The following is a 56,435-nucleotide window of genomic DNA, read 5'->3' as shown; positions in this document are numbered from 1 at the left end:
CCGACCGGCCCGGCTCGTCGAGCTGCCCGTCGGCGCCACCGAGGACCGCGTCGTCGGCTCCCTCGACCTGCGCCGCGCGCTCGGTGACGGCGAGGCCGCCTACCAGCCGGGCCTGCTGGCGGATGCCCACCGCGGCATCCTCTACGTCGATGAGGTCAACCTGCTGCACGACCACCTCGTCGACGTGCTGCTCGACGCCGCGGCCATGGGGCGCAACACCGTCGAGCGCGACGGCGTCTCCATCTCGCACCCGGCCCGCATCACCCTCGTCGGCACGATGAACCCCGAGGAGGGCGAGCTGCGCCCGCAGCTGCTCGACCGTTTCGGACTGACGGTGCACGTCGCCGCGAGCCGCGACCCGCACGTGCGCGCCGAGGTCGTGCGGCGCCGCCTCGAGGCCGACCTCGACCCGGCCGGGTTCGCCGCCCGCTACGCCGGGTCCGAGGCCGAGCTCACCACTCGCCTGGCGGCGGCCCGTGAGGCCGTGCTGCGCATCCGGCTCGACGACCGGACCCTGCGCACCATCGCCCGTGTGTGCGCCGGGTTCGACGTCGACGGGATGCGCGCCGACATCGTCACCGCGCGCACCGCCGTCGCGCACGCCGCGTGGCAGGGCCGGGACGAGGTGACCCGTGCGGACATCCGCGCCGCGGCGCTGCTGGCGCTGCCGCACCGGCGCCGTCGTGCCCCCTTCGACGCGCCGGGCCTGGACGAGGAGCTGCTCGACCGCCTGCTCGACGAGGAGCCCGAGGACGACCCGCCGGGCGGCGATGACGACGGTGCCCCGGACCGCGCGCCGGACGACGCGGACACCGGCGCCCCGGCGGACGCCCCCGAGAGCGACCCCTCGGACGCGGGGCCCGAGGCCGGCCCGTCCGCCCCCTCCGGCCGTGACTCGTCCGGTGACTCATCGGAACGGCCGTCCCCCGCCGAGGGCCCGGAGCAGTCGACTGACGCACAGGGTGAGTCACGGCCGGAGGCACTCGAGAGCCCCGCACCCGGCGCGTCCACGTCGGACACGACCGACCCCACCGGCACCGTCGCCGCGGGCACCCCCTACCGGGCCCGACGGCTCGAGCTGACCGGCGTCGGAGCTGGTCCGAGCGGCCGCCGCTCCCCCGCGCTCACGCCCCGCGGGCGGGTCGTCGGCACCCACCCGGCCGGCCACGAGCCCGCCGGCGCTCCGGTGCACCTGACCGCCACCCTTCGTGCCTCCGCGGCCCGCCGCGCCGGACGCACCGGGCCCACGCGGGTGACCGGCGACGACCTGCGCCACGCGATCACCCGCGGCCGGGAGGCCAACCTCGTCCTGCTCGCGGTCGACGCCTCCGGGTCGATGGCCGCCCGCAAGCGGATGGGCGAGGTCAAGACCGCGGTCCTCTCGCTCCTGCTCGACGCCTACCAGCGGCGTGACCGGGTGGGTCTGGTGACCTTCCGCGGCGCCGGGGCCGAGCTGGCGCTGCCGCCCACCTCGTCCGTCGACGCCGCAGCCGCACGCCTGGCCGAGATGCCGCACGGAGGCCGCACCCCCCTCGCCGAGGGCCTGACCGAGATCGCGAAGGTCGTTGCGCGAGAACGCATCCGCGACCGCAACCAGCGCGCCCTGGTCGTGCTCGTCACCGACGGCCGGGCGACCGCCGGCACCGACGCGCTCGCCCGGGCCCAGCGCATCGCCGACGCGTGGGGCCACACCGCAGACACCGTGGTCGTCGACTGCGAGGCGGGCCGGTTCCGCATGGGGCTGGCCGCCGACCTCGCCCACCGCATGGGCGCCGAGCACATCCCGCTCGAGCAGGTCGCCGCGAGCGGCCTCGTCGAGATCGTCACCGACCGCACCCGCCCGCGAAGGAGCGCCGCCTGATGGCCCAGGGACAGACCCCGATCACCCCGCAGGACGGCCTGACCACCCGGCAACGACGCAACCGCCCCCTCGTCGTCGTCCACGGGGGCACCGGCAAGGGCAAGTCGACCGCCGCCTTCGGCCTGGCGCTGCGCGGCTGGAACCAGGGCTGGCCCATCGGCGTCTTCCAGTTCGTCAAGTCCGCCAAGTGGCGCATCGGCGAGGAGGAGGTCTTCAAGACCCTCGGCCGCGTCCACGAGGAGACCGGCGAAGGGGGTCCCGTCGAGTGGCACAAGATGGGCTCCGGATGGTCGTGGTCGCGCAAGGCCGGCAGCGACGAGGACCACGCCGTCGACGCCCGAGAGGGCTGGGCCGAGATCAAGCGGCGCCTCGCCGACGAGACCCACACGGTCTACGTGCTCGACGAGTTCACCTACGTCATGAAGTGGGGCTGGGTCGAGCTCGACGACGTCATCGACACCCTCACCGGACGGCCCGGGTACCAGCACGTCATCATCACCGGCCGGGACCCGCACCCCCGCCTGCTGGAGATCGCCGACGTCGCGACCGAGATGACGAAGATCAAGCACCCCTTCGACCAGGGGCAGAAGGGCCAGAAGGGCATCGAATGGTGACCCTCCCCCGGGTCCTCGTCGCCGCACCCGCCTCGGGACACGGCAAGACGACGATCGCCGTGGGGATCATGGCGGCGCTCGCCCGCCGTGGCCTGACCGTCGCGCCGGCCAAGGTCGGCCCGGACTACATCGACCCCGGCTACCACGCCCTGGCGACCGGGCGTCCGAGCCGCACCCTCGACCCCTTCCTCGTCGGCGAAGGGAGCATCGCTCCCCTCCTCGCCCGCGGCGCCACCCATCCCGCACCCGCGGACGTCGCGGTGCTCGAGGGCGTCATGGGTCTGCTGGACGGACGGCTCGGCGCGGACGGCTTCGCCTCCAGCGCGCACGTCGCGACCCTGACCCGCACGCCCGTCGTGCTCGTCGTCGACATCAGCTCCACCTCGCGCACCGTCGCCGCCACCGTGCACGGCCTGGCGACGATCGACCCGGCGCTCGACGTCGTCGGCGTCGTCCTCAACAAGGCGGGCACCCCCCGGCACGGCGACGAGGCCAGGCGAGCGGTCGAAGGCGTCGGCGTCCCCGTCTGGGGTGTCCTGCCCCGGGACGCCGCCATGCACGTGCCCTCCCGTCACCTCGGCCTCGTCCCCGCCGCCGAGCGCGGCGAGGCCGCCGCGACCCTCGACCACATCGCGGCCGTCGCCGAGGAGCACCTCGACCTCGACGCACTCCTGCGTGCGGCACACACCGCGCCCGACCTCGACGCACGGCCATGGGATCCGGCCGCTGCGCTCGCCCCCACGGCCACGGTCCCTGAGGTGCGAGGCCGCCCGGCCACGCTCCCTGAGGAGGTCGTGGAGCGACCGTCTCGAAGGGAGTCCCCCGTCGTCGCTGTCGCCGGCGGCCGGGCCTTCACCTTCCGCTACCCCGAGACCGTCGAGCTGCTCGAGGCCGCGGGGGCGCAGGTCGCGGAGTTCGACCCGGCCCGCGACGACGCCCTGCCCGAGGGCACCAGCGCGCTCTACCTCGGCGGCGGCTTCCCCGAGGTGCACGCCCGGGTCCTCACGACCAACCGTCCACTCGTCGAGCAGATCCGGGCCGCCGTCGCCGACGGCATGCCGACCGTCGCCGAGTGCGCCGGCATGCTCTACCTCGCGCAGACCCTCGACGACCACCCGATGATCGGCGCGCTGCCCGCCCGCGCCGCGATGGGCCGCCGCCTCACCCTCGGCTACCGCGACGCCACCTCCCTCACCGACTCGATCATCGGCCCCGCCGGCACCCGCGTCACCGGCCACGAGTTCCACCGCACCACGACCGACCCGCCCTCCGGCACCCCCGCCGCCTGGGACCTGGGCGGCCGCTCCGAAGGCTTCGCCCTCGACCCCGCCGGCACCGGCCGCGCCACGCTCGTCGCGTCGTACCTGCACACCCACTGGGCCGGGTCGCCTTCCGTGGCGGTCTCGTTTGTCGAGGCCGCTGGTTTGTGGCGCTCGCGCACAGACCCGCGTGGTTCCGACGTCCGCGGGCGGAGTGAGATGCCGAGTTCCGACGTCCGCGGATCGGAACGGGCGCCCCTAGGGGCTTCGCACGTGCACCAAGACCCGTCCCATCCCTCACGTTCCTCCTCGCAACCGGCTCAGCCCTTGAGTCGGGGCACCCGCACCCGATCCGTGTCCTTGCCTTCGTCGGCGGCTTGGTCTTCGCGACCGGCCGCGACGACGCCGGTCGACCTTCTTCGGCATCACGGCGACGCCGAGGTGTCGGATGACCTCGTGGACCTGGCTGTCAACGTGCGGCTGACTCAACCCCCTTCGTGGCTGGCGGGGGCTCTGGTCGACGAGCTCTCGCGGGTGGCCGCTTATCCCGATGCGACTGCGGCGCGGGACGCGCTGGCTGCTCGGCACGGGCTGGCGCGGGAGCAGGTGCTGCCGACGAGCGGGGGGGCCGAGGCGTTCACGCTGCTGGCCCGGGCGCTGACGCCGCGGGATGCGGTGGTCGTGCACCCGCAGTTCACCGAACCCGAGGCGGCGCTTCGCGCCGCGGGGCACGAGGTGCGCAGGGTGCTGCTGCGAGCCGAGGACGGCTTCGGCCTCACCGAGGCGGCGGTCGACGAGATCGGCGACGCCGACCTGGTGGTCATCGGCAACCCGACCAACCCGACCGGGGTGCTCCACCCCGCGTCGACCCTGCGGGCGCTGACGCGGCCGGGACGAGTCCTGCTCGTCGACGAGGCCTTCATCGACGCGGTGCCCGGGGAGCGGGAGTCGCTGCTGCCCGGCGACCTGACGGGCATCCTCGTCGTGCGCTCCCTCACCAAGACCTGGGCCGTCGCGGGCATCCGCGCCGGCTACCTCGCCGGTGACCGCGACGTCGTCGCCACCCTCGCCGCCCACCAGCCGCACTGGTCCGTCGGCTCCCTCGCCCTGCGCGTCATGACCGAGACGGCGACCCCGCAGGCCCTCACCGAGGCCGAGCGGGCGGCCGAGGAGACCGGCCGCTGGCGCGCCCACCTGCTCGCGGGGCTGCACGACCTGGCCGTCCCCACGGGGGGCGAGGACGCCCCCTTCGTCCTCGCGCAGGTGGGTGACGGTGCCCACGAGAGCCTGCGCAGCGCCGGCTGGGCCGTGCGCCGGGGCGATACTTTTCCCGGACTCGACCGCACCTGGGTGCGCATCGCCGTCCGCGACCCGCACACCATCGACGGGCTCCTGCGCGAGCTCGGTCACACCCTGCAGCACCGGAGGACCGCATGACCGACGCCACCACCCCACCCACCACCGGGCACGTCCTCCTCGTCGGCGGCGGCCCCGGCGACCCCGGTCTGCTGACCCTCGCCGGCCGAGACGCCCTCGCCGTGGCCGATGTCGTCGTCACCGACCGTCTCGCCCCCATCGCCGCGATCGCCGAGCACGCCCCGCGGGCCGAGGTGATCCACGTCGGCAAGATCCCGCGCGGCGAGTTCACCCCGCAGGAGCGCATCAACGAGCTGCTCGTCGAGCACGCCCGTGCCGGCCGGGTCGTCGTGCGGCTCAAGGGCGGCGACGGATACCTCTTCGGCCGCGGGGGTGAGGAGTGGCAGCACTGCGTCGCTGCCGGTGTGCCCGTCGAGGCGATCCCCGGTGTCTCGTCCGCCTTTTCGGTCCCCGCCCTCGCCGGCATCCCCGTCACGCACCGCGGACTCTCCCAAGGCGTCGCGGTCGTCTCCGGGCACGTCGCCCCCGACGACCCGCGCAGCGAGGTCGACTGGGCCGCGCTGGCGACCTCGCGCCTGACGATCGTCGTGCTCATGGGCGTGGCCACGCTCGGCTCCATCGCCGAGACCCTCATCGCCGCCGGCCTGTCGGCCGACACCCCCGCCGCCTGCATCGCCGACGGGGCCAGCCCCCAGCAGCGCTCGGTCCGGGCCCCCTTGTCGCAGATCGCGGTCGAGGCGGACGCGGGCGGCTTCGCTCCCCCCGCCATCACCGTCATCGGCGAGGTCGTCGACGCGCTCGAGCCCCCTTCGGCGGCCGCCGGATGAGCCTCGGCGAGGGACTGCGGCTGGCGACGGGCACCTTCACCCGCAGCCCGAGCGGGCAGGTGACGATCACGCCCGCCACCGCGCGGTCGGCGCTGCTCCTCGCGCCCCTCGCCGTCGTCCCCCTCGCGCTGCAGGTCCTCCTCGTCTGCCTGACGGTCGAAGTGGGCGTGCCACCGCTCGTCGCCGCGGCCGCCGCCCTCGGCGTCCTCGCGTACGGCACCCGTGCCATGCACCTCGACGGGCTCGCCGACACCGTCGACGGGCTCGGCGCCGGCTGGACCAGGGAGCGAGCGCTCCAGGTCATGCGCAGCGGCGACGTCGGCCCGATGGGCGTCGCCGCCCTCGTCCTCGTCCTCCTCGTACAGGCAGCGGCGATCGCGACGCTCCTGTCCTACGGATGGTGGGGCGCCCCCATCATCAGCGCCGCCGTCATCGCCTCGCGGGCGGCAGCGGCCGTCGTGTGCGCCACGGGACACCCCCCGTCTGAGGGGTCGCGACTCGGCGCCGCCTTCGTCGGGAGCGTGCACCCGGTCACGGCGTTGCTGCTCACGCTCACCGTGACAGCCGTGCTCGTCCTGTCGGTGTGGCCCGTGGTCCTCGCCCACCGCGACGACCCGGACCTGTGGGCCGTCGTCCGGATCGTGGCCGCCGCCGCTGCCGCTGCTCCACTGGGGCTGTGGGCCGCGATCGTCTTGCGCGCCAAGGCTGCTCGGACCTTCGGCGGGGTCAGCGGCGACGTCATCGGCGCCGGGGTCGAGATCGCCCTGACCGTCATCCTCGTGACGCTCACCCTGGGGTGGTGACCGTGCGCATCCTCGTCACCGGCGGTGTCCGCTCCGGCAAGTCCCGGCACGCGGAGTCCCTGCTCCTGCCGCCCCACCTGTCCACCGGCACGGCGGTCACCTACATCGCCTCGGGACCGCAGCGGGACGACGCGGACTGGGCCGCACGCGTCGCAGCGCACCGTGGGCGACGACCGGCTGCCTGGACGACGATCGAGTCCACCGACGCCGCAGCAGCCCTGCTCACCTCGCCCGGGCCCGTGCTGCTCGACTGCCTGGGCACCTGGTTGACCGCACAGCTCGACGAGCTCGCCGCATGGGAGGCCCCCGAGAGCGACTGGGGCCCCGACCTGGACGAGCGGATCGACGCCCTCGAGACCGCATGGCGCACCGCCTGCCACGTCGTCGCGGTGACCAACGAGGTCGGGTGGGGGGTCGTGCCCGCACACCGGTCGGGACGGATCTTCGCCGACCGCCTCGGGTTGCTCAACCAGCGCATCGCCGCGGCTGCGGACCGGGTCGACCTCGTCGTCGCCGGGCAGGTGCTGACGGTCAAGGGCGAGGCGTGAGGCCCTCCCCCGGGACCGCCCGGCTCGATCCGGTGGCCGTCGGGCTCGTCCTCGGATGGCTCGCCGACCGGGCGTTGGGCGACCCGCGACGTGCCCATCCGGTCGCGCTCTTCGGCACCTGGGCCGGGTGGGTCGAGTCCCACACCCACCGCGACTCCCGCAGCGCCGGAGTCGTCACCGAGGCCATCACCCTGGCCCCCGTGCTCGCCCTCGGCCTGACCGCGCAGCGCCTCCCTGCGCCCGCATGCGCCGCCGCGACCACGGCTCTCACCTGGGCTGCCCTCGGTGGCACGAGCCTGGGCCGCGAGGGCACCGCGGTGCACGACCTGCTCGCAACCGGCGACCTGCCGGGGGCACGGCGCCGGGTGCGCAACCTCGTCGGTCGGATCACCGACGACCTCGGCCCCGACGACGTCGCCCGCGCGGCCGTCGAGTCGGTGGCGGAGAACTCGTCCGACGCGGTCGTCGGCACCCTCGTGTGGGGTGCGTTGATCGGCCCCACCGGGATCGTCCTGCACCGCGCGGTCAACACGCTCGACGCGATGCACGGGCACCGCTCGACCCGCTACGCCCGGTTCGGCTGGGCTGCCGCACGCCTCGACGACGTGCTCGGCTGGCTCCCCGCCCGCGTGACCGTGCTCGCCACCAGCGCGGCTTCACCCCGACGCGCCGTGGACGTGATGAGGACCGCGGTGCGCGATGGCCGCGCGCACCCCAGCCCGAACGCAGGACCGGTCGAGGCAGGCTTCGCCGCGGCGCTCGACGTCCGGCTCGGTGGCCGGACCGTCTACGCCAGCGGGGCGGAGGACAGGGCGGTCCTCGGGTCCGGGCGTGCGCCCGTCACGTCCGACCTACCGCGCGCGGTCGCCCTCGCCGATCGTGTCGGCGTGATCACGGTGGCCGGCGCGCTGCTCCTGCGCATCGCGCTGCGACGGACCTGAGTCACGCCGCGGGTCACGGCCGGAGCGCCCCGAGTGCCGTGATCCAGGCCGCGGCAGCGGCGGCGTCGGCCGCCTCCGCGACACCGGCGGCGCGCGGTGGGCGGGCCACGACGACGACGGGGACTCCCAGACGTCGCGCCGCGTCGAGCTTGGCCTCGGTGTACCGCCCGCCGGAGTCCTTGGTGAGCAGCACCCCGACGCCGTGCTCGCGCATCAGCGCCTCCTCGTCGGCGACGGCGAAGGGCCCGCGCGAGCGCAGCACGGTCCACGCCGCGGGCAGGGGCTCCTCCGGCGGCTCGACGAGGCGGACGAGTGCCGACCGGTGCCGCCACGCGTCGACGTGGTGGTGCAGGGTCTGCCGACCCGTCGTGACGAAGGGGGTACCGCCCACCTCGTCCGCCGCCTCCCGGGCCGCGACGTGCGAGTCCACCCAGGTCCACGAGGACGCATCGGGGTGGTCCGACCACCCGGGTCGCGCCAGCCGCAGCAACGGCAGCCCGAGCGACGAGCAGGCCTGTGCCGCATGGGCGCCCATCGTCGTGGCGAAGGGGTGGGTGGCGTCGACGACAGCCGTCACGTCGTGCTCGCGCAGCCACCGCGCGAGCCCATCCACTCCCCCGAAGCCTCCGATCCGCACGGGCCCCGCCGGCAACCGCGGCCGGGAGACCCGGCCCGCGAGCGACGAGGTGAGGGGTACCCCCGCCTCCACGAGGAGCGCGGCGAGGGAGCGTGCCTCGGCGGTGCCGCCGAGGACGAGGACGTGCGTCATGCGGGACAGCCTGTCACGCGCCGGACACCGATCCGCCTGTGCGCCTGCCGCGTGGGACGGTGGGGCATGACGTCTTCGCTACGAGCCGCCGCGCAGGTCCTGCTCGGTGCCTTCCTGGTCCTGGCCGGCACCGCGCACCTGAGCTTCGCCCGCACCGAGTTCCAGGCGCAGGTGCCGCCGTGGCTGCCGCTGGATGCCGACCTGGTGGTCGTCGTCTCTGGGGTCGTCGAGATCGTCTGTGGCGCCGCGCTGCTCATCTCGTGGCGCCATCCACGACGGGCACTGGTGGGGATCGCCGTGGCCCTGCTCTTCGTGGCGGTCCTGCCCGGCAACATCGCGCAGCTGACCGAGCGACGTGACGCCTTCGGCCTGACGAGCGACACCAGCCGGGCGGTGCGGCTGCTCTTCCAGCCCGTGCTCGTGCTCTGGGCGCTGTGGTGCACGGACGTCCTGCAGTGGTGGCGCACCCGCACGCGCCATCGCGACTGAGCGCCGCTCAGGCTGCCAGCCACCCGTCGACGATGCCCAGCACGTCGAGCAACTCGTGCGCCGTGCCGTCCGGCTCCACGTCGACCGTCACCTGCTGGTCGGCGGGGATGTCGCTGTGCGGCACCCAGATCGCGCGCATGCCGACCTCCTGCGATCCGAGCACGTCCTCGAAGAGGCGGTCTCCGACGTACACGGCGTGGGTCGGCGCGACACCGAGGGCGTCGCAGACGGCCTGGAAGGCCTCGCGGTGCGGCTTGACGACCTGGATCTCGGACGAGTACGCATCACCGTCGATGAGGTCGAGCACGCCGTCGCGATCGAAGATCTCGCGGTGGTACTCCCGGCTCCAGATCGTGTTGGACAGGACCCCGACCTTGAGCCCGCGCTCGCGCAGCCCCTCGAAGAGCGGCCGCACCTGCGGGTCGGTGTGGGTGTGCGGCTCCCAGAAGCGGCGGTACGCCGCCAGCGCAACATGGTGCCGGTCCTCACGCGGGTCGATCCCGGCCTCGCGCAGGATGTCGTCGAGGCGGGCGCTGGCCCGGTCCTCGAGCCGCCCACGACGCCACGCGCGGTCCTCCACCGCGAGGATCCGGTCGGCGAGCTCCTGGGCGCGGTCGAGGTCCTCCTGCGGCACGTCGTCGGACTCGATGGGGATCCCGTGCACCTCGCGGGCGAAGACCCGCCACTGCTGCCCCAGGTCGATCTCGTGCCACGGCGTGAGGGTGCCGCCCCAGTCGAAGACGACGGCCTCGACCGGACCGGCCTCGGGACGCTCGGTGACGGTCAGCGGGTGCTGCATCTCGTCGACACTCACGGAGAGGCCACCTCGGCGGTCACCGCGTCGACGGCCTCGGCCACGGGGACCTCGCGCCGGTCGCCGGAGCGCCGGTCCTTGATCTCGACGACGCCCTCGGCCAGGCCCTTGCCCACGACGAGGATCGTCGGCACGCCGATGAGCTCGGCGTCCTTGAACTTCACGCCCGGGCTCACCTTGCCGGCGCGGTCGTCGTAGAGGACGCTGACCCCCTTCGCTTCCAGCCGGGCGGACAGGTCCGCAGCCGTCGTGAAGATCTCGTCACTCTTGCCCGCGGCGACGACGTGCACGTCGAAGGGGGCGAGGGTGCGCGGCCAGACCAGGCCCGCCTCGTCGTGGTTGTCCTCGGCGACGACGCCGACGGCGCGGGTGACGCCGATGCCGTACGAGCCCATCGTCACCGTGACGAGCTTGCCGTTCTCGTCGAGGACCTTCAGCCCCAGCGCCTCGGCGTACTTGGTGCCGAGCTGGAAGATGTGACCCATCTCGACGCCGCGCGCGAGGGTGAGCGTGCCGTCCCCGGTCGGGCTGGGGTCGCCCTCGCGGATCTCCGCGGCCTGGATGGTGCCGTCGGCGGTGAAGTCGCGACCGTGGACGAGGTCGATGACGTGCTTGCCGTGCTCGTCGGCGCCGGTGACCCAGGCGGAACCCTCGGCGATGGAGGGGTCGAGCAGGTAGCGGATGCCCGAGGTGTTCTCCGACCCGAGCACCCCGGGCCCGATGTACCCCTTGGCCAGGCTCGGGTGGCTCGCGAAGTCCTTCTCCTCGAAGGCCTCGACCTCGGCCGGCGCGACCTGCGCCTCGAGCCGCTTGGCGTCGACCTCGCGGTCACCGGGGACACCGATGGCCAGGGGCTCGCGCCACGGCTCGTCGTGCTCCTCGTCGGCGGGGTGCACGAGCGTGACGATGACATTCTTCAGCGTGTCTGAGGCGCTCCACTCGCGGCCGTCGGTGCGCGGGTGGTCGGCGTTGAGCGCGGCCACGAGGGTCTCGATCGTCGGGGTGTCAGGGGTGTCCTCGACGTGCGCCGGGCCGGCGGTCACCTCGACGGGCGCGGCCTGCGGCACCTCGACGGCCTCGACATTGGCCGCGTAGCCGGAGGCGTCGCGCACGAAGGTGTCCTCGCCGTTGGGGCTGACGGCGAGGAACTCCTCGCTCGCGCTGCCGCCCATGGCGCCGGAGTCGGCGTGCACGATGACGTACTCGAAGCCGAGCCGGTCGAAGATCTTGATGTACGCGTCGCGGTGCGCGTCGTACGCCTTCTGCAGGCCGGTGTCGTCGATGTCGAAGGAGTAGCTGTCCTTCATGATGAACTCACGACCGCGCAGCACGCCGGCGCGCGGCCGGGCCTCGTCGCGGTACTTCGTCTGGATCTGGAAGAGCGTGAGCGGCAGGTCCTTGTACGAGGTGTACATGTCCTTGACCGCAAGGCAGAACATCTCCTCGTGCGTCGGGCCGAGGAGCATGTCGGCGTCCTTGCGGTCGACGAGGCGGAAGAGGTTGTCGCCGTACTCGGTCCAGCGGTTGGTCGCCTCGTAGGGCTCCTTGGGCAGCAGCGCCGGGAAGGACAGCTCCTGACCGCCGATGGCCTCCATCTCCTCGCGCACGATCGTCTCGACCTTGCGCAGCACGCGCAGACCGAGCGGCAGCCACGTGTAGACACCCGGTGCCGCGCGCCGTACGTACCCGGCCCGCACGAGCAGCTTGTGGCCCGGGAGCTCGGCGTCCGACGGATCCTCGCGGAGGGTGCGCAGGAAGAGGGACGACATGCGAGTGACCACGAACGGTGCTCCTGGTGGGGTCGAAGGGGGTGTGCCCCGTCAGGATATCCGCTCACCCATGAGCGCCACCCCGGCATTGCGAAGGGCCCGGGTCACGAGGCGCACCGCGGCGCGCTCGGCGCGGTCGGGCCTGGAGAGGGCCACGATCCACCGGGCGGCGAGCACCCCGGACAGGGGGACGAGGACGAGCTCGTCGGCCGTGCGGGTCGTGTAGCGCGGCAGCAGGGCCAGCCCCTCGCCGGAGGCGACGAGAGCGGCGACGAGCTGGTTGTCGCGGATGCGCAGCCGGCGGTGCAGCCCTCGCCCACAGTGCTCCTCGATGCGGTGGAGCACGGTGTCGAAGGGGTAGTCCTCGGGCACGCTGATCCACGTCTCGTCGATGACATCCCGTGGTCGCAGGACCTCGCGCCGGGCCAGGGGGTGGTCCGGCGGCACGGCCACGTCGAGCGGCTCCCGGGTGAGCACGGTGCTGCGCAGGCCCTCGCTCCCTGACGGGACCTCGCTCGTCAGCGAGTGGGCGACGACGATGTCGGCGTCCGCCGCCGCGCGGGCGTAGTCCTGCTCGGCGAGGTCCTGGTCGTCGATGCCCACCTCGACGGCCGAGTCGGCGAGCAGCGTGAGCGTCCCGGGCAGCAGGGCGGTCAGGCCGCTCGGTAGCCCGGCGATGCTCACCCGCCCGGTGGGGCGACCCCGGTGCTCGTCGAGCCGGGACTCGACCCGCGCGAGCGCGGCCGCCACCTCGTCGGCCCCGTCGGCGAGCAGCTCGCCGGCCTCGGTGAGCCGCAGCCCGCGCCCGTGCGGCTCGACGAGCGCGGTGCCCGCGACCCGCTGGGCGGTGCGCAGCTGCTGCGACAACGCCGAGGGCGTGCGGTGGGTCGCGGCCGCGACGGCCGCGAGGCTGCCCCGCTCGCGCAGGTCGCGCAGCAGCTCGAGGTGCCGGAGGTCCATGTAGGCAGCCTACTGACAGACATCATGATTCTTCGCTTGTCCTGCACGTTCCTCCGGCGCACCATCGAGGCGTGCCCATCCGTCACCGTCTCCTCGCCGTCGTCGTCGCCGTCCTCTGGGGCGCCAACTTCATCGCGATCCACGCCTCGCTCGAGGTCTTCCCGCCCTTCCTCTGCGCGGCGCTGCGCTTCCTGCTGCTGGCGGTCCCGACGGTGCTGCTCGTCCCCCGCCCGCAGGTGCCGACCCGCTGGCTCGTCGGCTACGGCATCGGGTTCGGCATCCTTCAGTTCGCCTTCCTCTACCTCGCCATGGACGTCGGCATGCCGGCCGGGCTCGCCTCGCTCGTCCTGCAGAGCTCGGCTCCCTTCACCGTCGTGCTGGGCGCCGTGCTGCTCGGCGAGCGCCTCTCGCCGCGAGCCGCAGCGGGCGTCGGCGTCGCCGCCCTGGGCATGGCGGTCGTCGGGTCCGAGCGGCTCGACGCCCAGGCCGGGCTCCTCCCCTTCGTCCTGACGCTGCTCGCCGGTCTCGGCTGGGCCTTCGGCAACCTGGCCTCACGCCTGGCGGCGGCACCGCGACCGCTGCACCTGACGATGTGGATGACCGTCATCCCCCCGCTCCCCCTGCTCCTGCTCTCGCTCCTCGTCGAGGGCCCCGAGCAGATCACCGCTGCCCTCGCCGACTCGTGGTCGGTCGCCGCGATCCCCGCCTGGCTCGGGCTGGCCTACACGACCCTGCTCGCCACCGTCCTCGGGTCGGGCATCTGGACCTGGCTCATGGCGCGCCACCCGTCGGGGACGGTCGCCCCCTTCTCCATGCTCGTCCCGGTGACCGGTCTGGCGCTGGCCTGGCTGGTGCTCGGGGAGACCCCGGCCCCGCTCGAGCTCCTCGGTGGCGTGCTCGTGGTCGGTGGGGTGCTCTGGGCGTCGCGGACCGTGCGTACGAAGGGGACTCCTGCTGCACGCCATGGCGACATCCGCCTCGAGGTGCACGAGGAGTCCCTCGAGCACACGCAGGTCAGTCCGGCGCGCTGACGACCTCACCCTCCTGCGGCACCCGGATCCCGTCGGCGAGGCGGAAGGCAAGCGGCACCCCCTGCGCCCGTCCCCACTCGATCGTGTCACTGACCTGCAGGTGGAGGTGTGGCTCGGTGGAGTTGCCGGAGTTGCCGCACTCCCCGAGCACGTGACCGGCAACCACGGTCTGCCCCACGCGCACCCTCACACTGCCCTGCCGCAGGTGGGCCAGCACGACGACGTGCTCGCCGACGCCGAGGACGACGTGGTTGCCCGCGAGCGCGTGGTGTCCCTCGCGCACCCGGCTCGCCTGGGTCAGGGCGTAGGGCAGCAGGGCGAAGGGAGATCTCCGCGCCTCGTGGTCCGGCTCGCCGTTGTGGACGCGCAGCACCTCGCCGGCCACCGGCGCCAGGAGCTCGGCACCGAAACCGACGAACCGCTCGGGAGGCTCGGTCGCGACCAGCGAGCGCCACCCCCGGCGCGCGCTGCGACCGCGCGGGTCGACGGCGACGAAGTCAATGGCGTGGCTCATCCCGAAGAGGGTCGTGCCGTGGCTCGGCACCCGCCGCGCCGGGCTCATCTCGGCGCGCCACCGCCCGCGGAAGGGCAGGTCGAGCACGACCGGCTCCATGTCAGCGCACCGCCTCCACGACCCGCGGCAGCACCTGGGCGGCCGGCCCGCGCACGTGGTGGTGGCACATGTCGCTGATCTCGGTGTCCGCCGGGTTGATCTCGATGACGGTCGCGCCCTCGGCCAGCGCCATCGCCGGGTAGCCGGCTGCCGGGTAGACGATGCCGGAGGTGCCGATGACGAGCACGACGTCGCCCGGCTCCAGTGCCTCGATGGCCCGCTCGGTGGCCTCGATGGCCGGGACCGGGAGCATCTCGCCGAACCACACGACGCCGGGACGGACCTCACCTTCGCACCGGGGGCAGGTGGGCGGGTCGATCCGCTCGACGGGCTCGGCGGGCAGCTCGACGTCGCCGGCGTAGGGGGTCGCGCACTCGCTGCAGCGCAGCTCGAAGAGCGAGCCGTGGAGGTGGGCCGCGACGGAGGAGCCGGCGCGCTCGTGGAGGTCGTCGACGTTCTGCGTCGCGATCGTCACCTCCCGCAGGTCGGCGAGCTCGGCGAGCGCCCGGTGACCGGCGTTGGGCTCGACGTCGCGCACGAGACGCATCCGCCACGCGTACCAGGCCCAGACGAAGGGAGGATCCAGCCGGAACGCCTCGGCCGTCGCCAGCTCGCTGGGGTCGAACTGCTCCCACAGCCCGGTCTGCGCGTCGCGGAAGGTCGGCACCCCCGACTCGGCGCTCATCCCGGCCCCCGACAACACGAGCACGCGGCGGGCACCACGGACCGCATCCGTCACGCTCTCGGGCACGGTGGTCGGTGTCTCGTCGGCGATGGTCAAGCGTCCTCCTGGGTCATGGGTTGCTCGTACAGGGCGCGGGTGCCACGGTTGCGGAAGCCGAGCCTCTCGTACAGGGACCGGGCGGGGTTGTCGCACCCGACGGCCAGCCAGACCTCCTGCGCGCCCCTGGCCTGCAGCGCGGTGAGGGACCGGGCGACGAGGTGGGCACCGAGGCGCCGGCCGCGCCACTCCGGCACGACGCCGACCTCCTCGATCCAGCCGTCGGAGAGGGTGACGAATCCGGCGACGTGACCGCGGCGGTCCATCGCGACGCGGGAGTCCTCGGGCTGGAACCCGCGCTGCTCCCGCAGCCACCGCCCCCAGGCGCGCGAGCTGCCCTCGTCGTACCCGGGCTGGTCGGCGAAGGACGCGGCATAGGCGTGGTGGAAGGCCTCGGACGTGTCGTCGGTGAAGGGCAACGTGACCACGTCCTCCGGCCGACGGACGAAGGGGATGTGCTTGAGCCCGTGGCGCATGACCGCCTCGGCGAAGACGCGGTGCAGGCCCAGCTCGGCGAAGAGCGTCTCGGCCTCGGGGCTGACCGAGTCGAGGACGAACCGGACCGGACCGACCGACTGGCCGACGACCCAGGCGGCGATCTCCCGCCCGATCCCCTGCCCCATCGCGGCGGGGTCGATCAGGCCGGTGGCCGTGCGGCCTCCGGCGGCGTCGAGGCCGAGGGCGGCCGCGGCGACGACGTCACCGAGCTCGTCCCGGCCGCAGATCGCCAGGTCGGTGAGGAGGGTGCTGCGCAGGTGGTCGCGGTCGGCGAGGTCGGGCAGCCCGCCGTCACGCTCGAGGCAGGCCGCACCGAGGCGGACGAGCGCATCGAGGTCGTCCTCCGTCGTCGGTGACCACTCGAGCGTGCCCACGCGCTCAACCCCGGGCTGCCCGCAGTGCAGTCCTGATGAGCGGCCACTGCAGGGGCAGCCGGGCGAGCGTCCCGGCGAAGAACCCGGCGGCCTGCGGCGTGCCCTTGCGCTGCGCACGGCGCCCGTGGTCGATGGTCATCTGCACGTTGGCGGGGAAGACACCGGCGAGGAGCGCGACGCTCGCCCACCCGGCGGCCGATCGGGTGACCGGCACGAGCAGCCCTGCGCCGCAGGCGATCTCGACAGCACCGGAGGCGAGGACGAGCTCTCGGGCACGGCCGCGCAGTGGCGCGGGGATGATCGGCTCGTAGACCTCGGGTCGCACGAGGTGCATGGCACCGGCGCCGATGAGGAGGACGGCCAGGCCGGTGGTGGGCAGGTCGGGTCGAGACACGGTGCTCCTGTCAGAGGATCTGGCGCAGGTTGACGCGGGAGAGGTCGAGCAGCTCGTCGCCACGACCGGACATCACGGTACGCAATGCGTAGAGGGTGAAGCCCTTGACCTGCTCCGCGGAGATCGCGGGTGGGATCGTCAGCTCCTGGCGCTCGGTGACGACGTCGACGAGCGCCGGGCCGTCGTGGGCGAAGGCCTCGCGCAGGGCGCCCTCGAGGTCGGCGGCCTCGCTGACTCGCCAGCCCCGGATGCCGCACGCCTGCGCGACCTGCGAGAAGTCCGGGTTGTCCAGGTCGGTGCCGAAGCCGGGCAGTCCGGCGGCCTTCATCTCCAGCTCGACGAAGTTGAGCGAGGAGTTGTTGAGCACGACGATCTTGATCGGCAGGTCGTGCTGGCGCACGGTGAGCAGCTCACCCATGAGCATCGCCAGTCCCCCGTCACCGCTGAGCGTGACGACCTGCCGGTCCGGCTGGGCCAGCTGGGCGCCGATGGCCTGCGGCACCGCATTGGCCATCGACCCGTGGATGAAGGAGCCGATGAGCCGCCGGTCTCCGCGGCACTCGAGGTAGCGCGCGGCGTAGACGACGGGCGATCCCACGTCGGGGATGAAGACGGCGTCGTCGGAGGCGATCTCGTCGACGAGCCGGGCCAGGTACTGGGGATGAATCGCCTGGTGCTTGCGCCGCAGGAGACCCTCCTTGGGCGGCTCGGCGAGCTCGTCGAGCTTGGCGCGGGTGCGCCCGTAGTGCTTGACCGACTCCTCGAGGTGCTTGCGGTCGCCGGACCGCTGCAGCAGCGGCAGCAGGGCGCGGATCGTCTCGCCGACGTCACCGACGAGGCCGAGGTCGAGCGGCACGCGACGCCCCAGGTGCTCACCGCGCAGGTCGACCTGGATGAAGCGCGCACCCTGCGGGTAGAACTGCCGGTACGGGAAGTCCGTGCCGAGCATGAGGACGGTCTCGGCCTCCTCCATGGCCCGGTACCCGGAGGCGAATCCCAGCAGGCCCGTGAGGCCGACGTCGAAGGGGTTGTCCCCCTCGATCTCCTGCTTGGAGCGAAGGGTGTGCACCACCGGTGCGGCGAGGGCGTCCGCGAGGGCGAGCACCTCCCCCTTCGCCCCGGCGGCGCCGGCACCGACGAGCAGGGTGGTGCGGCGTGACGAGCCGAGCATCTCCGCGGCCCGCTGCAGCTGGTCCTCGCTCGGCAGGACGCGCGCGCGGGCGCGCTCGACGACCGTCACCCGGTCGTCGCCGGCCTCGGCCTGGGCGACGTCACCGGGGACGACGAGCACGGCCACGCCCCGCTCCTGGATCGCCGCGCGCATCGCCGTCTCGAGCATGCGCGGCATCTGCGAGGCCTCGGAGACCATCTCGCAGTAGACGCTGCACTCCTGGAAGAGGTTCTGCGGGTGGGTCTCCTGGAAGTAGCCGCTGCCGATCTCGGCGCTGGGGATCTGCGCCGCGATCGCCAGGACCGGGACGCGGCTGCGCTGGGCGTCGAAGAGCCCGTTGATGAGGTGGAGGTTGCCGGGACCGCAGCTGCCGAGGACGACGGCGAGCTCACCGGTCAGCTCGGCATCGGCCGCGGCGGCGAAGGCCGCCGACTCCTCGTGGCGCACGAGGCGCCAGGTGATCGAGCCGTCCTTGCGCATGGCCTCGGTGAAGCCGTTGAGCGAGTCCCCGGGCACCCCGTAGGCGCGGGTGACCCCGTTGGCGCGCAGGCTGGCGATGACGTTGTCGGCGATCGTGCCCATGCTCTCTCCTGACGACGGGTGGAGCCGGTGCCCACCACGCTACCCCGCTCGGTGGAACCTCACCTGTCGCGTGACCGGCCCGGCTGGCAGAGTGGGGCGTACCCGATCGAGAGGACCGCATCCATGCGCGCCGTGTACGCCGAGAGCATCAACCGCGAGGACCCGCTGGCCGGTCTGGTCGTCGGGGAGCGTCCCGACCCCGTCGCGCCGGAGGGCTGGGCCCGGGTGAGCGTGCGGGCCGCGGCGCTGAACCACCACGACGTGTGGTCCCTGCGCGGACAGGGCCTGAAGGCCGACGCCCTGCCGATGATCCTCGGCTGCGACGCCGCCGGCGTCGACGAGGACGGCAACGAGGTCGTCATCCACGCGGTCATCAACGACCCGGCGTTCACCGGCGCCGACGAGACGACCGACCCCCGACGCTCGCTGCTCTCCGAGCGCTACCAGGGCACCTTCGCCGACACCGTGGTCGTCCCCCGCCGCAACCTCGTGCCCAAGCCCGAGGGCCTGAGCATGGTCGAGGCGGCCTGCCTGCCGACGGCCTGGCTGACCGCCTACCGGATGCTCTTCGTCCGCGGTGGCCTGCGCCCCGGGGAGAGCGTGCTCGTGCAGGGCGTCGGTGGTGGCGTCTCGACGGCGCTCATCACCCTGGCCCGCGCCGCGGGGCTGCGCGTCTACGCCACGACGCGCCACGAGGACAAGCGCGACCGCGCCCTCGAGATCGGCGCCCACGAGGTCTTCGCCTCCGGCGAGCGGCTGCCGGTCAAGGTCGACGCCGTCATGGAGACCGTGGGCCGGGCGACGTGGGAGCACTCAGTCCGCTCCCTGCGGCCCGGTGGCCGGATCGTCATCTCCGGTACGACGAGCGGCCCTCAGGTCGACGACGCCATGCTCACCCACGTCTTCTTCCTCCAGCTGAGCGTCATCGGGTCGACGATGGGCACCCGCGACGAGCTCGACCAGCTCGTCCAGCTGCTCCGGTCGACCGGCGCGCGCCCGCTCGTGCACGCCGAGATGCCGCTGGAGCAGGCACGCGACGGCTTCGCCCAGATGATCGAGGGCGAGCACGTGGGCAAGATCGTCTTCACCCTCTGAGCGCCCTCAGAAGAGGATCGTCGAAAAGGTCCCGACGCGCTCCATCCCGATGCGGCGATAGGTCGCCAGGGCCGGGGCGTTGTAGTCGTTGACGTAGAGCGTCGCGAGCGGCGCATGGTCGAGCATCGCCTGCTCGAGGGCGGTGGCCATGAGGCTCGCGGCCAGACCTCGACCCCGCAGCCGCGGCGTGAGCCACACCCCCTGGATCTGGCACGCGCCGAGGGCGACCGAGCCGACGTCGGCCTTGAAGATCACCTCACCGCCCTCGATGACGACGTAGGTGCGGCCGGCGGCGATGAGGCGTCGGATGGAGTCGCGGTAGAACGCGGGGCTACCGGTGTAGGGCCGGTAACCGATCTCCTGGGTGAACATGTGCTCGGCCGCGGGCAGGACGAGGTCGACCTCGTCGAGGGCGGCCGGACGCACCCGCGGGTCGAGCGTGATTCCCCGTCGCGACGGGGGCACGGCAGTCGACAGCAGGGGCTGCTCGGCGCGGATCGCGCGCGGGGGCGGGAAGTCGGGGCCAGCGGACTGCCACAGTCCGCGCACCTCGTCCCGTGGGCCGAGGAAGGAGGCGGAGCGCCGGCGCACCTTGCGCACCTGGGCCGCGAGCGGGGCCCAGCTGGCCGGGGTGGTCTCGACCGGGACGACGTTGGCGATGGTCCACACGAGCGACTCCAACCGCCCGTCCTCGAACCAGCCGTACGCGGCAGTCGAGCCCGCACCCAGGCCGCCGTCGAGGATGCGGCTGGCGACGAAGACGTGCGCCGCAGGGTCACGCGCGCACAGGTCCAGGGCGGCGTCGACGTCGTCGATCCCCAGGAGCCTCGTCGGGTGGCGGGTGCGCAACACCCCGTCAGCCTAGTGACGGGCGGCCGCGCCGGGCGCCGAAGGGGGTCACCCCCTTCGTCCCTCGTCCGCGCCCACCGGGTGGGCCGGGTAGGTCAGCCGACCGTGACGGTCGCGCCGGAGTCCTCGCCGTCGATCGGCTCGCCCATCTCCTCGGCGATCCGCATGGCCTCCTCGATGAGGGTCTCGACGATCTTGGACTCGGGCACGGTCTTGATGACCTCACCCTTGACGAAGATCTGCCCCTTGCCGTTGCCGGAGGCGACACCCAGGTCGGCCTCGCGGGCCTCCCCGGGGCCGTTGACGACGCAGCCCATGACCGCGACGCGCAGCGGGACGGTCATGCCCTCGAGGCCGGCCGTCACCTCGTCGGCGAGCTTGTAGACGTCGACCTGCGCGCGACCGCAGCTGGGGCAGGAGACGATCTCGAGCTTGCGCGGACGCAGGCCGAGGGACTGCAGGATCTGCTGGCCGACCTTGATCTCCTCGACGGGCGGGGCCGAGAGCGAGACGCGGATGGTGTCGCCGATGCCCTTGGACAGCAGGGCACCGAAGGCGGTGGCCGACTTGATCGTGCCCTGGAAGGCGGGCCCGGCCTCGGTGACACCGAGGTGCAGCGGCCAGTCGCCGGCCTCGGCGAGCAGCTCGTAGGCGCGCACCATGGTCACCGGGTCGTTGTGCTTGACCGAGATCTTGAAGTCGTGGAAGTCGTGCTCCTCGAAGAGGCTCGCCTCCCAGACCGCGGACTCGACGAGGGCCTCGGGGGTGGCCTTGCCGTACTTCTCGAGCAGGCGCTTGTCGAGGCTGCCGGCGTTGACGCCGATACGGATCGAGGTGCCGTGGTCCTTGGCCGCCTTGGCGATCTCCTTCACCTGGTCGTCGAACTTGCGGATGTTGCCCGGGTTGACGCGCACGGCGGCGCAGCCGGCCTCGATCGCCTGGAAGACGTACTTCGGCTGGAAGTGGATGTCGGCGATGACCGGGATCTGGCTGTGCTGGGCGATCTCGGCGAGGGCGTCGGCGTCGTCCTGGCTCGGGCAGGCCACGCGCACGATGTCGCAGCCGGCGGCGGTCAGCTCGGCGATCTGCTGGAGGGTGGTGTTGACGTCCGAGGTCAGCGTCGTCGTCATCGACTGCACCGAGATCGGCGACTCGCTGCCGACACCGACCGAGCCGACCTTGATCTGGCGGGTGGGACGACGGGGCGCGAGCACCGGGGCCGGGGCCTTGGGCATTCCGAGGGAGACGCTCATGCCCTCCATTATGCGTCCCGGATGCTGGATGTCCGCTGGACCCCTCAGGTGAGCCGCACCGGCTTGACGATGTCGGCGTAGACGAGCAGCAGGGTCATGCCGATGAAGGCCACCGCCACGACGTAGGCGAGCGGCATCGCCTTGGCGACGTCGACCGGGCCGGGGTCGGGCAGGCCGCGCACCTTGGCCCAGCCCTTCTTGACCGCCTCCCACAGGGCGCCGGCGACGTGCCCGCCGTCGAGCGGCAGCAGCGGGATCGTGTTGAAGGCGAAGAGCACGAGGTTGAGCGAACCCATGAGGCTGAGCAGCAGGATCGCCTTGTCGCTCGTGTCACCGAAGACGTCGGAGCTGGCGACCTCACCAGCGACGCGGCCGACGCCGACGACCGACATCGGGCCGTTGGGGTCGCGCTCGGCGCTGCCGAAGGCGGCCTCCGCGACGCCGACGAGCTTCTGCGGGATCTTCACGAGCAGGCCGTAGGTGTCGGCCAGGGCGTCGCCGAAGAGACCCGGCACGGCCGTGATGGGCTGCTGCTCGACCTCACGGCTGCCGCTGGCCCCGAGGAACCCGGCCCGTTCGGTGACGAGCTCGCCGCTCGCGTCGCGCTCGACCTGGCCGTCGTCGGTGTAGACGGGCATGTCGAGGACGATCGGGTCGGCGGTGAGGGTGCGGGTCGCCCCGTCGCGCTCGACCTGCATCGTCAGGGGCTCGTCGAGGTTGTCGCGGATCGCGGTGCGCACATCGGTCCACGTCGTCACGGGGGCGCCGTTGATGGCGGTGATCGTGTCGCCGGGCTTCAGACCCGCGGCATTGGCCGGGGCGACCGGCATGTCGTCGGTGCACTCGGTGGCGGCCTGCTGGCCCATCTGCTTGATGTCGACGCACTCGTTGACCGACGAGATCGTCGGGGTCGTGACGGTGATGCCGTGCAGCGTGAAGATGCCGGTGAAGAGCACGAGGGCGATGAGCAGGTTCATCACCGGTCCGCCGAGCATGACGACGATCCGCTTCCAGATCGGCAGCTGGTAGAACATCCGCCCGTCGTCGCCGGGCTGGACCTCCTCGAGCGCCTGCTGGCGGGTCTCCTCGATCAGCTGGCTCATCCGGCCCGTGCTCGAGCTGCGCATCGTGCCCTCGGCCTGGTCCTTGGCCGGGGGGAACATCCCGATCATCCGGATGTAGCCGCCCAGGGGGATCGCCTTGACGCCGTACTCGGTCTCACCGCGCCGGCGCGACCAGATCGTCGGGCCGAAGCCGACCATGTACTGCGGCACCCGTACGCCGAAGCGCTTGGCGGGGACCAGGTGGCCGATCTCGTGCAGCGCGATGGACAGCCCGATGCCGAGCACCGCGAGCAGGACCCCCAGGACGTAGAGCATGGATCCATCGTCTCACGCGCACCGGTGGCCTCCGGGGCACGAGCAGGGCGAAGGGGGGTCACCCCCGCAGGATCGACCGCGCCTCGTCGCGCGCCCAGGCATCGGCGGCGAGCACCCCGTCGACCGAGTGCGCGTCGAAGGCCGCGTCGTCGTGGCGGTCGACGACCGCGGCGATCGTGTCGACGATGTCGGTGAACCGGCAGGCGCCCTCGTGGAAGGCGTCGACGCCCACCTCGTTGGCCGCGTTGTAGACCGCGGGGTGGGTCCCGCCCGCCGCGCCGACCTGCTGCGCCAGGCGCACCGCGGGGAAGGCCTCGTCGTCGAGCGGCTCGAATCGCCAGTCCTGCGCCTGCGTCCAGTCGACCGGCGTCTCGACGTCGGTGAGCCGCTCGGGCCACGACAGCCCGAGCGCGATGGGCGCGAGCATCGTCGGCAGCCCGAGCTGCGCGATGACCGCGCCGTCGTGGAACTCGACCATCGAGTGGATGATCTGCTGCGGGTGCACGACGGCGTCGATGCGCTCCATCGGCACGTCGAAGAGCAGGTGCGCCTCGATGAGCTCCAGCCCCTTGTTGACCAGGGTCGCCGAGTTGGTCGTGATGACCCGCCCCATGGCGAAGTTGGGGTGCTTGAGCGCCTGCGCGGGAGTCACGTCACGCAGCGCCTCCCGGCCCATCCCGCGGAAGGGCCCGCCGCTCGCGGTGACGACGAGCCGGCGCACCTCCTCGGCCCGACCGGCGAGCAGTGCCTGCGCGATCGCGGAGTGCTCGGAGTCGACGGGCACGATCTGCTCCGGTGCCGCGAGGTCCTTGACGATCGGGCCGCCGATGATCAGCGACTCCTTGTTGGCCAGGGCGAGCCGGGCACCGGAGCGCAGCGCGGCCAGGGTCGGGCGCAGCCCGATCGCCCCGGTGATGCCGTTGAGCACGACGTCGGTCGGCGCCGCGGCCGCCTCGGTCGCGGCCTCCTCCCCCACGACGACCTCGGGGGCGTACCCGGTGACCCCGGCGGCGTCCGCCGCGGCGGCGATGGCCGCGGTCAGCTCCTCGCGGGTGCCGGTCGCGGCCGCCACGAGCGAAGGGAGATGACGCGCGGCCTGCTCGGCGAGCAGCGCGATGTTGGCTCCTCCGGAGAGCACCTCCACCTCGAAGCGGTCCGGGTGGGCCTCGATGACCTGCAGGCCCTGGGTGCCGATCGACCCGGTCGACCCGAGGAGCGTGACGCGGGTGCTCATGCGTCGGCCCCGCGCCGGCTGTCGGCGATCGCCTCACGGCGGGCCAGCCGGTTGGCCCGACGGATCTCCGCCTCGCGGAAGCGGCGCTGCTCCTCGGGGGTCTCGATCGCCAGCTCGGGGACGGGACGGGTCCCCCCTTCGGCATCGACGGCGACGAAGACCAGGTAGGCGCTCGCGACGTGGACGCGGTCGATCACGGCGTCCCAGCGGTCGACCTCGGCCCGCACGCCGACCTCCATCGACGAGGTACCGGCCCAGTTGACCTGGGCGCTCACGTGGAGCACGTCCCCGACCCGCACGGGGTTGAGGAAGGCCATCTCGTCCATCGCCGCGGTCACGGCCGGGCCCTGCGCGAAGCGGTTGGCCGAGACGCCGGCCGTGTCGTCGACCATCTTCATGATGTTGCCGCCGTGGACGTTGCCCAGGAGGTTGGCCTCGGCCTGGGACATGACCCGGGAGAGCGTGATGCGGGTGTCGGTGGGTGTCGTCACCGGGCCATCATGTCAGCGTGACCGATGCACTCATGTGGGGCGCTCTCGCCGCCTCGTCGCTGCTCGTCGGCGCGCTGCTCGGCGTCGCACGTCGCTGGCCGGGGCGGCTCGTCGGGCTCGTGCTCGCCTTCGGCGCGGGCGCGCTCATCGCCTCCGTGGCCTTCGAACTCGCCGAGGAGGGACTGCAGGCGGGCGGCCCGGTCCCGGTCGCCGTCGGCATCGCCCTGGGAGCCGTCGCCTTCGCCGGCGGCAACCTCGCGATCCAGTCGCTCGGCGCCCGGCGGCACCGCGGCCACCCGGAGCGGGAGGAGGGCGGCGGCACGGGGCTGGCCTTCGGTGCCTTCCTCGACGGCATCCCCGAGCAGGCCGTGCTCGGCATCGGGCTCGCCTCGGGCGGCGGGGTGAGCGTCGCGCTGCTCGTCGCGGTGTGGATCTCCAACCTGCCCGAGGCGATCGGCTCCGCCGCCGACATGCGAGGTGAGCGCAGCCGGCGGGCGATCCTGCTGCTCTGGGCCGGGGTCAGCGGGGTCTGCGCGCTCGCGACCCTCGGCGGCTACGCGCTCGCCGATGTGTCCGGCGAGACGGGCGCGAGCGTCATCAACGGCTTCGCCGCGGGCGCGCTGCTCGTCATGCTCGTCGACGAGATGATCCCGGAGGCGCGGTCCAAGGCGGGCGCGGCCGCCGGGCTCGCCACGGTCGTCGGCTTCGCCCTCGCGGCCGGCCTGTCCAAGCTCACCTGACTCTGCATTGCCCTACGGCACTGCAGAGTCTTGACGTCGAGAGGTTGCATCTCCCCGGGGAGATGCGCACTCAGCGGTCGGCGACGACGATGCTCAGGTCGGGGTACTCGCCGTCGAGGTCGGACAGGACCTCGAGCACGCCCGGGTCGGTCCCGGTGCCCTCGGTCTCGAGGTGCGGGTCGGGGGCGTCGTGCCGTCCCGGGCGCCACACGAGGGTCCACGGGTGGTCGTGCCGGTCCGCGACATCGCGCAGGCAGTCCAGGAGCGCGTCGAGGTTGCGGCCGAACCACTCGGGGAAGAGCAGCGCCTCGGCGAAGCGGTCGTAGATCTCCTCGCGGTCCGCGCCCCCGTCGACGAGGTGCACGTGGTCGGTCCCGGCGACGGCACGGGCGAGCAGCCCGTCGACACCCGCGGCCTCGATGTGGATCACTGCCCCTCCTCGATCTGGCGGAAACTGTCGTAGTGGTCGTCGGTGTAGTAGCGGTCGCCGGCCTCGCCGCCGACGATGCGGCGTGCGCCGCGGTCGTCCTCGCCGGGCGTCGGCACCGTGTACTCGCGGTAGTACCCGCGCTGCTGCGAAGGGAGGATCCCCTCCCTGTTCTGGAAGGTGATCCCGTCGCGGTCGTACGGGAAGGGCCCGCCGGAGCGGATCAGCTCGAGCGTCTCGCGACCCTCCGGCGGCAGCGCGGACTCGGCGATCGTCGCCAGGCCCGAGTCCGGGGTGGCACCGCCCGACGACGGTGCGGCAGAACGGGTCTCGGACGTCGCGCTCGTGGCCCCGCCGTCGCCGGAGCCCCCCGAGTCACCGCCGGAGCCGCCCGCGACGACGATCCACGCGGCGAGCAGGATGAGGAGCAGGCCCCCGACCAGCTGCAGCCGGTTGCGCCAGGTCCGCGACACGTCAGAGCGCCAGGCCGACGTACTTGGTCTCGAGGTACTCCTCGATGCCCTCGAATCCCCCTTCGCGCCCGAAGCCGGAGTGCTTGACCCCGCCGAAGGGGGCGGACGGGTTGGAGACGATGCCCTGGTTGATGCCGACCATGCCGAACTCGAGCGCCTCGGCGACCCGGATCGTCCGGGCGGTGTGCTCGGTGAAGACGTACGCGACGAGGCCGTACTCCGTGGAGTTGGCGAGGCGGACCGCCTCGTCCTCCGTGCGGAAGGTCGTGATCGGCGCGACCGGACCGAAGATCTCCTCCGTGAGCACGCGCGCGCTCGCAGGGACGTCGGTGAGGACGGTCGGCGGGTAGAACCAGCCCTTGCCCGAGGGCACCTCGCCACCGACGAGGGCGCGGGCGCCCTGCGCGACCGCGTCGTCGACGAGCTCGGCGACACCGGTGCGCGCCTTCTCCGTGATGAGCGGGCCGACGTCGACCCCCTTCGTCGTGCCCTTGCCCATCGACAGCGCACCCATCCGGTCGGCGAGCGCGGTGGCGAACTCGTCGGCGACGGACTCGTGGACGATGAAGCGGTTGGCGGCCGTGCACGCCTCGCCGATGTTGCGCATCTTGGCGAGCATCGCGCCCTCGACCGCGCGCTCGAGGTCGGCGTCCTCGAAGACGACGAAGGGGGCATTGCCCCCGAGCTCCATCGACGTGCGCAGCAGCTGCTCGGAGGACTGCTCGACGAGCTTCTTGCCCACCTGGGTGGACCCGGTGAAGGTCAGCTTGCGCAGGCGCGGGTCGCGGATGATCGGCTCGCTCACCTCGCCGGAGGACGTCGTCGGCACGACGTTGAGCACACCGGCGGGCAGCCCGACCTCCTCGAGCAGCCGGGCCAGGGCGAGCATCGTCAGCGGGGTCTCGTGGGCGGGCTTGACGACGCTCGTGCAGCCGGCGGCGATGGCGGGCCCGATCTTGCGGGTGCCCATGGCGAGCGGGAAGTTCCACGGCGTGATGGCGAAGACGGGGCCGACGGGCTGCTTCATCGTCATCAGGCGGGTGCCGCCCGACGGGGCCACGGCGTAGCGTCCGTGGATGCGCACGGCCTCCTCGGCGAACCAGCGGAAGAACTCGGCACCGTAGGTCACCTCGCCGCGGGCCTCGGCCAGCGGCTTGCCCATCTCGAGCGTCATGAGCATGGCGAAGGTGTCCGCCCGCTCCGTGAGCAGCTCGAAGGCCGAGCGCAGGATCTCCGACCGGGCCCGCGGGTCGGTCGCGGCCCACTCGGCCTGCGCGGCGACGGCGGCGTCGAGCGCGGCCTTGCCGTCGGCCACGGTCGCGTCGGCGACCTCGACGAGCGTCTTGCCCGTGGCCGGGTCAGAGACGGCGAAGGTGGCTCCCTCACCGGCGTCACGCCACCGACCTCCGACGAAGAGCTGGGTGGGTGCGTACTCGAGGGCTGACTTCTGCGTCACGGCTGCCATGGGCCCTACGTTACGACCAACGGCCCCGCGGTGCGACTGGCGTAAATCCTCCGGTTTTGACACGCTTGTACCGATGAACTTCCCGCCGAAGCCCTCGGAGGCCGCCATGACTGTCACGACCCCCTTCGCCCGGGTCCTCCTCGACCAGGCGCACAGCAGCGCATGGTCGCTCGACGCCACCGTCGCCGAGCGGATGAACCCCGCCAACCCCGGCGACGCGAGCCTGGCCCGCGCCGCCGCAGTGCTGCGCGAGCGCGGCACCGAGGTCCTCGCGCACACCGACGGTGAGCTGACGGCCGCGGCCCTGGCGGACGTTGACGTCCTCGTCATCGCCCACCCCGCCGCTGCCTCCAGCGAGCGCGTCGCCGGCGACCTGCCCCCGGCCCTCTCCCCCGGCGAGATCACCGTGGTCACCGAGCACGTGGCGAAGGGGGGCGGTCTCGTCGTCCTCGCCGAGTGCGACCACGACGCCCACGGCAACAACCTCAACGACCTGCTCGCTCCCTTCGGCCTGCGGATCGTCTCCACCCTCGTCCACGAACGCGCCGACGGCGGCCGGCGCCACCTGGGCAACGCGACCTGGGTCCTCGGCGAGACCGGCGCCGGTCCGGGACAGGGGGTCATGGCCGGGATCGGCGAGGTGTGCTTCTACCGCGCCGGCACCATCGACGTCTCCGGCGCGCCGGGCGCACGCGTCCTCGCACGCAGCTCCGCCAGCGCCCACCCCGCCGGCCAGCCGCTCGCGGTCACGCTCGAGCACGGCGCCGGGCGCGTGGTCGTCCTCGCCGACTCGGACCTGGTCGGCGACGACTCGATCGGCGAGCTCGACCACGAGGAGCTGTGGGTCAACCTCGTGACGTGGGCGGGGAACGGGACGCAGGGCCTCGAGGCTCCGGCCGCGGACGGCCTGCGCACCGCCCACGCGGAACGTGGGACCCAGACCAGCGTGGTGGGGGCCGATGACCCGGCCTGGCGCGCGCTCAAGGCGGCGGTCGAGGAGCTGCGGCTGCTCCAGACCAAGGACGGGTCGCTGCGCGAGGACGCCGACCGCGAGCGCGCCACCGCGCTCGTCGCGACGATGGTCGAGCGGATCGCCGAGCTCGTCCCGCGTTTCCCACACGACGCGGACTACCTGGCCGCCCTGCCGGTGGATCTCCAGCGGTGGGTCGACGGCGGCTTCGGCGTGCCGGACTTCCTCGACTCGCTGCTCGCCTTCCGCCCCGACCAGCACCGGGTCGACGGCGCCGAGCACCTCGTCGTCTTCCCGATGTACACGCAGAACGGCAACCTCGACCGCGTCTTCGAGGCCGTCCTGCTCGACGTCATGTGGCCGCAGTGGCTCGCCGACGTCGAGGCGCGCTACGACAACCCGATGTTCCTCCCGGTGCGCTTCATCGACCACACGCCCGGCTACGACACCAACTCGGCCGTGCTCTTCCCCGAGACCGTCGCCGTGCGCGAGGTGCCGACCTTCCACTGGGGGGCGATCTTCTGCGACCGCGAGGCCGCGCGCTTCCGCCGCGTCACGGCCGCGTCCGCCGACGTCCTCGGCCTCGACCTGCCGCCCGAGGGTGAGCGCCTCGTCGCCTCCCAGGAGGTGGCGCAGGCGACCTTCGCGATGTGGGACCTCATCCACGACCGCACGCACAGCCACGGCGACCTGCCCTTCGACCCCTTCATGATCAAGCAGCGGATGCCGTTCTGGATGTACGCCCTCGAGGAGCTGCGCTGCGACCTCAACACCTTCCGCCAGTGCGTGCAGCTGGCCCACGAGGGCCACCCGTACGCCCGCTCGGTGCAGCTGGCGATCCTCTTCGACCGCCTCTTCCGTTTCCCCGTCACCGGTGACCGGGTGCGCAACTACGACGGCCTCGGCGGGCAGCTGCTCTTCGCCTGGCTGCACAAGCGTGGCGCGCTGCGCTGGACCGACAACACCCTGACCTTCGACTGGGCGCAGGTCCCGGCTGCGGTCGTCGCCCTGTCCGACGAGGTCGAGACGCTCTACCGCGACGGCATCGACCGCTCGCGGGTCGGCCACTGGATGGCCGCGCACGGCTTCATCGCCGGCTATGTCGCGCCGCACCCGGCGTCGGCGTGGGCGAAGGGGGCGGAGCACCTCCCCCTCGACGGCCCGCCCAAGGGGCTGACCGACCTCGTCCAGCCGGACGAGTTCCCGCTCAACGTCTTCTACGAGGCCCTGCGCAAGAAGCTGGCACCCGTCATCGAGTCCACTCGCGGCATCACCGGGACGCACGACCCGCGCGCCGCGGAGCGTGACACCGAGGCTGTCAGGATGTCCGCGTGACCGACACGAGCACCCAGGCCTCCCCCTTCGCCCCTCTGCACGACCCGTCCTCCCGGGGCTTTGCCAGCGACAACTACGCCGGCATCCACCCGGAGGTGCTCGCCGCGCTCGTCGCCGCCAACGGTGGCCACCAGGTCGCCTACGGCGAGGACGTGTACACCGCGCGGCTCACCGACGTGCTGACCGAGGTCTTCGGCACGACCGTCGAGGTCTTCCCGGTCTTCAACGGCACGGGCGCCAATGTCCTTGCGCTGCAGGCGTGCACGCCCCGCTGGGGGTCCGTGCTCACGACGAGCAGCGCGCACATCCACGTCGACGAGGCCGCCGCCCCCGAGCGCGTTGGCGGGCTCAAGGTCAACGTCATCGACACCCCGGACGGCAAGCTGACGCCGGAGCTGATCCGCGCCTACCCGGACCGCGCCGGCGACGAGCACTTCGCGCAGATCGGGGTCGTCTCGATCACCAACTCGACCGAGGTGGGCACGGTCTACTCGCCCGACGAGATCCGAGCGATCGCCGACCTCGTCCACGAGCGCGGTTGGGTGCTGCACCTCGACGGCTCGCGCCTGTCCAACGCCGCGGCTGCCCTCGGGGTCGAGCTGCGCGAGCTGACGAGCGATGCCGGGGTTGACATCCTCTCGCTCGGTGGCACCAAGGCCGGGGCGATGCTCGCCGAGGCGGTCGTCGTCCTCTCCCCCGACCGGGTAGCCGGCGCGACCTTCCTGCGCAAGCAGTCGATGCAGCTGGCGAGCAAGATGCGCTTCGTCTCGGCGCAGCTGCTCGCGCTCTTCGATGGCGACCTGTGGCGGCGCAATGCCGAGCACGCCAACGCGATGGCCCGACGTCTGGCCGACGGCGTCGCCGACATCGACGGGCTGCAGCTGCCGCACGCGGTCGAGGCCAACGCCGTCTTCCCGGTCCTGCCGCGCGAGGCCAGCGAGCGGCTCATGCGCTCCTTCCGCTTCTACTTCTGGGACGAGACGACCGGTCAGGTCCGGTGGATGTGCGCCTGGGACACGACCGAGAGCGACGTCGACCGCTTCGTCGAGGCGGTGCGCGCCGAACTGCGCTGACGGCTGTCGGCTTGCTCACACTTCGCCGAAATCGGCCGTGTGCACAGGAAGTACACAGACTGTTCAACTACAACTGAAGGGTGGCCCGCCTCCCCCGACTGACGAGCGCACCGGTTCTCGCCGGTGTGCTCGTCGTCTTCACGGCGCTGGCCGCCGGCCCCCTTCGCCCGTGGGACGAGATGCTCCAGGGCTACTGGGCCAAGCAGTACACCCCCAACTGGGCGACCTTCCTCGACAAGGTGCCCAATGCCGTGGCCGGTCAGGCGGTCTGCCTACCGGTCCTGCTGGCCGTCGCGCTCTTCCTCGCCCACAAGCACCGCACCTGGCATCCGCTGGCAATCGTGGCGGCCGCCGAGATCGGCTTCTACGTCGGCATCGGCGGGATGAAGGTGCTCCTCGGTCGCACCGCACCCGCCGCGGGCGACGGGGGGTTCTGGGAGGGAGGCGTGCTGGCGCACGGGTGGTACGGCATCGCCTACCCCTCGGGCCACGCGGCCGAGGCGATCCTCATCTACGGTGCCGCCGCGTACCTGCTGCGCGGATATGCCGGTCCCGACATGCGCCTGCGCAGCCGGCTCAACTGGCTCGTGGGGCTCATCGCCCTCAATGCCACCGTCGTCGCCTTCTACCTCGGGTTCCACTGGCCCACCGACCTCATCGCCGGTCTGCTCGCCGGTGGGCTCGTGCTGCGGGTCATCGTCGACGTCGACCGCGCGGTCGCGGCGCGGGGCCTGCCCTTCGGCTGGACCTACGCGCTCCCCCGCCGCCGTCCCGAGCCCGAGCCGGCTCCCGCGGCCCGGCCGCAGCCGGTGCCCGTCCCGGCCGCCGTCTGGCTGCGGACGCACCCCTTCGACCTGCCGAAGCCGAGCCTGACCAACATCCAGCCACTCTCGGTGGCTTGGTCCACCCGCGTCGCCGGGCAGCCCACCCGCCCCGAGCGCGAGCTCCAGCTGCACTGACCGGACCTCCCGGTCTGCATTGCCCTATGGCAATGCAGTGTCTTGACGTCAAGAGGCTGCATTGCCATAGGGCAATGCAGCCTCTTCGTCGGAAGGGGGCGGTCAGCTCTCGATGTTGGCCATGACGTGCTTGACGCGGGTGTAGTCCTCGAATCCGTACATCGACAGGTCCTTGCCGTAGCCGGATCGCTTGAACCCACCGTGCGGCATCTCGGCGACGAGCGGGATGTGGGTGTTGATCCACACGCAGCCGAAGTCCAGGCGCTTGCTCATGCGCATCGCCCGACCGAAGTCCCTGGTCCACACGCTCGACGCCAGCCCGTACTCGACGCCGTTGGCCCAGGCCACGGCCTGATCCTCGTCGGTGAACCGCTGGACGGTGATGACCGGCCCGAAGATCTCGTCCTGGATCGCCTCGTCGTCCTGCTGCAGGCCCGAGACGACCGTCGGCGCGTAGAAGAAGCCGTCGCCCATCGCCGTGAGGCGCTCCCCGCCCTGCGCGAGCGTGGCGTGGTCGGGCAGCCGGTCGATGAACCCGGCGACCCGCTCCAGCTGGTTGCTGTTGTTGACCGGGCCGAGCAGCGCGTCGTCGTCGTCGGGCATCCCGACCTTGGCGTTGTCGCGGGCGAACTCGGCGAGCGCGGCGACGAAGTCGTCGTGGATGCCGGGGGCCGCGAGGACACGGGTGGCCGCCGTGCAGTCCTGGCCCGCGTTGAAGTAGCCCGCGGTGGCGATCCCCTCGACGGCGGCCTCGATGTCGGCGTCGTCGAAGACGACGACCGGCGCCTTGCCACCGAGCTCCAGGTGGGCGCGGGTGAGGTTCTTGGCGGCCGAGGCGGCGACCTCGAGGCCGGCGCGGACCGAGCCGGTGATCGACACGAGTCCGGGGGTCTGGTGCTCGACGAGCATCCGACCGGTGTCGCGGTCACCGGTGATGACGTTGAAGGTGCCGGCGGGCAGGAACTCGCTGGCGATCTCGGCCATGAGCAGCGTCGTCTCGGGGGTGGTGTCGCTCGGCTTGAGCACGACCGTGTTGCCGGCCGCGAGGGCCGGGCCGATCTTCCACGCGGCCATCATCATCGGGTAGTTCCACGGGGTCACCTGGCCGACGACGCCGATCGGCTCGCGGCGGATCCAGCTCGTGTGGCCCTTCATGTACTCGCCCGCGGACTTGCCCTCGAGCACCCGGGCGGCGCCGGCGAAGAAGCGCAGCTGGTCGCACATCACCGGGACCTCCTCGGAGGCGGTGAGGGCGTGCGGCTTACCGGTGTTCTCCCCTTCGATCCGGATGAGGTCGTCCGCGCGCGCCTCGAGGGCGTCCGCGAACTTGAGCATCGCGCTCTGGCGCTCGCCCGGCGTCGTCTCGCCCCACTCGGCGAAGGCCCGGTCGGCGCTCGCGTAGGCGGCGTCGACGTCGGCCTGCGTCGAGACGGGCGCGTGGGCGACCACCTGACCGGTCGCCGGGTTGACCAGCTCGGTGCTCGCGTCGCCCGAGGCGTCGACGTACTCGCCACCGACGAAGTTGCGCAGGGTCCGGGGCTGGGTCACGACAGGGGTCCTTCCGATCGGGAAATGTGATCCCGACCATAGTGCGCGAAGGGGGATATCGACAGCCTCCCGAGCGTGAAAGTTGGAAAACATCTGCTGATCCGTCCCCACGATACGGATTCCGTGGGCCCCGGCTTGCCATCGGAGCGCGATGGGGCCACGATGGCGACATGTCCGCGTCCGTCCAGCTCGACGAGATGAGCAAGCAGATCATCGAGCACCTGCAGGAGGACGGACGCCAGTCGTACGCGGCGATCGGACGCGCCGTCGGACTGTCCGAGGCGGCGGTTCGACAGCGCGTGCAACGCCTCCTCGACGCCGAGGTGATGCAGATCGTCGCGGTGACCGACCCGCTCCAGGTGGGCTTCCACCGTCAGGCGATGATCGGCATCTCCGTCGACGGTGACCTGCGGCCCGTCGGCGACGCGCTCGCCGCCATGCCCGAGGTCTCCTACGTCGTCACCACCGCCGGCAGCTTCGACGTCCTCGCCGAGATCGTCTGCGAGGACGACGACGAGCTGCTCGCCCTGCTCACCGGGCGCATCCGCACCCTGCCCGGTGTGCGCTCCACCGAGACCTTCGTCTATCTCAAGCTCAACAAGCAGCACTACAACTGGGGGACCAGATGACCCAACCGCCCACCACCGCCCTCGGCACCGACATGCAGCAGGCGGCCCGCGACCACCTGTGGATGCACTTCACCCGCCACTCCGTGTACGAGCAGGGCGGGCACGTGCCGACGATCGTGCGCGGCGAGGGGCACAAGATCTGGGACGACACCGGGCGCGAGTACATCGACGCCCTCGCCGGCCTCTTCGTCGTCCAGGTCGGCCACGGCCGCACCGAGCTCGCCGAGACGGCGATGAAGCAGGCCGAGAAGCTCGCCTTCTTCCCCATCTGGTCCTACGCGCACCCGGCCGCGATCGAGCTCGCCGAGCGCCTGGCCCAGGGCGCCCCCGGCGACCTCAACCGGGTCTTCTTCACCACCGGTGGCGGCGAGGCCGTCGAGTCCGCGTGGAAGCTGGCCAAGCAGTACTTCAAGCTCACCGGCAAGCCGCGCAAGCACAAGGTGATCTCCCGCTCGATCGCCTACCACGGCACCCCGCACGGCGCGCTGTCGATCACCGGCCTGCCGCCGCTCAAGGAGGACTTCGAGCCGCTGGTGCCCGGTGCGCACAAGGTGCCCAACACCAACATCTACCGGGCCTCGGAGGAGCTGCGCGACGACCCCAAGGCCTTCGGCCGCTGGGCCGCCGACCGGATCGCCGAGGCCATCGAGTTCGAGGGCCCCGACACCGTCGCCGCCGTCTTCCTCGAGCCGGTGCAGAATGCCGGCGGCTGCTTCCCGCCGCCCCCCGGGTACTTCGAGCGGGTCCGCGAGATCTGCGACGAGTACGACGTGCTACTCGTCTCCGACGAGGTCATCTGCGCCTTCGGCCGCATCGGCTCGATGTTCGCGTGCAGCGACTTCGGGTACGTGCCCGACATCATCACCTGCGCGAAGGGGATGACCTCCGGCTACTCGCCCATCGGCGCGATGATCGCGAGCGACCGGCTCTTCGAGCCGTACAAGGAGGGCACCAACTCCTTCGCCCACGGCTACACCTTCGGCGGTCACCCGGTCAGCTCGGCCGTCGCCCTGGCCAACCTCGACATCTTCGAGCGCGAGGGCCTCAACGACCACGTGAAGCAGAATGCGCCGGCCTTCCGCAAGACCCTCGAGCGGCTGCACGACCTGCCGATCGTCGGCGACGTGCGCGGCGAGGGCTACTTCTACGGGATCGAGCTGGTCAAGGACAAGGCGACGCGGGAGACCTTCAACGAGGCCGAGTCCGAGTCGATGCTGCGTGGGTTCCTCTCCAAGGCCCTCTTCGACGCCGGTCTCTACTGCCGCGCCGACGACCGCGGCGACCCGGTCGTCCAGCTCGCTCCCCCACTGACGATCGGCCAGGCCGAGTTCGACGACATCGAGCAGCGGCTGCGCTCGGTGCTCACGGAGGCGCAGAACCACCTGTGACCGACCGGAGCCGCCGCTCGGGTCGAGGTCAGTCGCTCATGTCCGACACCGTGGTGAAGACGTAGCCGTCGGCCCGCAACGTGCTCACGATCTGCGGCAGTGCGTCGAGGGTGCGGTAGCCGCCGAGGTGCGCCAGCACGATCGTGCCCGACGACGGGCGCGGACTCGTGGTGCGGGAGACGATCTGTGATGTCGTCGTCGCCGGGTCCCAGTCGATGGTGTCCCGGCTCCACATGATCGTCTTCGTCGACCCCACCGCCGCCGCGTGCTGCCGGACGAAGGAGTTGTGCGATCCGTACGGAGGGCGCCAGTAGGGGCGGGGGCTCATGCCGGTCCCGGAGCGGATGACCTGGTCGGTCGACGTCAACTCGCTGCGGATGAAGCTGCTCGTCATGCTCCGCCGGCACGGGGCCGCGCTCGGGGAGCCACCGCCACCGCTGACCAGGTCGCAGTGGTGCCACGTGTGGTTGGCCACCTCGAAGAGCTCGGGGTGCTTGCCGATGTCGGCCATGACCCGCCGCCCCTCGGCGGTGTCGGCCATGGCACCGGCGAGGAAGAAGGTCGTGCACACCTGGTTGTCCGCGAGGTAGGCGACGATGTCACGGGCCGGCTCCAGTCGTCCGCCCATGTCGAGGGTGAAGGCGATCTGCTTGGGTGACGCCGAGACCTGCGAGATCACCTGGGTCGAGCTCGTCGTCATCTTGTTGCCGACCCAACACGCACCGACGATCCGCTGGGCGTGCTTGGCCACCTCCGGGCCCACCACGTCGGGCCCACCGACCAGGTAGGCCGTGCGCGGGCTGACCCGCTGGATCTCGCCCCGGGTCGAGGGGTAGAGGCCGTTGCCGATGCCCAGCAGGATCGGGCCGCGCGTGATCCCCGCAGGGACGACTGCCGCCAGGGCGTCGGGGAAGTTGCGGCCCGTGGCGAAGAAGGTCGTCGGCCGGTCGCTGCTGAAGACCCGACGTGAGATGGCCACCGCCGTGTCGTAGCGCGTCGCACCGGCGACCCGCTCCACCGTCGCGATCGAGCGCAAGGCATCCGCTGTCGCGTCCGACACGGCAGCCGTGCCGCCGAGCAGCAGGATGCGGTCCGGGTCCAGACGCCTCAGCTCGGCGGCCAGGGCCGGCGGCACCGCACCCCGGTCGGTGAGGAGCATCGGTGCCGACATCACGCCGGCTGCCGCACCACCGGTGAGCGCATCGGGATAGGCACGCCCGGTGGCGACGTAGACGTTCTCCGGGCCAGCCGGGAAGAACCGCCGCGAGACGAGCGCGGCCGTCTCCCACCGGTCGGCTCCCCCGATACGCGTGACCGAGCCGGCCGTCAGGCCCGACAGCTGGGTCCGCACGGCCTCCGTCAGGGCGCTCGTGCCGCCGATCAGGTAGATCCGCTGCGGCCGCAGCCGCTGGAGCTCGGCGATGGTGGCGTTGGGCAGGAAGGTGCGCTGGGAGAAGAGGACGGGAGCGCCGACCTCCGCGGCGGCGGGTCCGGCCGCGATCGCATCGGGAAAGGCCCGGCCGGTCGTGACGAACGCCGCCGGGACGCCCGGGTCGAAGAACTCACGGGAGACCGCCGCCGCGGTGCTCCAGCGGTCGGCACCGGCCACCCGCTCGACCTTGAACCGAAGGTCGCCGGTCGGGTCTGCTGCACGTGCCGGCCCAGTCGTCGCCAGCCCGCTCACAACGAGTGCGAGCGCGGCAACGACCGGTAGCAGGAGTCTGCGAAATCGGGATGCGACGGACATCGGGCCCTCCCTCGGGCGATCCGCGGACGCGGTGGTCACGAGCCGACGGGCACGAACCGTGGCTGCCAAATGTACGCCTGTCGCCGGGCTGCCGGAAGGGGCGATCCGGCTAGCGTGACGGCCATGACCACCCGGGAGACGCGGCCGCACCCCACCCAGGACCGGCTCGGTCGGCGGGCCGACGATCCGGCCTTCCGCGAGGTGCACGACGACGACGAGTTGCGGGCGCTGACGGACGCCGGGGGCGGCCTGTCCGGCTGGCGCGTGCAGGGCCTGGACCTCGAACCGCATGCCGAGGACCTGACCCGGGCCGACGTCCATGGCCTCGTCGTGCTCGGCGGCACGGTGCCCGACGACTTGGCCCGCGACCTCGTCGCCCGCGGCGCCGTGATCATCCCGCCGGACCCGACGTGCCCGGTCCACCCCTTCCGCGCGCGGCTGTACACCCCCTTCGACCTGTACGGGGGCATGGCCGAGGCGGGCTACGAGACCACGGTGGACGCCCGGGCCTACGCCTGGAGCCGGGAGGCGCGCACCCAGCACGACGCCTGGGCGACCCTGTTGCGCGCGGTCCACGACGACGCCGTCCATGACGCGCTCGTCGAGGCCCTGCACGGGCTGGACGTCGTGGGGGTCATGGGCGGGCACGCGCTGGAGCGCGGCAGCAGCGACTACGCCGACGCCGCCCGGCTCGGCCACGCCCTCGCCGCCGCGGATCGGGCCGTGCTCACCGGCGGTGGACCGGGCGCGATGGAGGCGGCTAACCTCGGCGCGATCGCGGACTCCCCCGCAGACGTCGAGGCGGCGCTCGCGAGGCTGACGGAGGTGCCCTCCTTCCGTCCGTCGATCGACGACTGGGCGGCCCTGGCGCTCTCGGTCCGCGAGGACCTCGACGTCGCGGACGGCGGCGCGCGCAGCTTCGGCATCCCCACGTGGTTCTACGGCCACGAGCCGCCCAATGTCTTCTGCGACGGGATCGCGAAGTACTTCTCCAACGCGCTGCGCGAGGACGTGCTGCTCGCGCGCAGCACGGGCGGGCTCGTCGTGCTGCCCGGCGCGGCGGGGACGGTGCAGGAGATCTTCCAGGCCGCGACGCCGCTCTACTACGCGCCGGACGACCAGCCGATGCCGCCGCTCGTGCTCGTCGGCCTCGAGCACTGGACCGACACGCTGCCGGTGTGGCCCGCCCTGCGCGCCCTCGGCACCGGCCGGCCCCTCGGTGAGGCGCTGCACCTCGTCGCCACGCCCGAGGAGGCCGCGGCGATCATCCTGGCCTGAGCGCCACCGCTCCCCCACGCCCGACAAAGTGTGGCTGGCTACACCCTGGATGGTCGGCCACACCACGTGCTGTGGCTGACCATCGAAGCTGTAGCCAGCCACAGTTTGTATGGCCACGGGTGGTGTGGAGCGAGCGCCCGCCTAGTCGAAGACGATCGTGCGCCGCCCGCGCAGGACGACCCTGCGCTCGACGTGCCAGCGCAGGGCGCGGGCGAAGGCCATCGCCTCGAGCTCGGCGCCGGTGGCGGCCAGCTGGGCCGGGCTCATCCGGTGGTCGACCCGGCGGAAGTCCTGCTCGATGATCGGGCCCTCGTCCAGGTCCGAGGTGACGTAGTGCGCGGTCGCCCCGATGACCTTGACCCCGCGGTCGTGCGCCTGCGAGTACGGGCGCGCGCCCTTGAAGGAGGGCAGCAGGGAGTGGTGGATGTTGATGACCCGGCCGGGGAAGTCGGCGCACAGGTCCTCGGACAGCACCTGCATGTACCGCGCGAGCGCGACCGTCTCGACCCGCTCGGCCGCGATGATCTCGCGCAGCCGCGCCTCGGCCTGCGGCTTGGTCCCCGGCGTCACCGGGACGTGGTGGAAGGGGATGCCGTGCCACTCGACCTCGGCGCGGAAGTCCTCGTGGTTGGAGACGACCGCGGGCACGACGACGTTGAGCTGGCCGGTGCGCACCCGGAAGAGCAGGTCGTTGAGCACGTGGCCCTGACGGCTGACCATGACGAGCAGCCGGTGCGGCTGCAGCGGGTCGTGGATGTCGACGTCGGCGCCCAGCTCGTCCGCCAGCCGGGCCCGCTCGACCTCGAGGCGCTCGGCGTCCAGGTCGCCCTCTCCCTGCAGGTGCATCCGCAGGTGGAACTCCCCCGTCGTCGGGTCACCGAACTGCTGGCTGTCGAGGATGTTCAGCCCCAGGCCGGCCATCGCGCCGGTCACCGCGTGCACGATGCCGAGCCGGTCCGGGCCGTTGAGGGTCAGGACGATCTCGCGGCCGAGGCCGCTGACGAGGGACCCGCTCATGCTGCGCCCGAGGTGGCCGCCGCGAGCTGCCCGCAGGCCCCGTCGATGTCGCTGCCGCGGGTGTCACGGACCGTCGTCGGGATGCCGTGGGCGCGCAGCCGCTCGACGAACTGCTGCTCCACGCCGCGCCGCGACGCGGTCCACTTCGACCCGGGTGTCGGGTTGAGCGGGATCGGGTTGACGTGCACCCAGCCCTTGCCGCGTTCGGTGAGCTTCTTGCCGAGCAGGTCCGCGCGCCAGGCCTGGTCGTTGATGTCCCGGATGAGGGCGTACTCGATGCTCACCCGGCGTCCGGTGCGCAGGTAGTAGCGGTGCGCGGCGTCGATCGCCTCGTCGACCTTGAAGCGGGTGTTGATCGGCACGAGCTCGTCGCGCAGCTCGTCGTCCGGCGCGTGCAGCGACAGCGCGAGCGTCACCGGGATGCCCTCCTCGGTGAGCCGGTCGATGCCGGTGACCAGACCGACGGACGACATCGTGATGCCGCGGGCGCTCATGCCGAGCCCCTCCGGCGAGGGGTCGACCATCCGCCGGATGGCGCCGATGGCCGCCTTGTAGTTGGCCAGTGCCTCGCCCATCCCCATGAAGACGACATTGGTCACCCGGCGACCGGCGGACGAAGGGAGGGACTCCCCTTCGTCATCGGCCTCGGCTCCGAGGGCGACGCCGCTCTCGCCGTCGAGCCGCAGGTCGCCCGCGTCAGCGAGCAGGCGGTTGGCGGCAACCACCTGGTCGACGATCTCGGCCGTCGACATGTTGCGGGTCAGGCCCTCCTGCCCGGTGGCGCAGAAGGGGCAGTTCATCCCACAACCGGCCTGGCTCGAGATGCAGATCGTCGCGCGGCGCGGGTAGCGCATGAGGACCGACTCGACGAGGGCGCCGTCGTGCAGGCGCCACACCGACTTCAGCGTCGCGCCCTGGTCCGCGGAGATGGTGCGCACGGGCGTGAGCAGCCGCGGCAGCATCGCGGTGACGAGCTCCTCGCGGGCCGCCTTGGGCAGGTCCGACATCCGCTCCGGGTCGTCGGTGTGGTGGGTGAAGTAGTGCGTCGACAGCTGCTTGGCGCGGAATCCCGGCAGGCCGAGCTCCTTGGCCCACTCGACCCGACCGGCGAGGTCGAGGTCGGCGAGATGGCGCGGCGGCTTGCCCCGCCGGGGCGCGGTCATCGTCAACTGGCCGGGCACCGGGCGGGTGGTCGAGGGCGTGGGCAGGTCGGTCATCGCCCCCAGTGTCTCAGTTCAGGAGCAGGCTCCCCCAAGGTGTGGTCAGTGCGGAGCGATGAGCCGCAGCGCGAACCACGCGAGCGGCACGACGAGCACGAGCGAGTCCAGCCGGTCCATCAGGCCGCCGTGGCCCGGGATGATGTTGGACATGTCTTTGATGCCGAGGTTGCGCTTGAGGCTGGACTCGATGAGGTCGCCGATCGTCGCGGTCGGCGCCACGAGCGCGCCGAAGAGCGCGCCCTGCCACCACGGACCGTCCAGCGTCAGCGGGATGGTGATCGCCCCGACGACCGCGCAGGCGAAGACGGAGCCGGCGAAGCCCTCCCAGGACTTCTTCGGCGACAACCGCGGCGCCATCGGGTGCTTGCCGAAGAGGACACCGAAGGCATAGCCGCCGATGTCGGAGAAGACGGTGACGATGATGAAGACGAAGATGCGCCACTGGCCCTGCGGCTCCGCGAGCATCATCGCCGCGAAGCCGGCGAGCAGGCACGGGTAGAGCAGGATGAGGGCCCCCGCCCCGACATCGCGCAGCGCCCCGGTCATCCCGTCGGCCACGCGCCAGACCAGGGTCGCGACGAGGGTGAGGGCACAGGCGAAGACGAGCGCCTCGGCACCGCGGACGTAGGCCGCGACGATCATGCTCACCGCACCGATGGCGACGGGGGCGAAGGGGGCGAACAAGCCCCCTTCGGACAGGGCCTGACGCATCTCCCAGACCGCGACGACCATCGCGAGGCAGATGACGGCGACGAAGGCCACCGGGTGGATGATGAGCGTCCCGGCCGCCAACGCCCCCAGGGTCACGCCGGAGGCGATCGCGACGGGCAGGTTGCGGCCCGCCCGGCTCGAGGGCCCCGCGGGTGCCGGTGTCGCGGCCCTGATCGCGCGCCGGGTCTCGGGCTCGGGTGCGGTCACATCAGACCTCGGAGAGCTCTGCTTCCTTGGCCTTCAGGAGCGAGTCGACCGTGTCGGTGTACTTCTTCGTCAGCACGTCGAGCTCCTTCTCCCCGCGGGTGCCCTCGTCCTCGCCGACCTCGCCGTCCTTGACGAGCTTGTCGATCGTGTCCTTGGCCGCCCGGCGCACGTGCCGGATGGAGACCTTGGCGTCCTCGCCCTGCGAGTGCGCCAGCTTGATGTACTCCTTGCGGCGCTCGGCGGTCAGCTCGGGCATGGTCACGCGGATGACGCTGCCGTCGTTGCTGGGGTTGGCGCCCAGGTCCGAGTCGCGCAGCGCGGCCTCGATGGCCGTGAGCGAGGACTTGTCGAAGGGGCTGATCAGCAGGGTGCGCGCCTCGGGGGTCTGGAAGGAGGCGAGCTGCTGCAGCGGGGTCGGCGAACCGTAGTAGTCCACGGTGACCTTGCTGAACAGGCCCGGGTTGACGCGCCCGGTGCGGATGCCGGCGAAGTTGTCCTTGGCCACCTCGACGGCCTTGTCCATCTTGTCCTCGGCCTCGAGCAGTGCGTCCTCGATCATGTGCGTGGTCTCCTTGTCCGGCCGTGTCGGCCTCGCGCGCGGCTGGGCCGCGGATGGTCTGCGGTCAGTCTCTCACTCAGGCGTGCACGACGGTGCCGATGGACTCGCCGAGCAGGGCGCGGGTGACGTTGCCCTCCCCCTCCATGCCGAAGACGACCATCGGCAGGTGGTTCTCGCGGCACAGGCTGAAGGCGGCGGCGTCGACGACCTTGAGGTTGCGCTGCAGGGCCTCCTCGTAGGTGACCCGCTCCAGCCGCTGGGCGTCGGGGTTGGTCCGCGGGTCGGAGTCGTAGACGCCGTCCACGCCGTTCTTGGCGATGAGCACCTCGTCGCACTTGATCTCCAGGGCGCGCTGGGCGCTCACCGTGTCGGTGGAGAAGAAGGGCATGCCGGCGCCCGCGCCGAAGATGACCACGCGTCCCTTCTCGAGGTGGCGGATGGCCTTGCGCGGGATGTACGGCTCGGCGACCTGGCCCATCGTGATGGCCGTCTGCACACGGGTGTCGACCCCGGTGTGCTCGAGGAAGTCCTGCAGCGCAAGGCAGTTCATGACCGTGCCGAGCATGCCCATGTAGTCCGCGCGGCTGCGGTCCATGCCCTGCTCCTGCAGCTGGGCCCCGCGGAAGAAGTTGCCACCACCGACGACGATGGCGACCTGGACGCCCTCGCGGACCGCCGCGCCGATCTGCTCGGCGATGCCGCGCACGACGTCGGGGCTCAGGCCGACCTTGCCGCCGCCGAAGGCTTCGCCGGAGAGCTTGAGGAGGACCCTGCGGTCGGCCTGGGGGGTGGTCTGGTCGGTCACGTGGTGCTCCCTGGGTCGCGTGCGGGTTCGCCCGATCCTTCCACAGGTCGCACCCCTGCGATGACCCTCCGGGTCACCCGGGCGTCACTTGACATCTGGTCACCTATTGTCAAGTGACCGGTGTCTCGATACGGTCGTCCGCACCAGCCCCCGGATCGCGGGTGGCCCTCGACGACGAGGAGCACGTCATGGCGACAGCGGCACCCCCACCCCCGGCGGCGGCCTGGCGCGACGGCAAGCGCTACCTGTGGCTCATCGGGCTGGTGGTCCCGTCGCTCGCCTTCGTCGGCTACCTCGGGCACGCGGTCACCGGGTGGTCCTGGTGGCTGTGGCTCGGGCCGATCATCATCCTCGGCGTCATCCCCGCGATCGACCTCGTCGTGGGCCGGGACCGCACCAACCCGCCGGAGGAGGCGGTCAAGGCCCTGGAGGCCGACCCGTACTACCGGTGGATCGTCTACGCCTACATCCCCATCCAGTACCTCGGCTTCGTCGCCGCGATGTACCTCATCGCCCGCGGCAACCCGCTGCCGGCCATCGCCGGGGCCCTCGGGTCGACCTCGTGGCTGGACGCCCTCCCCGGGGCCCTGGGCGCCCCCTTCGAACTGACGACGGCCGAGCGCATCGGTGCGGCGATCTCCATCGGGTGCATCGGCGGGATCGCGATCAACACCGCCCACGAGCTGGGCCACAATCGACCCAAGCACGAGCGGTGGCTGTCCAAGGTGGCCCTCGCGCAGAGCGGGTACGGGCACTTCTTCATCGAGCACAACCGGGGCCACCACGTGCGCGTCGCGACGCCGGAGGACCCGGCGAGCTCGCGCCTCGGGGAGAGCTTCTACGCGTTCTGGCCGCGCACCGTCGTGGGCTCGCTGCGCAGCGCGTGGCGGCTCGAGGCCACCCGCCTCCGTCGCCGTGGCAAGCCGGTGCTCCACCCCGGCAACGACGTGCTCAACGCGTGGGCCATGACGCTCGTGCTGTGGGGGGCGCTCGTCCTCTGGCTCGGCATCGGGGTCCTCCCCTACCTGCTCCTGCAGGGGTTCATCGGCCTGAGCCTGCTCGAGGTCGTCAACTACCTCGAGCACTACGGCATGCGCCGGACGAAGGTCCACCACGGCGAGGTCGAGCGCTACGAGCGCGTCCTGCAGAGCCACTCGTGGAACTCCAACAACATCGCGACCAATGTCTTCCTCTACCACCTGCAGCGGCACAGCGACCACCACGCCAACCCCACCCGCCGCTACCAGGCGCTGCGCGACCACGAGTCCGCGCCCGTCCTGCCGACGGGGTACGCCGGGATGATCGTGCTGGCGCTCCTGCCGCCCCTGTGGCGGCGCGTCATGGACCCGCGGGTCGCGGCGCACTACGACGGCGACCTGTCCCGGGCCAACATCGACCCGCGCAAGCGCGAGCGGATCCTTGCCGCCGGTGCCGCGACGGCGGGCGCACCTCTCGCCGACGAACTCGTCCTCACCGCACCCGACGACGTCACGACCGCGACCTGCCCGGGGTGCGGCTACCGCTACGTCGTGGCCGCCGGCGACGAGCACGAGGGCTTCGCCGCAGGCACTGCGTGGTCGGAGGTGCCCGTCGACTTCGCCTGCCCGGACTGCGGCGTGCGCGACAAGCTCGACTTCGTGCTCGAGTCGGTATGAGCACGTCGCTGCTGCGCGAGCGGATCCTCGACGCCACGGCCGGCATCACGATCGGCGGCGGCTGGGCCGCGGTGTCGATGGGCAAGGTCGCCTCGGCCGTCGGCGTGAGCCGGCAGACCGTGCACACCGAGATCGGCACCAAGGCCGAGCTCGCCGAGGCGCTGGTCATCCGCGAGGTCGAGGGATTCCTCGCCGAGGTGATCACCGGCTTCGACGGCGCGCCGGACGTGCCCACGGCCATCGAGCGCTCGATCACCCGCGTGCTCATCCGGTCCGAGGAGAGCGCGCTCGTGCGCGGGGTCGTCGGCGCCGCCCACGGCGCCGACACGGAGCTGCTGCCGCTGCTCACGACGCGGCCCGAGCACCTGCTCGAGCTGGCGACCGCGACGGTCAGGGGGCTCGTCGCCCCCTTCGCCCTGCCGTTGCCGCAGGCCCGCATCGACGCGACGATCGAGGTCATCGTGCGCGTCGCCCTCTCCCAGGTCATGCACCCGACCGGCGCGCCCCACGAGGTCGCCGAGCACCTCGCGTGGATGGTCCGCACGGTCCTGGAGGCACTGCCCCGGACATGACGAAGGGGGCGTCGCACCGTGTGGTGCGACGCCCCCGTCAGACCTCCGCGTGGGAGGTCGGTCGTCAGGACCCGACGCGGAAGCGCGCGAACTGGGTCGCGCTGGCGCCGGCCTCCTCGAGGACCTTGCCGACGGACTTCTTGGAGTCCTTGGCGAAGGGCTGGTCGAGCAGGACGTTCTCCTTGAAGAAGCCGTTGACCCGACCCTCGACGATCTTGGGCAGGGCAGCCTCGGGCTTGCCCTCCTCCTTGGCCGTCTCCTCGGCGATGCGACGCTCGTTGGCGACGACGTCGGCGTCGAGCTCGTCGCGGGTGAGGACGTTGGGGCTGAACGCGGCGATGTGCATCGCGACGTCACGCGCCACCTGGGCGTCCCCACCCTCGGTGCCCAGGAGGACACCGATCTGCGCGGGCAGGTCGGGGCTGGTCTTGTGCAGGTAGGCCGAGACCTGGGGGGCCTCGATGCGGGCGACCCGCTTGACCTCGATCTTCTCGCCGATCGTCGCGTTGGCGTCGTCGAGCAGGTCCTTGACGGTCTTGTCACCGGTGGGGGCAGCCAGCAGGCTGTCCGCGTCGGTGGCCTTGGCCGCCACGGCCGCGGCGAGGACCTCGTCGGCGAGGGCGCCGAACTTCTCGCCCTTGGCGACGAAGTCGGTCTCGCAGAGGACCTCGACGAGGGTGCCGACGCCGTCCTCGGCCTGGGCGACGACCAGACCGTTGGAGGTGGTGCGGCCCTCGCGCTTGGTGACGCCCTTGAGGCCCTTGATGCGCAGCAGCTCCTGGGCCTTGGCCTTGTCGCCCTCGGCCTCGTCCAGCGCCTTCTTCACGTCGAGCATGCCGGCGCCGGTGCGCTCGCGCAGCTCCTTGATGTCAGCGGCGGTGTAGTTCGCCATGTGTGTGTCCGCTCTCCTTCGTGGTGACGATGGTCGGTGAGGTGGTGCTCAGGCCTCGGGGGTCGCCTCGGCCGTCGCGTCCGCGGCGGGAGCCCCGGTCGCGGCCTCGGCGGCGGGGGCCTCGGTCGCAGCCTCGGCGGGCGCCTCGGTGGCGGCCGGAGCGGCGGTCTCGGTCGCCGCAGCGGCCTCGCCCTCACCGGCCAGGAGCTCGCGCTCCCACTCGGCCATCGGCTCGGCCTCGGTGGAGGCACCGGCGGAGGCGTTGCCGCCACCACGGGCCATGAGGCCGTCGGCCACCGCGTCGGCGACGACGCGGGTCAGCAGCGTGACGGAGCGGATCGCGTCGTCGTTGCCGGGGATCTTGTAGTCGACCTCGTCGGGGTCGCAGTTGGTGTCGAGGATCGCGATGACCGGGAGGCCGAGCTTGCGGGCCTCGTCGACCGCGAGGTGCTCCTTCTTGGTGTCGACGATCCAGACCGCGGAGGGCACCTTGGTCATGTTGCGGATGCCACCGAGGGTCTTGTCGAGCTTGTCCTTCTCACGGCGAAGGATGAGCAGCTCCTTCTTGGTGTAGCCGGAGCCGGCCACCGTGTCGAAGTCGATCTCCTCGAGCTCCTTCAGGCGCGTGAGGCGCTTGGAGATCGTCTGGAAGTTGGTGAGCATGCCACCGAGCCAGCGGTGGTTGACGTAGGGCATCCCGACGCGCGTCGCCTGCTCGGCGATGGGCTCCTGGGCCTGCTTCTTCGTGCCGACGAAGAGGATCGTGCCGCCGTGGGACACGGTCTGCTTGACGAACTCGTAGGCGTCGTTGATGTAGGTCAGCGACTGCTGCAGGTCGATGATGTAGATGCCGTTGCGCTCGGTCATGATGAAGCGCTTCATCTTGGGGTTCCAGCGACGGGTCTGGTGCCCGAAGTGGACGCCGCTCTCCAGGAGCTGGCGCATGGTGACGACGGCCATGCCGAAGTCCTCTCGTCGAAGGGTTGTCAGTTGTCTCCTGGTGCTCCGGCCCACCCCGCCCGGCCGTGAGGTCGGGACTGCCGTGGTGTGCCCCGGATTCGGAGGGATCTCGTCACCCGGTGGAGGAACACGCGAATTCATCCAGACACACTGGATGTGCCCGTCATCCTACGCAGCGGGGGCGAAGGGAGGAAATCGGCGCGACCTCCTAGGGTCGGGACCATGAGCGACCCCCTCGTGAGCCGGATGCAGCCCCACGCGGAGACGATCTTCGCGACGATGTCCGCCCTCGCGCTCGAGCACGGCGCGATCAACCTCGGACAGGGCTTCCCCGACACGGACGGGCCCGCCGAGGTGCTCGAGGCGGCTCGTGACGCGATCGACGCAGGCCACAACCAGTACCCGCCGACGGCGGGCATCCCGGCCCTGCGCGAGGCCATCGCGGCCCACCAGGCCCGGCACCACTCCCTTCGCCCCGATCCGGCCGACGAGGTGCTCGTGACCTCCGGCGCGACCGAGGCGATCGCGGCCGCCGTGCTCGGTCTCGTCACGCCGGGCGACGAGGTCGTCGTCATCGAGCCCTCGTACGACAGCTATGCAGCCGTCATCGCGCTGGCGGGCGGGGTGCGGCGCACGGTGCCGCTGCGCTTCCCCGACCTCTCCCTCGACCCGCAGCAGCTGGCGGCGGCCTTCTCCGACCGGACCCGGGTCGTCGTGGTCAACAGCCCTCACAACCCGACGGGCAAGGTCTTCACCCCGGATGAGCTCGCGCTCGTCGCCGACCTCGCGCGGCGTCACGACGCCTGGGTGCTGAGCGACGAGGTCTACGAGCACCTGACCTTCGGCGTGCCGCACGTGCCGATCGCGACGCTGCCCGGCATGTGGGAGCGCACGCTGACCGTCGGGTCTGCGGGCAAGTTCTTCTCCGTGACGGGGTGGAAGGTCGGCTGGCTCACCGGTCCGGCTCCCCTCGTGCGCGCCGCCCGCGCGGTCCACCAGTACCTGACCTTCACCACCGCCTCCCCCTTGCAGCACGCGGTGGCCCGGGCGCTCGACCTCGGCCCGGCACCCCTCGACGAGCTGCGCGACTCGCTGCGGGACCGCCACGACCTCCTCGTCGACGGGCTGCGGGACGCGGGGCTGGAGGTGCGTCCGTCGCAGGGCACCTACTTCGTCATCGCCGACGCCGCCGCGCTCGGGGTGGACGACGCCGTGCAGTGGTGCCTGCGCCTGCCCGCAGACGCTGGCGTGGCGGCCGTGCCGGTCTCCGTCTTCTGCGACGACCCCACGGCGACGGCCTCGCTCGTGCGCTTCGCGTTCTGCAAGCAGGCGCCGGTGCTCGAGGAGGCGTGCCGGCGGCTCGCCGTCCTCACCGCCTGATCCACAGCCGGAGACTGGCCGCGGGCGACGTCCACAGTCACGTCGGGCCCCGTCTCGGGCAGGACGAAGGGGGCGACGCTGGCGGGCATGACGCCCACCTCTCTCCTGGCCCTGTTCGTCGCGGGCTCCGTCCTCGCCCCACCATCGGCCACCGCGCCGCCCGCTGCGTCCGTTCGCTGGACCTGGCCGGTCGGTGACGGGACGCGGCCTCCGCTCGTCGCCCCCTTCGACGCGCCGGAGGAGCAGTGGGGACCCGGCCACCGGGGCATCGACCTCGGGACGGCGCGGGGTGAGCCGGTCCGGGCGGTCGATGCCGGTGAGGTCACCCACCGTGGCCGGATCGCCGGCCGGGGCACGGTCACGGTCACGCACGCGAGCCGGGTGCGCAGCACCTACGAGCCGGTCGACTCCGCGGTCCGCGTCGGTGACCGGGTCCGACGCGGCGAGATCATCGGTCGGGTGGGCGACGAGCCCGGTCACTGCGCTCCCGCGGCCTGCCTGCACCTGGGCGCCAAGCGAGGACCGACCTATCTGGACCCGCTCGGGTTCTTCGGGGCGCGGCGGGTCGTGCTGCTGCCCTTGCCGTGAGCGACGCCCGGGTCGAGGTGGGACACGCCGACGGGTCGGCCCGGCCACACCTCGACCGACGAAGGGGGCGTGCGTGGGCTCAGGCGCGGGGGTGGGCCTGCTCGTAGCTGCGACGCAGCCGGTCGAGGGAGACATGGGTGTAGATCTGCGTCGTCGCCAGGGAGGAGTGGCCGAGCAACTCCTGGACCATCCGCAGGTCGGCTCCGCCCTCGAGCAGGTGGGTCGCCGCCGAGTGCCGCAGACCGTGCGGACCGACGTCTGGCGCGTCGGGGACGTGGGCGAGGAGGGCGTGGACGACATCGCGCACCTGCCGCGGGTCGACCCGCCGGCCACGGCGCCCGAGGAAGAGGGCCGCACCGGAGGCCTCGGCGGCCAGGCGTGGGCGACCTCGCTCGAGCCACTCCCCCAGGGCCTGGTCGGCCGGCGCTCCGTAGGGCACGACGCGCTCCTTGCGCCCCTTGCCGAGGACGCGCACGACCCGGCGGGCGCGGTCGACGTCGTCGACGTCGAGGCCGGTGAGCTCGCCGACGCGGATGCCGGTGGCATAGAGCAGCTCGAGGACCGCCCGGTTGCGCAGGTGCACGGGGTCGTCGTCGTCCGCCGCGACCGCGGCCACGTCGAGCACGCCGGCCGCGCTCTCCCTGCTGAGGACCTCGGGCAGGGTCCGCTGCCGCTTGGGCGAGGCCAGGCGGAGGGCCGGGTCGACCTCGACCCGACCGGTGCGGCGCGCCCAGGCGAAGAAGGACCTGATGGCGGCCGAGCGCCGCGAGAGCGTGGCCCGGGCCGCCCCGTCGGCGGCGAGACTCCCCAGCCACGCGCGCAGCAGTGACAGGGAGACCTCGGTGAGGTCGTCGCACCCCTCGGCGGCGCACCATGCCAGACAGGCCCGCACGTCACCGGAGTAGGCGCGGATCGTGTGCTCGGACCGGTCCCGCTCTCGCTCGAGGTGGGCGACGAAGTCGTCGACGCACTCCGCCGTCCAGCGTGGGGGCGGTGACGGCTGGCGGTCACGGTCGGCGCTCACCCGACCACCGTGCCACGGTGGCGCGTCCGCCCGGCGGACCTCAGGCCGCCAGGGTGGCGGCGAGCCGCTCGACGCAGGGCGTATGAGGGTCGCATGAGGGTTCTTCATCCGGCCTGCGAGGCCCTCGCGCACCGCCGCCAGGCGCCGTCGTCGTCCTGCTCGGCCCACCCCTCCAGCGACATCACGGACAGCTCGGCGAGGACCTCCTCCACCGGGAGGACGAGCTCGTGGGCCACCGCGCCCGTCGTGCGTCCCACGCGGACTCGCAGCAGGTCGTGGATGCGTCGCTGGCCCGGCGTCATCGCGTCCAGCTCCCGGGCCGGCCCGAGCTGCTCGACGGGCAGGTCGGTCGCGTCACCGACGCGCGCGGCGAGGGCGAGGACCTCGGCGGTGTCGATGACGAGCGAGGCCCGCCCCTTCTGGATCCACTCGTGGCAGCCCGCCGACGACATCTGGGTCACGGGCCCCGGGACGGCCCCGATCGGTCGACCGAGCATCTCGGCCCAGCCGGCGGTGTTGAGGGAGCCGGAGCGCAGCCCGGCCTCGACGACGACCGTCGCCATCGACAGGGCAGCGATGAGGCGGTTTCGCGCGAGGAACCGGTGGCGCATGGCCACCGTGCCGGTCGCCAGCTCGGTGATGACGACACCGGCCTCGGCGACCGCGTCGACGAGCCGACGGTTGCCCTCCGGGTACACGCGGTCGGGACCGCACGGCAGGACGGCGACGACCGGCCCCTGCACCGCGAGCGCGCCCTGGTGCGCGGCCGCGTCGATGCCGAAGGCAGCGCCCGAGACCACGCTCCAGCCCCGACTCGCCAGCCCGGCGCCAAGCTCCCGCGCGATGGCCTCGCCGTACCCGGTGCTCGCCCGCGAGCCGACGACGGCGACGGACTGCTGGGCCAGGTCCGTCAAGCTCCCCTGGCCGCGCACGTGCAGCAGGTGCGGCTCGATGCCGGGCACGGACAGCGTCGTGGGCCAGTCGGCATCGCCGGGGATGACCACCCGTGCCCCCACCCGGGTGACCCGGTCGAGCTCCGCGTCGACGTCGACTCCCGCGACGTGGGCGCGGGCGCTGGCGCTGCGGGGCAGGTCGCCGTCGACGAGCCGGTGCCAGGCCTCGACGTGGCCGACGGCGAAGACCTCCGAGAGCAGGTGGAGCGGCGAGTCGCTGGCCCGCTCGCGACGATTTTCCAGCACGCGGGACCAGGCGATGCGGGCTCGTCTCTCGTCGGTGCCGACCTGGGCGTGGGCGCGGGCTGCCTCGGCGAGGGTCGGCTGGCTCCCGCTCATGCCGCCACCGCGCCCTGGGTGCGGTACATCAGGGCCAGCCCCACATCGGTGGCGCTCGGCGTGCCCCGGCCGTTGAGGTCGGCGCTCGTCCAGGCCAACCGCAGGACACGGTCGTAGCCACGCAGGGTGACCTGCCCGAGGTCCAGGGCGCGGTCGAGCGCCGCCGTGGTGGATGACGGCAGCCGCCACGGTGTGCGCCGCAGCACCGGCCCGGGCACCTGGCTGTTGAGCTGCCAACCCTGCATCTCCCACCGTCGGCGCTGCGAGGCCCGGGCGGACACCACCCGCTCGGCGACGTCGGCGCTGGAGTCCGACGGTGCCTCGTGCAGGTCGGCCAGGCTGACCTTGGGCACCTGGACCTGGATGTCGACCCGGTCGAGCAGGGGTCCGCTGAGCCGGGCGGCATAGGCCCGCCGCTCGGTGGGGCGACACCGGCAGAGCAGCCCCTTGCCGTGGCCCTCGCCGCACGGGCAGGGGTTGGCGGCGAGCACGAGCTGCACCCGGGCGGGGTAGGCCACCTGCTCGCGGGCGCGGGCGACGACCACCTGACCCGACTCCAGCGGCTGGCGCAGCGCCTGCAGGACCGCACCGCCGAACTCGGCGGCCTCGTCGAGGAACAGCACGCCGTGGTGGGCCTGGGAGACCGCCCCGGGCAGGACCGCCCCGCTGCCACCCCCGACGAGCGCCGCGACGCTCGCCGAGTGGTGCGGCGCGACGAAGGGGGGTACCAGGTCGATCCCCTGGCTCGGCATCGACCCCACGAGGGAGCGGACGGCCAGCGTCTCGAGGGCCTGCTCGCGCGTCAGCGGCGGCAGGATCGTCACGAGCCGCTCGGCGAGCATCGTCTTGCCCGATCCGGGTGGGCCGTTGAGCAGGAGGTGGTGCCCGCCGGCAGCGGCCAGCATCAGGGCCGCCCGCGCCTCGTGCTGGCCGGACACGTCCGCGAGGTCCACGCGCCGCCCGTCCGCAGGGACCGGGGCCGCTGACGTCTCGGGGGCCTCGGGCAGCAGGCCGCGCGGTGCGCCGCGGTATGCCTTGACGAGCCCGTGGAGGCTGGTGGCGGTCGAGACCCGCACCCCGTCGACGAGTCGGGCCTCGACGACGTCCTCGGGGGCGACGACGACGTGCGCGCACCCGGACCGCTGCGCGGCGAGCACCGCGGGCAGGACGCCGGCGACGTGCCGGAGTCGGCCGTCGAGTCCGAGCTCGGCCAGGTGCGCGATGCCTCGGACGGCGCCCACGGGCAGCTCACCGCAGGCCGCGAGCGCCGCCACGGCGATGCCGAGGTCGAAGCCGGTGCCGTGCTTGGGGATCGAAGCCGGCGAGAGATTGAAGGTCAGCTGGCGGGAGTTGAGCGAGACGTCGGCCGAGAGGCACGCCGCCCTCACCCTCTGCGGCGCCTGGCGCAGCGCGGTGTCGGGCAGACCGCTGATGTCGAAGGCCGGCAGCCCCCGGCCCACGTGACACTCGATGTCGACGAGGTGTCCGGCGATGCCGCGCAGGGCGACCCCACGGGTCACGCCGACGCTCACTGCCCCACCCCCGCCACGTGCTCCACGGCGTAGGTGTCCGCGTGGTCACGGTGCAGCGCGACGATGTCGATGCGCACTCCTCGCGCCGAGACCTCGTGCTCGGCGAGCCATCGCCCGGCCAGCCGGCGCAGCCGCCGCAGCTTGGCCCGGGTGATCGCCTCGATCGGTTCGCCGAAGGCGCGGCTGCGCCGCGTCTTGACCTCGCAGACGACGATCTCGTCGCCGTCGCGCAGGACGAGGTCGATCTCGCCCGTGCTGCACCGCCAGTTGCGCGCGAGCACCTGCATCCCCCGCGCGACCAGGTACTGCTCGGCGAAGGCCTCACCCTCCGCTCCCACGCCGGCCCGCGTGTGCCCCTGCTCGTCCGTCCTCGTCCGGGTCATCGGTGACCACCTCCGGCACCCAGTCAACGGGGCCGGTCGGGCGGCGAGCAGACCTGCGCCGGGTCTGTGGACGAGTGGCGAGCGCCCAGGCCGGATGTGGACGGAGCACGCTCCAGTGGTCGTGGACGGACCAGGACCCGCACGTCGTGGAGGCTAGAAGCCGCTGTCCGGCATCTCCAGCTCGGACTTCGCCAGCTCCTCGACGTTGACGTCCTTGAAGGTGACGACCCGCACCTGCTTGGCGAAGCGCGCGGGACGGTAGATGTCCCACACCCACGCGTCCTGCATCGTCACCTCGAAGTAGACCTCTGCCCCCTCGCCCCGCACCGTGACGTCCACGCTGTTGGCCAGGTAGAAGCGCCGCTCGGTCTCGACGACGTGGCTGAAGAGGTGGACGACGTCGCGGTACTCCCGGTAGAGCGCCAGCTCCATCTCGGTCTCGTACTTCTCCAGGTCCTCCGAGCTCACCGGGGCCTCCCTTCGCTCACCGTGCCGGCGAGGAGGCCACGCTCCTCACCCGGTCCTCGACCATCATCGCCCACGGCGGGCGCGCCGTCGGCGCCCACCCCCGGCAGCGACCACGAGCGCCGGTGCTCGACGCACGGGCCGTGCAGCCGCAGGGCGTCGAGGTGGGCGCTCGCCGAGTAGCCCTTGTTGTCCTCCCACGCGTAGTGGGGGTGCGTGCTCGAGAGCTCGACCATGCGCCGGTCGCGCTCGACCTTGGCCAGCACGCTCGCGGCCGCGACGCTGCTGCACCGCATGTCGGCCTTGATCATCGTGCGCACGGCAGGGGTGCTCGCCCCGCCGCCGAGCTCGGCGAAGAGGCCGACCTCCCCGGGGTCGGTCAGCCAGTCGTGGTTGCCGTCGAGCAGGACGAGATCGGGGACGACGTCGAGCTGGGCGAGTGCGCGCGTGCCCGCCAGGCGAAGGGCGGCGATGATCCCGATCTCGTCGATCTCGGCGGGCAGGGCGTGGCCGACCGCGTGGGCCAGCGCCCACCGCCGCAGCCGCGGCACCATCGCCTCGCGGGCCGCGGGCGTCAGCAACTTGGAGTCGCGCACGCCCGCGGGGGCGGTGCGGCAGGTCTCGTCGATGACGACGACCCCGACGCTCACCGGACCGGCCAGTGCGCCGCGGCCGACCTCGTCCATGCCCGCGAGCACCCGGTGCCCGGCGCGCTGCAACTCGCGCTCGACGCGCAAGCTGGGGCGACCCGGGCGGGCCGGACGGCGGGCGGGACTCACGACGTGTGTGGCTCGCGCGACGGCGGGCCGAGCGAGCGGTTGCTGCCCGCGTCGGGGACCTCGGTGAAGACGTCGGAGTGGCCGGAGAGTCCGGACATCCGGTCGAAGGGCCAGACGGTGGCCACGGCCTTGCCGACGACCAGGTCGAGGGGCACCGAGCCGTCCTGCCCGTCGCCGCTCGGGTCGTGGTAGCGCGAGTCGGAGGAGTCGCTGCGGTTGTCGCCCATGACCCACATGCGGCCTGCCGGGACGGTGATGTCGAACTCCATGTCGCTCGCCGTCACGCCCGGCTTGAGGTAGGCACTCTCGTCGACCGGCTCGCCGTTGACGAGGAGGCGGCCCTCGGCGTCGCAGCACTGGACGTGGTCACCGGGCAGCCCGATGACCCGCTTGATGAGGTGGCCCTCGGAGGTGTCGGGCAGCAGGCCGACGAACATCAGGGCGTCGCGCACGCCGTTGAGCACCGCGCCGTGGTTGGCCTCCGGGGTCGGGCTGAGCCAGTCACCCGGGTCCTCGAAGACGACGATGTCACCGCGCTCGATCTCGAAGGGGCCCGGCGTGAGCTTGGAGACGACGACCCGGTCCCCCACGAGCAGGGTGTCCTGCATCGACTCGCTCGGGATGAAGAAGGCCTGCACGAGGAAGGTCTTGACGATGAAGGAGAGGGTCAACGCCATCGCGAGGACGACGACGACCTCGCGGACGGCCGCCCCGAAGCGGGCTCCCAAGGTCCGCTCGTCACGGACCCGTGCTTCCCGGGCACGCTCCTCGTGCGCGTCCTGCGCCTCTGCGTGCGCGGAATCAGGGTCGTGTGCCACGGGTCTCTTCCTCTAACGCGCCCGACCGGTCGGGCGTCCTGCAGACAGTATGGATGCTGGCGGGCGCTGTGGTGGTCACCCGCGCGCCGGTGTGCGCGCCGGTGTGCGCGCCGACACCGGCTCAGTGCTCGAGGCCACCGAGGCGATCGAGCGGCCAGTAGCGCCACGACACGTGACCGACGACGTCCTCAACCGGGACCATGCCGCCCCCGGGGTCGCCCAAGTGCGCGCGGGAGTCGGCCGAGTCGCTGCGGTTGTCGCCGAGGACGAACAGGCGCCCCTGCGGGACCTCGACGTCGAAGGGGGTGTCACACGCCGCCGTGCCCGGCTCCAGCCACGGCTCGGTGACCTGGTCCCCGTTGACGACCAGCCCGCCCTCCGGCGTGCACGTGAGGTGGTCACCGCCGACACCGGCCACCCGCTTGAGGAAGTCCTGCTCCCCCAGCCGGATCGAGAGCGTCGAAGCGGCCCCGGAGAGGATCCGGCCGATGAGCCCGTCGGAGGCGAAGGGGGTGCGGTCGGCGACCGCGAAGGTGTCCGTGCCGTCGAAGACGATGACGTCACCCCGCGCGATGTCGGCTGCCCCGATCTTGGTGACGACGACCCGGTCGCCGGGCTCGATCGTCGGCGCCATCGAGTCGCTCGGCACGTGGAAGGACTCCATGACGAAGATCCGCAGCAGCATGACGAGCAGGACCGCGACACCGATCTCCAGCAGCCACCGACGCGCCGGACGCACGTCGACCCCCGCCGCGTCTGCGGCGGGGG

General features: G+C 72.5%; 55 protein-coding genes (1 of these 55 running past the window's edge). 21 read left to right on the top strand and 34 right to left on the bottom strand.

Annotation, left to right across the window (positions count from 1 at the left end; all coding sequences use genetic code 11):
• The 7 genes in view from JAN01S_RS01030 to cbiB are tightly spaced (each overlapping or abutting the next) and all read left to right on the top strand, a layout consistent with a single transcriptional unit that may run on beyond the window.
• On the top strand, positions 1-1,861 hold the 3' portion of the coding sequence (locus tag JAN01S_RS01030; RefSeq protein WP_068312301.1) for a magnesium chelatase subunit D family protein. The gene continues 272 nt to the left of window position 1, outside the view; the window shows 1,861 of its 2,133 coding nt (coding positions 273-2,133); the start codon falls outside the window, past its left edge; it ends in the stop codon at positions 1,859-1,861.
• On the top strand, positions 1,861-2,475 hold the full coding sequence (gene cobO / locus JAN01S_RS01025) for a cob(I)yrinic acid a,c-diamide adenosyltransferase (protein WP_068312298.1): 615 nt from the start codon (positions 1,861-1,863) through the stop codon (positions 2,473-2,475). The genes JAN01S_RS01030 and cobO overlap by 1 nt, the downstream gene beginning before the upstream one ends.
• Entirely contained in the window at positions 2,469-5,171 is a 2,703-nt protein-coding gene (locus JAN01S_RS01020) for a cobyrinic acid a,c-diamide synthase CobB (RefSeq protein ID WP_084359888.1), read from the top strand. The genes cobO and JAN01S_RS01020 overlap by 7 nt, the downstream gene beginning before the upstream one ends.
• The gene (cobA, locus tag JAN01S_RS01015) at positions 5,168-5,938 is read left to right on the top strand and encodes a uroporphyrinogen-III C-methyltransferase (protein ID WP_068312295.1); all 771 of its coding nucleotides are present in this window, start codon (positions 5,168-5,170) and stop codon (positions 5,936-5,938) included. The genes JAN01S_RS01020 and cobA overlap by 4 nt, the downstream gene beginning before the upstream one ends.
• Positions 5,935-6,741: an adenosylcobinamide-GDP ribazoletransferase gene (locus tag JAN01S_RS01010; RefSeq protein ID WP_084359887.1), complete on the top strand. Its 807-nt coding sequence runs from the start codon at positions 5,935-5,937 to the stop codon at positions 6,739-6,741. Before cobA ends, JAN01S_RS01010 begins: the two co-directional genes overlap by 4 nt.
• Positions 6,738-7,289 (top strand): bifunctional adenosylcobinamide kinase/adenosylcobinamide-phosphate guanylyltransferase, encoded by a 552-nt coding sequence (locus JAN01S_RS01005; RefSeq protein ID WP_244884696.1) that lies wholly within the window; start codon positions 6,738-6,740, stop codon positions 7,287-7,289. The genes JAN01S_RS01010 and JAN01S_RS01005 overlap by 4 nt, the downstream gene beginning before the upstream one ends.
• The gene (cbiB, locus tag JAN01S_RS01000) at positions 7,286-8,230 is read left to right on the top strand and encodes an adenosylcobinamide-phosphate synthase CbiB (protein ID WP_068312292.1); all 945 of its coding nucleotides are present in this window, start codon (positions 7,286-7,288) and stop codon (positions 8,228-8,230) included. Before JAN01S_RS01005 ends, cbiB begins: the two co-directional genes overlap by 4 nt.
• 13 nt (positions 8,231-8,243) lie before the next feature.
• Here the strand turns inward: cbiB and JAN01S_RS00995 are convergent, their stop codons facing one another.
• Positions 8,244-8,999, bottom strand: coding sequence for a cobalt-precorrin-6A reductase (locus JAN01S_RS00995; protein WP_068312289.1), 756 nt, complete (start codon positions 8,997-8,999; stop codon positions 8,244-8,246).
• Between the two features lie 66 nt (positions 9,000-9,065).
• Here JAN01S_RS00995 and JAN01S_RS00990 point away from each other — a divergent pair, with 66 nt between their 5' ends.
• The gene (locus tag JAN01S_RS00990) at positions 9,066-9,488 is read left to right on the top strand and encodes a DoxX family protein (RefSeq protein WP_068312286.1); all 423 of its coding nucleotides are present in this window, start codon (positions 9,066-9,068) and stop codon (positions 9,486-9,488) included.
• A 7-nt stretch (positions 9,489-9,495) separates the two neighbouring features.
• On the opposite strand, the gene JAN01S_RS00985 is transcribed toward JAN01S_RS00990, so the two are convergent.
• Genes JAN01S_RS00985 through JAN01S_RS00975 form a run of 3 tightly spaced genes read right to left on the bottom strand, consistent with a single transcriptional unit; the run spans position 9,496 to position 13,031 of the window.
• The gene (locus JAN01S_RS00985; RefSeq protein ID WP_084359884.1) at positions 9,496-10,302 is read right to left on the bottom strand and encodes an HAD family hydrolase; all 807 of its coding nucleotides are present in this window, start codon (positions 10,300-10,302) and stop codon (positions 9,496-9,498) included.
• Positions 10,299-12,071 carry a proline--tRNA ligase gene (locus tag JAN01S_RS00980; RefSeq protein WP_068312283.1) on the bottom strand — a complete coding sequence of 591 codons (1,773 nt, stop codon included), beginning with the start codon at positions 12,069-12,071 and terminating at the stop codon, positions 10,299-10,301. The genes JAN01S_RS00985 and JAN01S_RS00980 overlap by 4 nt, the downstream gene beginning before the upstream one ends.
• A 51-nt stretch (positions 12,072-12,122) precedes the next feature.
• Entirely contained in the window at positions 12,123-13,031 is a 909-nt protein-coding gene (locus tag JAN01S_RS00975) for a LysR family transcriptional regulator (RefSeq protein ID WP_068312281.1), read from the bottom strand.
• Between the two features lie 71 nt (positions 13,032-13,102).
• Between JAN01S_RS00975 and JAN01S_RS00970 the strand changes: the two genes are divergently transcribed.
• Positions 13,103-14,062 (top strand): EamA family transporter, encoded by a 960-nt coding sequence (locus JAN01S_RS00970; RefSeq protein WP_068312278.1) that lies wholly within the window; start codon positions 13,103-13,105, stop codon positions 14,060-14,062.
• Here the strand turns inward: JAN01S_RS00970 and JAN01S_RS00965 are convergent.
• Genes JAN01S_RS00965 through poxB form a run of 5 tightly spaced genes read right to left on the bottom strand, consistent with a single transcriptional unit; the run spans position 14,046 to position 18,475 of the window.
• Positions 14,046-14,675 carry a M23 family metallopeptidase gene (locus tag JAN01S_RS00965; protein WP_068312275.1) on the bottom strand — a complete coding sequence of 210 codons (630 nt, stop codon included), beginning with the start codon at positions 14,673-14,675 and terminating at the stop codon, positions 14,046-14,048. The two genes, JAN01S_RS00970 and JAN01S_RS00965, sit on opposite strands and share 17 nt — an antisense overlap.
• A 1-nt stretch (position 14,676) precedes the next feature.
• Complete coding sequence (locus JAN01S_RS00960) at positions 14,677-15,456, bottom strand: SIR2 family NAD-dependent protein deacylase (RefSeq protein WP_068312272.1); 780 nt, start codon at positions 15,454-15,456, stop codon at positions 14,677-14,679.
• Complete coding sequence (locus JAN01S_RS00955; RefSeq protein ID WP_068312269.1) at positions 15,453-16,328, bottom strand: GNAT family N-acetyltransferase; 876 nt, start codon at positions 16,326-16,328, stop codon at positions 15,453-15,455. Before JAN01S_RS00955 ends, JAN01S_RS00960 begins: the two co-directional genes overlap by 4 nt.
• Before the next feature lie 4 nt (positions 16,329-16,332).
• Positions 16,333-16,722 (bottom strand): DoxX family protein, encoded by a 390-nt coding sequence (locus tag JAN01S_RS00950; protein ID WP_068312266.1) that lies wholly within the window; start codon positions 16,720-16,722, stop codon positions 16,333-16,335.
• A 10-nt stretch (positions 16,723-16,732) separates the two neighbouring features.
• The gene (gene poxB / locus JAN01S_RS00945; RefSeq protein WP_068312262.1) at positions 16,733-18,475 is read right to left on the bottom strand and encodes a ubiquinone-dependent pyruvate dehydrogenase; all 1,743 of its coding nucleotides are present in this window, start codon (positions 18,473-18,475) and stop codon (positions 16,733-16,735) included.
• 123 nt (positions 18,476-18,598) lie between these two features.
• On the opposite strand from poxB, the gene JAN01S_RS00940 reads away from it, so the two are divergent.
• Entirely contained in the window at positions 18,599-19,570 is a 972-nt protein-coding gene (locus tag JAN01S_RS00940) for a zinc-binding dehydrogenase (RefSeq protein WP_068312259.1), read from the top strand.
• A 6-nt stretch (positions 19,571-19,576) separates the two neighbouring features.
• On the opposite strand, the gene JAN01S_RS00935 is transcribed toward JAN01S_RS00940, so the two are convergent.
• The 5 genes from JAN01S_RS00935 to JAN01S_RS00915 form a co-directional block, all read right to left on the bottom strand.
• Positions 19,577-20,422, bottom strand: coding sequence for a GNAT family N-acetyltransferase (locus tag JAN01S_RS00935; protein ID WP_068312256.1), 846 nt, complete (start codon positions 20,420-20,422; stop codon positions 19,577-19,579).
• Between the two features lie 92 nt (positions 20,423-20,514).
• Positions 20,515-21,672, bottom strand: a complete 1,158-nt coding sequence (gene ispG, locus JAN01S_RS00930) for a flavodoxin-dependent (E)-4-hydroxy-3-methylbut-2-enyl-diphosphate synthase (RefSeq protein WP_068312422.1) — start codon at positions 21,670-21,672, stop codon at positions 20,515-20,517.
• Between the two features lie 44 nt (positions 21,673-21,716).
• Positions 21,717-23,051, bottom strand: coding sequence for a M50 family metallopeptidase (locus JAN01S_RS00925; RefSeq protein WP_068312253.1), 1,335 nt, complete (start codon positions 23,049-23,051; stop codon positions 21,717-21,719).
• 58 nt (positions 23,052-23,109) lie between these two features.
• Positions 23,110-24,285, bottom strand: coding sequence for a 1-deoxy-D-xylulose-5-phosphate reductoisomerase (dxr, locus tag JAN01S_RS00920; RefSeq protein ID WP_068312251.1), 1,176 nt, complete (start codon positions 24,283-24,285; stop codon positions 23,110-23,112).
• Positions 24,282-24,776 carry an acyl-CoA thioesterase gene (locus tag JAN01S_RS00915; protein ID WP_217999980.1) on the bottom strand — a complete coding sequence of 165 codons (495 nt, stop codon included), beginning with the start codon at positions 24,774-24,776 and terminating at the stop codon, positions 24,282-24,284. Before JAN01S_RS00915 ends, dxr begins: the two co-directional genes overlap by 4 nt.
• Positions 24,777-24,793: 17 nt before the next feature.
• Here JAN01S_RS00915 and JAN01S_RS00910 point away from each other — a divergent pair, with 17 nt between their 5' ends.
• Positions 24,794-25,516 carry a ZIP family metal transporter gene (locus JAN01S_RS00910; RefSeq protein WP_157075541.1) on the top strand — a complete coding sequence of 241 codons (723 nt, stop codon included), beginning with the start codon at positions 24,794-24,796 and terminating at the stop codon, positions 25,514-25,516.
• A 70-nt stretch (positions 25,517-25,586) separates the two neighbouring features.
• Here JAN01S_RS00910 and JAN01S_RS00905 read toward each other — a convergent pair whose 3' ends face one another.
• From JAN01S_RS00905 to JAN01S_RS00895, 3 genes are read right to left on the bottom strand one after another with little or no spacing between them, the layout of a single operon-like run.
• On the bottom strand, positions 25,587-25,946 hold the full coding sequence (locus JAN01S_RS00905) for a barstar family protein (RefSeq protein ID WP_068312248.1): 360 nt from the start codon (positions 25,944-25,946) through the stop codon (positions 25,587-25,589).
• A complete protein-coding gene (locus JAN01S_RS00900) occupies positions 25,943-26,416 on the bottom strand; it encodes a guanyl-specific ribonuclease (protein WP_068312245.1) in 474 nt (157 codons plus the stop codon). Before JAN01S_RS00900 ends, JAN01S_RS00905 begins: the two co-directional genes overlap by 4 nt.
• Position 26,417: 1 nt before the next feature.
• Positions 26,418-27,881: an NAD-dependent succinate-semialdehyde dehydrogenase gene (locus JAN01S_RS00895; RefSeq protein ID WP_068312242.1), complete on the bottom strand. Its 1,464-nt coding sequence runs from the start codon at positions 27,879-27,881 to the stop codon at positions 26,418-26,420.
• Positions 27,882-27,987: 106 nt separating this feature from the next.
• Between JAN01S_RS00895 and JAN01S_RS00890 the strand changes: the two genes are divergently transcribed.
• The 3 genes from JAN01S_RS00890 to JAN01S_RS00880 all read left to right on the top strand — a co-directional run bounded on the left by JAN01S_RS00890 (position 27,988) and on the right by JAN01S_RS00880 (position 32,218).
• Entirely contained in the window at positions 27,988-30,186 is a 2,199-nt protein-coding gene (locus JAN01S_RS00890; RefSeq protein WP_068312413.1) for a DUF6421 family protein, read from the top strand.
• Positions 30,183-31,259 carry a threonine aldolase family protein gene (locus JAN01S_RS00885; protein WP_068312239.1) on the top strand — a complete coding sequence of 359 codons (1,077 nt, stop codon included), beginning with the start codon at positions 30,183-30,185 and terminating at the stop codon, positions 31,257-31,259. The genes JAN01S_RS00890 and JAN01S_RS00885 overlap by 4 nt, the downstream gene beginning before the upstream one ends.
• Positions 31,260-31,339: 80 nt before the next feature.
• Positions 31,340-32,218: a phosphatase PAP2 family protein gene (locus tag JAN01S_RS00880; protein WP_157075540.1), complete on the top strand. Its 879-nt coding sequence runs from the start codon at positions 31,340-31,342 to the stop codon at positions 32,216-32,218.
• 102 nt (positions 32,219-32,320) lie between these two features.
• Here JAN01S_RS00880 and JAN01S_RS00875 read toward each other — a convergent pair whose 3' ends face one another.
• Positions 32,321-33,766, bottom strand: a complete 1,446-nt coding sequence (locus tag JAN01S_RS00875) for a gamma-aminobutyraldehyde dehydrogenase (RefSeq protein WP_068312233.1) — start codon at positions 33,764-33,766, stop codon at positions 32,321-32,323.
• Between the two features lie 170 nt (positions 33,767-33,936).
• On the opposite strand from JAN01S_RS00875, the gene JAN01S_RS00870 reads away from it, so the two are divergent.
• Complete coding sequence (locus tag JAN01S_RS00870; RefSeq protein ID WP_068312230.1) at positions 33,937-34,395, top strand: Lrp/AsnC family transcriptional regulator; 459 nt, start codon at positions 33,937-33,939, stop codon at positions 34,393-34,395.
• Positions 34,392-35,783 (top strand): aspartate aminotransferase family protein, encoded by a 1,392-nt coding sequence (locus JAN01S_RS00865; RefSeq protein ID WP_068312227.1) that lies wholly within the window; start codon positions 34,392-34,394, stop codon positions 35,781-35,783. The genes JAN01S_RS00870 and JAN01S_RS00865 overlap by 4 nt, the downstream gene beginning before the upstream one ends.
• Positions 35,784-35,811: 28 nt before the next feature.
• Here the strand turns inward: JAN01S_RS00865 and JAN01S_RS00860 are convergent, their stop codons facing one another.
• Entirely contained in the window at positions 35,812-37,392 is a 1,581-nt protein-coding gene (locus JAN01S_RS00860) for a cell wall-binding repeat-containing protein (protein WP_068312224.1), read from the bottom strand.
• Positions 37,393-37,653: 261 nt separating this feature from the next.
• Between JAN01S_RS00860 and JAN01S_RS00855 the strand changes: the two genes are divergently transcribed.
• Complete coding sequence (locus JAN01S_RS00855) at positions 37,654-38,808, top strand: LOG family protein (RefSeq protein WP_157075539.1); 1,155 nt, start codon at positions 37,654-37,656, stop codon at positions 38,806-38,808.
• A 141-nt stretch (positions 38,809-38,949) separates the two neighbouring features.
• On the opposite strand, the gene purU is transcribed toward JAN01S_RS00855, so the two are convergent.
• The 5 genes from purU to pyrH all read right to left on the bottom strand — a co-directional run bounded on the left by purU (position 38,950) and on the right by pyrH (position 43,327).
• Positions 38,950-39,825, bottom strand: coding sequence for a formyltetrahydrofolate deformylase (gene purU, locus JAN01S_RS00850; protein WP_068312221.1), 876 nt, complete (start codon positions 39,823-39,825; stop codon positions 38,950-38,952).
• Positions 39,822-41,042: a 23S rRNA (adenine(2503)-C(2))-methyltransferase RlmN gene (rlmN, locus tag JAN01S_RS00845; RefSeq protein ID WP_068312217.1), complete on the bottom strand. Its 1,221-nt coding sequence runs from the start codon at positions 41,040-41,042 to the stop codon at positions 39,822-39,824. Before rlmN ends, purU begins: the two co-directional genes overlap by 4 nt.
• A gap of 45 nt (positions 41,043-41,087) precedes the next feature.
• Positions 41,088-41,963, bottom strand: coding sequence for a phosphatidate cytidylyltransferase (locus JAN01S_RS00840; protein WP_068312214.1), 876 nt, complete (start codon positions 41,961-41,963; stop codon positions 41,088-41,090).
• Position 41,964: 1 nt separating this feature from the next.
• Positions 41,965-42,522: a ribosome recycling factor gene (frr, locus tag JAN01S_RS00835; RefSeq protein WP_068312211.1), complete on the bottom strand. Its 558-nt coding sequence runs from the start codon at positions 42,520-42,522 to the stop codon at positions 41,965-41,967.
• A gap of 76 nt (positions 42,523-42,598) precedes the next feature.
• Entirely contained in the window at positions 42,599-43,327 is a 729-nt protein-coding gene (gene pyrH, locus JAN01S_RS00830) for a UMP kinase (protein ID WP_068312208.1), read from the bottom strand.
• Between the two features lie 161 nt (positions 43,328-43,488).
• Here pyrH and JAN01S_RS00825 point away from each other — a divergent pair, with 161 nt between their 5' ends.
• Both JAN01S_RS00825 and JAN01S_RS00820 read left to right on the top strand, forming a co-directional pair.
• Positions 43,489-44,982, top strand: a complete 1,494-nt coding sequence (locus JAN01S_RS00825) for a fatty acid desaturase (protein ID WP_244884694.1) — start codon at positions 43,489-43,491, stop codon at positions 44,980-44,982.
• Entirely contained in the window at positions 44,979-45,554 is a 576-nt protein-coding gene (locus JAN01S_RS00820; RefSeq protein WP_068312205.1) for a TetR family transcriptional regulator, read from the top strand. Before JAN01S_RS00825 ends, JAN01S_RS00820 begins: the two co-directional genes overlap by 4 nt.
• Before the next feature lie 64 nt (positions 45,555-45,618).
• Here JAN01S_RS00820 and tsf read toward each other — a convergent pair whose 3' ends face one another.
• Both tsf and rpsB read right to left on the bottom strand, forming a co-directional pair.
• On the bottom strand, positions 45,619-46,446 hold the full coding sequence (gene tsf, locus JAN01S_RS00815; protein ID WP_068312202.1) for a translation elongation factor Ts: 828 nt from the start codon (positions 46,444-46,446) through the stop codon (positions 45,619-45,621).
• 48 nt (positions 46,447-46,494) lie between these two features.
• On the bottom strand, positions 46,495-47,406 hold the full coding sequence (gene rpsB, locus JAN01S_RS00810; RefSeq protein WP_068312199.1) for a 30S ribosomal protein S2: 912 nt from the start codon (positions 47,404-47,406) through the stop codon (positions 46,495-46,497).
• Between the two features lie 222 nt (positions 47,407-47,628).
• On the opposite strand from rpsB, the gene JAN01S_RS00805 reads away from it, so the two are divergent.
• Together JAN01S_RS00805 and JAN01S_RS00800 are read left to right on the top strand one after the other, a co-directional pair.
• Positions 47,629-48,786 carry a pyridoxal phosphate-dependent aminotransferase gene (locus tag JAN01S_RS00805; RefSeq protein WP_068312196.1) on the top strand — a complete coding sequence of 386 codons (1,158 nt, stop codon included), beginning with the start codon at positions 47,629-47,631 and terminating at the stop codon, positions 48,784-48,786.
• Positions 48,787-48,873: 87 nt separating this feature from the next.
• Positions 48,874-49,374: a murein hydrolase activator EnvC family protein gene (locus JAN01S_RS00800; protein ID WP_068312193.1), complete on the top strand. Its 501-nt coding sequence runs from the start codon at positions 48,874-48,876 to the stop codon at positions 49,372-49,374.
• 79 nt (positions 49,375-49,453) lie between these two features.
• Here JAN01S_RS00800 and JAN01S_RS00795 read toward each other — a convergent pair whose 3' ends face one another.
• The 8 genes from JAN01S_RS00795 to lepB (JAN01S_RS00760) all read right to left on the bottom strand — a co-directional run.
• Positions 49,454-50,398, bottom strand: coding sequence for a tyrosine recombinase XerC (locus JAN01S_RS00795; RefSeq protein WP_068312189.1), 945 nt, complete (start codon positions 50,396-50,398; stop codon positions 49,454-49,456).
• Between the two features lie 104 nt (positions 50,399-50,502).
• Positions 50,503-51,690 (bottom strand): DNA-processing protein DprA, encoded by a 1,188-nt coding sequence (gene dprA / locus JAN01S_RS00790; protein ID WP_068312186.1) that lies wholly within the window; start codon positions 51,688-51,690, stop codon positions 50,503-50,505.
• A complete protein-coding gene (locus tag JAN01S_RS00785; RefSeq protein WP_068312183.1) occupies positions 51,687-53,222 on the bottom strand; it encodes a YifB family Mg chelatase-like AAA ATPase in 1,536 nt (511 codons plus the stop codon). The genes dprA and JAN01S_RS00785 overlap by 4 nt, the downstream gene beginning before the upstream one ends.
• Positions 53,219-53,605 (bottom strand): YraN family protein, encoded by a 387-nt coding sequence (locus JAN01S_RS00780; protein WP_068312180.1) that lies wholly within the window; start codon positions 53,603-53,605, stop codon positions 53,219-53,221. Before JAN01S_RS00780 ends, JAN01S_RS00785 begins: the two co-directional genes overlap by 4 nt.
• Before the next feature lie 153 nt (positions 53,606-53,758).
• The gene (locus JAN01S_RS00775; protein WP_068312176.1) at positions 53,759-54,073 is read right to left on the bottom strand and encodes a DUF2469 domain-containing protein; all 315 of its coding nucleotides are present in this window, start codon (positions 54,071-54,073) and stop codon (positions 53,759-53,761) included.
• Positions 54,070-54,849 (bottom strand): ribonuclease HII, encoded by a 780-nt coding sequence (gene rnhB, locus JAN01S_RS00770; protein WP_068312173.1) that lies wholly within the window; start codon positions 54,847-54,849, stop codon positions 54,070-54,072. The genes JAN01S_RS00775 and rnhB overlap by 4 nt, the downstream gene beginning before the upstream one ends.
• Positions 54,846-55,667 (bottom strand): signal peptidase I, encoded by an 822-nt coding sequence (lepB, locus tag JAN01S_RS00765; RefSeq protein ID WP_068312170.1) that lies wholly within the window; start codon positions 55,665-55,667, stop codon positions 54,846-54,848. Before lepB (JAN01S_RS00765) ends, rnhB begins: the two co-directional genes overlap by 4 nt.
• 121 nt (positions 55,668-55,788) lie before the next feature.
• Positions 55,789-56,435: signal peptidase I (gene lepB, locus JAN01S_RS00760; protein WP_306305621.1), on the bottom strand; the 647-nt coding region annotated here is incomplete at its 5' end.

The sequence above is a fragment of the Janibacter anophelis NBRC 107843 genome, from assembly GCF_001570945.1.
GTDB lineage: Bacteria > Actinomycetota > Actinomycetes > Actinomycetales > Dermatophilaceae > Janibacter > Janibacter anophelis.
This window is presented reverse-complemented; position numbering and strand designations above follow the sequence as displayed.

Coding starts and splice junctions, on each gene's coding strand:
- frr (WP_068312211.1), bottom strand. CDS start 42,522: ATGATCGAGGACGCACTGCTCGAGGCCGAGGACAAGATGGACAAGGCC.
- JAN01S_RS00820 (WP_068312205.1), top strand. CDS start 44,979: ATGAGCACGTCGCTGCTGCGCGAGCGGATCCTCGACGCCACGGCCGGC.
- purU (WP_068312221.1), bottom strand. CDS start 39,825: ATGAGCGGGTCCCTCGTCAGCGGCCTCGGCCGCGAGATCGTCCTGACC.
- JAN01S_RS00805 (WP_068312196.1), top strand. CDS start 47,629: ATGAGCGACCCCCTCGTGAGCCGGATGCAGCCCCACGCGGAGACGATC.
- JAN01S_RS00975 (WP_068312281.1), bottom strand. CDS start 13,031: ATGGACCTCCGGCACCTCGAGCTGCTGCGCGACCTGCGCGAGCGGGGC.
- JAN01S_RS01010 (WP_084359887.1), top strand. CDS start 5,935: ATGAGCCTCGGCGAGGGACTGCGGCTGGCGACGGGCACCTTCACCCGC.
- dxr (WP_068312251.1), bottom strand. CDS start 24,285: ATGAGCACCCGCGTCACGCTCCTCGGGTCGACCGGGTCGATCGGCACC.
- dprA (WP_068312186.1), bottom strand. CDS start 51,690: ATGAGCGGGAGCCAGCCGACCCTCGCCGAGGCAGCCCGCGCCCACGCC.
- JAN01S_RS00995 (WP_068312289.1), bottom strand. CDS start 8,999: ATGACGCACGTCCTCGTCCTCGGCGGCACCGCCGAGGCACGCTCCCTC.
- JAN01S_RS00895 (WP_068312242.1), bottom strand. CDS start 27,881: ATGGCAGCCGTGACGCAGAAGTCAGCCCTCGAGTACGCACCCACCCAG.
- rpsB (WP_068312199.1), bottom strand. CDS start 47,406: ATGGCCGTCGTCACCATGCGCCAGCTCCTGGAGAGCGGCGTCCACTTC.
- JAN01S_RS00855 (WP_157075539.1), top strand. CDS start 37,654: ATGACCACCCGGGAGACGCGGCCGCACCCCACCCAGGACCGGCTCGGT.
- ispG (WP_068312422.1), bottom strand. CDS start 21,672: ATGAGCGTCTCCCTCGGAATGCCCAAGGCCCCGGCCCCGGTGCTCGCG.
- tsf (WP_068312202.1), bottom strand. CDS start 46,446: ATGGCGAACTACACCGCCGCTGACATCAAGGAGCTGCGCGAGCGCACC.
- JAN01S_RS00800 (WP_068312193.1), top strand. CDS start 48,874: ATGACGCCCACCTCTCTCCTGGCCCTGTTCGTCGCGGGCTCCGTCCTC.
- JAN01S_RS00865 (WP_068312227.1), top strand. CDS start 34,392: ATGACCCAACCGCCCACCACCGCCCTCGGCACCGACATGCAGCAGGCG.
- JAN01S_RS00990 (WP_068312286.1), top strand. CDS start 9,066: ATGACGTCTTCGCTACGAGCCGCCGCGCAGGTCCTGCTCGGTGCCTTC.
- cobO (WP_068312298.1), top strand. CDS start 1,861: ATGGCCCAGGGACAGACCCCGATCACCCCGCAGGACGGCCTGACCACC.
- JAN01S_RS00965 (WP_068312275.1), bottom strand. CDS start 14,675: ATGGAGCCGGTCGTGCTCGACCTGCCCTTCCGCGGGCGGTGGCGCGCC.
- JAN01S_RS00870 (WP_068312230.1), top strand. CDS start 33,937: ATGTCCGCGTCCGTCCAGCTCGACGAGATGAGCAAGCAGATCATCGAG.
- JAN01S_RS00890 (WP_068312413.1), top strand. CDS start 27,988: ATGACTGTCACGACCCCCTTCGCCCGGGTCCTCCTCGACCAGGCGCAC.
- JAN01S_RS00940 (WP_068312259.1), top strand. CDS start 18,599: ATGCGCGCCGTGTACGCCGAGAGCATCAACCGCGAGGACCCGCTGGCC.
- rlmN (WP_068312217.1), bottom strand. CDS start 41,042: ATGACCGACCTGCCCACGCCCTCGACCACCCGCCCGGTGCCCGGCCAG.
- JAN01S_RS00925 (WP_068312253.1), bottom strand. CDS start 23,051: ATGCTCTACGTCCTGGGGGTCCTGCTCGCGGTGCTCGGCATCGGGCTG.
- cobA (WP_068312295.1), top strand. CDS start 5,168: ATGACCGACGCCACCACCCCACCCACCACCGGGCACGTCCTCCTCGTC.
- JAN01S_RS01020 (WP_084359888.1), top strand. CDS start 2,469: ATGGTGACCCTCCCCCGGGTCCTCGTCGCCGCACCCGCCTCGGGACAC.
- poxB (WP_068312262.1), bottom strand. CDS start 18,475: ATGGGCACGATCGCCGACAACGTCATCGCCAGCCTGCGCGCCAACGGG.
- JAN01S_RS00980 (WP_068312283.1), bottom strand. CDS start 12,071: ATGTCGTCCCTCTTCCTGCGCACCCTCCGCGAGGATCCGTCGGACGCC.
- JAN01S_RS00780 (WP_068312180.1), bottom strand. CDS start 53,605: ATGACCCGGACGAGGACGGACGAGCAGGGGCACACGCGGGCCGGCGTG.